The 57671-nt window shown below is 45.6% G+C and carries 57 protein-coding genes (2 of these 57 only partly in view); 33 read left to right on the top strand and 24 right to left on the bottom strand.

Going from position 1 to position 57671, the window contains the following annotated elements:
- The 4 genes from WH95_RS20230 to WH95_RS00560 all read right to left on the bottom strand — a co-directional run.
- A protein-coding gene (locus tag WH95_RS20230; RefSeq protein ID WP_052741659.1) for a hypothetical protein crosses the window boundary here: on the bottom strand, positions 1 to 434 show its 5' portion. Its footprint begins 382 nt before the window's first position; the window shows 434 of its 816 coding nt (coding positions 1–434); it begins with the start codon at positions 432 to 434; its stop codon lies beyond the left edge, outside the window.
- Positions 427 to 708, bottom strand: coding sequence for a Bbp19 family protein (locus WH95_RS00545; RefSeq protein ID WP_046501607.1), 282 nt, complete (start codon positions 706 to 708; stop codon positions 427 to 429). Before WH95_RS00545 ends, WH95_RS20230 begins: the two co-directional genes overlap by 8 nt.
- Positions 709 to 711: 3 nt before the next feature.
- Positions 712 to 2391, bottom strand: a complete 1680-nt coding sequence (locus WH95_RS00550; RefSeq protein ID WP_046501609.1) for a portal protein — start codon at positions 2389 to 2391, stop codon at positions 712 to 714.
- 529 nt (positions 2392 to 2920) lie between these two features.
- The gene (locus WH95_RS00560; RefSeq protein WP_046501613.1) at positions 2921 to 4072 is read right to left on the bottom strand and encodes a hypothetical protein; all 1152 of its coding nucleotides are present in this window, start codon (positions 4070 to 4072) and stop codon (positions 2921 to 2923) included.
- A 484-nt stretch (positions 4073 to 4556) separates the two neighbouring features.
- Here WH95_RS00560 and WH95_RS00565 point away from each other — a divergent pair, with 484 nt between their 5' ends.
- The 3 genes from WH95_RS00565 (at position 4557) to WH95_RS21390 (ending at position 6060) form a co-directional block, all read left to right on the top strand.
- Positions 4557 to 5093, top strand: coding sequence for a hypothetical protein (locus WH95_RS00565; RefSeq protein WP_157845839.1), 537 nt, complete (start codon positions 4557 to 4559; stop codon positions 5091 to 5093).
- Positions 5094 to 5113: 20 nt separating this feature from the next.
- On the top strand, positions 5114 to 5752 hold the full coding sequence (locus WH95_RS00570) for a hypothetical protein (protein ID WP_157845840.1): 639 nt from the start codon (positions 5114 to 5116) through the stop codon (positions 5750 to 5752).
- A gap of 146 nt (positions 5753 to 5898) precedes the next feature.
- Positions 5899 to 6060: a hypothetical protein gene (locus WH95_RS21390; protein ID WP_162199364.1), complete on the top strand. Its 162-nt coding sequence runs from the start codon at positions 5899 to 5901 to the stop codon at positions 6058 to 6060.
- Positions 6061 to 6676: 616 nt separating this feature from the next.
- Here the strand turns inward: WH95_RS21390 and WH95_RS00585 are convergent.
- On the bottom strand, positions 6677 to 6859 hold the full coding sequence (locus WH95_RS00585; protein WP_046501626.1) for a hypothetical protein: 183 nt from the start codon (positions 6857 to 6859) through the stop codon (positions 6677 to 6679).
- A gap of 206 nt (positions 6860 to 7065) precedes the next feature.
- Between WH95_RS00585 and WH95_RS21830 the strand changes: the two genes are divergently transcribed.
- Positions 7066 to 7416 carry a TM2 domain-containing protein gene (locus tag WH95_RS21830; RefSeq protein ID WP_046501628.1) on the top strand — a complete coding sequence of 117 codons (351 nt, stop codon included), beginning with the start codon at positions 7066 to 7068 and terminating at the stop codon, positions 7414 to 7416.
- A 122-nt stretch (positions 7417 to 7538) separates the two neighbouring features.
- Here WH95_RS21830 and WH95_RS21835 read toward each other — a convergent pair whose 3' ends face one another.
- Positions 7539 to 7772, bottom strand: coding sequence for a DUF2513 domain-containing protein (locus tag WH95_RS21835; RefSeq protein WP_082113914.1), 234 nt, complete (start codon positions 7770 to 7772; stop codon positions 7539 to 7541).
- A complete protein-coding gene (locus WH95_RS21395) occupies positions 7715 to 7933 on the bottom strand; it encodes a hypothetical protein (protein WP_046501632.1) in 219 nt (72 codons plus the stop codon). The genes WH95_RS21835 and WH95_RS21395 overlap by 58 nt, the downstream gene beginning before the upstream one ends.
- 132 nt (positions 7934 to 8065) lie before the next feature.
- Here WH95_RS21395 and WH95_RS00600 point away from each other — a divergent pair, with 132 nt between their 5' ends.
- Both WH95_RS00600 and WH95_RS21415 read left to right on the top strand, forming a co-directional pair.
- Positions 8066 to 8275, top strand: a complete 210-nt coding sequence (locus tag WH95_RS00600) for a hypothetical protein (protein WP_046501635.1) — start codon at positions 8066 to 8068, stop codon at positions 8273 to 8275.
- On the top strand, positions 8268 to 8561 hold the full coding sequence (locus WH95_RS21415; protein ID WP_052741660.1) for a hypothetical protein: 294 nt from the start codon (positions 8268 to 8270) through the stop codon (positions 8559 to 8561). The genes WH95_RS00600 and WH95_RS21415 overlap by 8 nt, the downstream gene beginning before the upstream one ends.
- Before the next feature lie 2 nt (positions 8562 to 8563).
- Here the strand turns inward: WH95_RS21415 and WH95_RS21215 are convergent, their stop codons facing one another.
- Positions 8564 to 8971: a hypothetical protein gene (locus WH95_RS21215; protein ID WP_157845841.1), complete on the bottom strand. Its 408-nt coding sequence runs from the start codon at positions 8969 to 8971 to the stop codon at positions 8564 to 8566.
- An 80-nt stretch (positions 8972 to 9051) separates the two neighbouring features.
- Here WH95_RS21215 and WH95_RS21840 point away from each other — a divergent pair, with 80 nt between their 5' ends.
- Entirely contained in the window at positions 9052 to 9249 is a 198-nt protein-coding gene (locus WH95_RS21840; protein WP_082113915.1) for an NINE protein, read from the top strand.
- Positions 9250 to 9484: 235 nt separating this feature from the next.
- Entirely contained in the window at positions 9485 to 9919 is a 435-nt protein-coding gene (locus tag WH95_RS00615; protein WP_046501640.1) for a hypothetical protein, read from the top strand.
- A gap of 7 nt (positions 9920 to 9926) precedes the next feature.
- Here WH95_RS00615 and WH95_RS00620 read toward each other — a convergent pair whose 3' ends face one another.
- Together WH95_RS00620 and WH95_RS00625 are read right to left on the bottom strand one after the other, a co-directional pair.
- Positions 9927 to 11390, bottom strand: a complete 1464-nt coding sequence (locus WH95_RS00620) for a terminase (protein WP_046501642.1) — start codon at positions 11388 to 11390, stop codon at positions 9927 to 9929.
- A gap of 67 nt (positions 11391 to 11457) precedes the next feature.
- Entirely contained in the window at positions 11458 to 11928 is a 471-nt protein-coding gene (locus WH95_RS00625) for a terminase small subunit (protein WP_046501645.1), read from the bottom strand.
- A gap of 249 nt (positions 11929 to 12177) precedes the next feature.
- On the opposite strand from WH95_RS00625, the gene WH95_RS20240 reads away from it, so the two are divergent.
- Positions 12178 to 16155, top strand: coding sequence for a DNA topoisomerase (locus tag WH95_RS20240; RefSeq protein WP_052741661.1), 3978 nt, complete (start codon positions 12178 to 12180; stop codon positions 16153 to 16155).
- A 57-nt stretch (positions 16156 to 16212) separates the two neighbouring features.
- Here the strand turns inward: WH95_RS20240 and WH95_RS20245 are convergent, their stop codons facing one another.
- A complete protein-coding gene (locus WH95_RS20245) occupies positions 16213 to 18114 on the bottom strand; it encodes a sensor histidine kinase (RefSeq protein ID WP_082113916.1) in 1902 nt (633 codons plus the stop codon).
- A 9-nt stretch (positions 18115 to 18123) separates the two neighbouring features.
- Complete coding sequence (locus tag WH95_RS00640; RefSeq protein ID WP_082113932.1) at positions 18124 to 19221, bottom strand: ABC transporter substrate-binding protein; 1098 nt, start codon at positions 19219 to 19221, stop codon at positions 18124 to 18126.
- Between the two features lie 416 nt (positions 19222 to 19637).
- Between WH95_RS00640 and WH95_RS20250 the strand changes: the two genes are divergently transcribed.
- The 7 genes from WH95_RS20250 (at position 19638) to WH95_RS20255 (ending at position 29331) form a co-directional block, all read left to right on the top strand.
- The gene (locus tag WH95_RS20250) at positions 19638 to 21881 is read left to right on the top strand and encodes a sensor histidine kinase (RefSeq protein WP_052741663.1); all 2244 of its coding nucleotides are present in this window, start codon (positions 19638 to 19640) and stop codon (positions 21879 to 21881) included.
- Positions 21882 to 21954: 73 nt separating this feature from the next.
- Positions 21955 to 23661 carry a two-component system response regulator gene (locus tag WH95_RS00650; protein ID WP_162199365.1) on the top strand — a complete coding sequence of 569 codons (1707 nt, stop codon included), beginning with the start codon at positions 21955 to 21957 and terminating at the stop codon, positions 23659 to 23661.
- Between the two features lie 140 nt (positions 23662 to 23801).
- Positions 23802 to 24254, top strand: a complete 453-nt coding sequence (locus WH95_RS00655) for a VOC family protein (protein ID WP_082113917.1) — start codon at positions 23802 to 23804, stop codon at positions 24252 to 24254.
- Between the two features lie 79 nt (positions 24255 to 24333).
- Entirely contained in the window at positions 24334 to 24651 is a 318-nt protein-coding gene (locus tag WH95_RS00660; protein WP_046501650.1) for a DUF3088 family protein, read from the top strand.
- Positions 24652 to 24825: 174 nt separating this feature from the next.
- Positions 24826 to 26124 carry a DUF1835 domain-containing protein gene (locus WH95_RS00665; RefSeq protein ID WP_204247641.1) on the top strand — a complete coding sequence of 433 codons (1299 nt, stop codon included), beginning with the start codon at positions 24826 to 24828 and terminating at the stop codon, positions 26122 to 26124.
- 189 nt (positions 26125 to 26313) lie between these two features.
- Entirely contained in the window at positions 26314 to 27408 is a 1095-nt protein-coding gene (locus WH95_RS00670) for an ABC transporter substrate-binding protein (RefSeq protein ID WP_046501653.1), read from the top strand.
- 9 nt (positions 27409 to 27417) lie between these two features.
- Positions 27418 to 29331: an ATP-binding protein gene (locus tag WH95_RS20255; protein WP_082113918.1), complete on the top strand. Its 1914-nt coding sequence runs from the start codon at positions 27418 to 27420 to the stop codon at positions 29329 to 29331.
- 128 nt (positions 29332 to 29459) lie between these two features.
- On the opposite strand, the gene WH95_RS00680 is transcribed toward WH95_RS20255, so the two are convergent.
- The 4 genes from WH95_RS00680 to WH95_RS00695 all read right to left on the bottom strand — a co-directional run bounded on the left by WH95_RS00680 (position 29460) and on the right by WH95_RS00695 (position 34010).
- Positions 29460 to 29894, bottom strand: coding sequence for an SRPBCC family protein (locus tag WH95_RS00680; protein WP_046501655.1), 435 nt, complete (start codon positions 29892 to 29894; stop codon positions 29460 to 29462).
- Positions 29895 to 29897: 3 nt separating this feature from the next.
- Positions 29898 to 30245 carry an ArsR/SmtB family transcription factor gene (locus WH95_RS00685; RefSeq protein ID WP_046501658.1) on the bottom strand — a complete coding sequence of 116 codons (348 nt, stop codon included), beginning with the start codon at positions 30243 to 30245 and terminating at the stop codon, positions 29898 to 29900.
- A gap of 181 nt (positions 30246 to 30426) precedes the next feature.
- On the bottom strand, positions 30427 to 32421 hold the full coding sequence (locus tag WH95_RS21570; RefSeq protein ID WP_218044417.1) for a methyl-accepting chemotaxis protein: 1995 nt from the start codon (positions 32419 to 32421) through the stop codon (positions 30427 to 30429).
- Between the two features lie 263 nt (positions 32422 to 32684).
- On the bottom strand, positions 32685 to 34010 hold the full coding sequence (locus WH95_RS00695; protein WP_046501660.1) for an adenylate/guanylate cyclase domain-containing protein: 1326 nt from the start codon (positions 34008 to 34010) through the stop codon (positions 32685 to 32687).
- Between the two features lie 129 nt (positions 34011 to 34139).
- Between WH95_RS00695 and WH95_RS00700 the strand changes: the two genes are divergently transcribed.
- Positions 34140 to 34637, top strand: coding sequence for a DUF2059 domain-containing protein (locus WH95_RS00700; protein WP_052741666.1), 498 nt, complete (start codon positions 34140 to 34142; stop codon positions 34635 to 34637).
- Between the two features lie 39 nt (positions 34638 to 34676).
- Here the strand turns inward: WH95_RS00700 and WH95_RS00705 are convergent, their stop codons facing one another.
- Complete coding sequence (locus WH95_RS00705; RefSeq protein WP_046501662.1) at positions 34677 to 35786, bottom strand: right-handed parallel beta-helix repeat-containing protein; 1110 nt, start codon at positions 35784 to 35786, stop codon at positions 34677 to 34679.
- A gap of 272 nt (positions 35787 to 36058) precedes the next feature.
- Here WH95_RS00705 and WH95_RS00710 point away from each other — a divergent pair, with 272 nt between their 5' ends.
- From WH95_RS00710 to WH95_RS00730, 5 genes are all read left to right on the top strand, one after another.
- On the top strand, positions 36059 to 36733 hold the full coding sequence (locus WH95_RS00710; RefSeq protein WP_046501666.1) for a winged helix-turn-helix domain-containing protein: 675 nt from the start codon (positions 36059 to 36061) through the stop codon (positions 36731 to 36733).
- Positions 36734 to 36762: 29 nt separating this feature from the next.
- Complete coding sequence (locus tag WH95_RS00715; protein ID WP_052741667.1) at positions 36763 to 38178, top strand: sensor histidine kinase; 1416 nt, start codon at positions 36763 to 36765, stop codon at positions 38176 to 38178.
- A 64-nt stretch (positions 38179 to 38242) separates the two neighbouring features.
- Positions 38243 to 38761, top strand: a complete 519-nt coding sequence (locus WH95_RS20260) for a chloramphenicol phosphotransferase CPT family protein (protein WP_052741668.1) — start codon at positions 38243 to 38245, stop codon at positions 38759 to 38761.
- Between the two features lie 152 nt (positions 38762 to 38913).
- Positions 38914 to 40440, top strand: a complete 1527-nt coding sequence (locus WH95_RS00725; RefSeq protein ID WP_046501667.1) for a protein adenylyltransferase SelO — start codon at positions 38914 to 38916, stop codon at positions 40438 to 40440.
- Between the two features lie 299 nt (positions 40441 to 40739).
- A complete protein-coding gene (locus WH95_RS00730) occupies positions 40740 to 41246 on the top strand; it encodes a hypothetical protein (RefSeq protein WP_157845842.1) in 507 nt (168 codons plus the stop codon).
- Between the two features lie 42 nt (positions 41247 to 41288).
- Here WH95_RS00730 and WH95_RS00735 read toward each other — a convergent pair whose 3' ends face one another.
- The gene (locus WH95_RS00735) at positions 41289 to 41648 is read right to left on the bottom strand and encodes a GFA family protein (RefSeq protein WP_046501672.1); all 360 of its coding nucleotides are present in this window, start codon (positions 41646 to 41648) and stop codon (positions 41289 to 41291) included.
- 273 nt (positions 41649 to 41921) lie between these two features.
- Entirely contained in the window at positions 41922 to 42047 is a 126-nt protein-coding gene (locus WH95_RS21770; protein ID WP_281174795.1) for a hypothetical protein, read from the bottom strand.
- Between WH95_RS21770 and WH95_RS00745 the strand changes: the two genes are divergently transcribed.
- Positions 42040 to 44409 (top strand): DEAD/DEAH box helicase, encoded by a 2370-nt coding sequence (locus WH95_RS00745; protein WP_082113919.1) that lies wholly within the window; start codon positions 42040 to 42042, stop codon positions 44407 to 44409. The two genes, WH95_RS21770 and WH95_RS00745, sit on opposite strands and share 8 nt — an antisense overlap.
- Positions 44410 to 44618: 209 nt before the next feature.
- A complete protein-coding gene (locus WH95_RS00750) occupies positions 44619 to 45104 on the top strand; it encodes a GNAT family N-acetyltransferase (RefSeq protein ID WP_052741669.1) in 486 nt (161 codons plus the stop codon).
- A 21-nt stretch (positions 45105 to 45125) separates the two neighbouring features.
- Here the strand turns inward: WH95_RS00750 and WH95_RS00755 are convergent, their stop codons facing one another.
- Positions 45126 to 46511, bottom strand: coding sequence for an aminotransferase-like domain-containing protein (locus WH95_RS00755; protein ID WP_046501676.1), 1386 nt, complete (start codon positions 46509 to 46511; stop codon positions 45126 to 45128).
- Positions 46512 to 46698: 187 nt separating this feature from the next.
- On the opposite strand from WH95_RS00755, the gene WH95_RS00760 reads away from it, so the two are divergent.
- The 3 genes from WH95_RS00760 (at position 46699) to sugE (ending at position 48784) form a co-directional block, all read left to right on the top strand.
- On the top strand, positions 46699 to 47619 hold the full coding sequence (locus WH95_RS00760; protein WP_046501678.1) for a DMT family transporter: 921 nt from the start codon (positions 46699 to 46701) through the stop codon (positions 47617 to 47619).
- Between the two features lie 53 nt (positions 47620 to 47672).
- Positions 47673 to 48317 carry a LysE family translocator gene (locus tag WH95_RS00765; RefSeq protein WP_046501680.1) on the top strand — a complete coding sequence of 215 codons (645 nt, stop codon included), beginning with the start codon at positions 47673 to 47675 and terminating at the stop codon, positions 48315 to 48317.
- Positions 48318 to 48463: 146 nt separating this feature from the next.
- Positions 48464 to 48784: a quaternary ammonium compound efflux SMR transporter SugE gene (gene sugE, locus WH95_RS00770; RefSeq protein ID WP_046501683.1), complete on the top strand. Its 321-nt coding sequence runs from the start codon at positions 48464 to 48466 to the stop codon at positions 48782 to 48784.
- 100 nt (positions 48785 to 48884) lie between these two features.
- Here the strand turns inward: sugE and WH95_RS00775 are convergent, their stop codons facing one another.
- A complete protein-coding gene (locus WH95_RS00775; protein ID WP_046501686.1) occupies positions 48885 to 49268 on the bottom strand; it encodes a rhodanese-like domain-containing protein in 384 nt (127 codons plus the stop codon).
- Between the two features lie 403 nt (positions 49269 to 49671).
- On the opposite strand from WH95_RS00775, the gene WH95_RS21575 reads away from it, so the two are divergent.
- The gene (locus tag WH95_RS21575; protein WP_046501688.1) at positions 49672 to 51645 is read left to right on the top strand and encodes a methyl-accepting chemotaxis protein; all 1974 of its coding nucleotides are present in this window, start codon (positions 49672 to 49674) and stop codon (positions 51643 to 51645) included.
- A gap of 161 nt (positions 51646 to 51806) precedes the next feature.
- Here the strand turns inward: WH95_RS21575 and WH95_RS00785 are convergent, their stop codons facing one another.
- The gene (locus tag WH95_RS00785; protein WP_046501690.1) at positions 51807 to 52133 is read right to left on the bottom strand and encodes an antibiotic biosynthesis monooxygenase family protein; all 327 of its coding nucleotides are present in this window, start codon (positions 52131 to 52133) and stop codon (positions 51807 to 51809) included.
- Positions 52134 to 52168: 35 nt separating this feature from the next.
- Positions 52169 to 53158, bottom strand: a complete 990-nt coding sequence (locus WH95_RS00790; RefSeq protein WP_046501692.1) for a phosphoribosylaminoimidazolesuccinocarboxamide synthase — start codon at positions 53156 to 53158, stop codon at positions 52169 to 52171.
- 210 nt (positions 53159 to 53368) lie between these two features.
- Here WH95_RS00790 and WH95_RS00795 point away from each other — a divergent pair, with 210 nt between their 5' ends.
- Complete coding sequence (locus WH95_RS00795) at positions 53369 to 53815, top strand: PAS domain-containing protein (RefSeq protein ID WP_046501693.1); 447 nt, start codon at positions 53369 to 53371, stop codon at positions 53813 to 53815.
- 17 nt (positions 53816 to 53832) lie between these two features.
- Here WH95_RS00795 and WH95_RS00800 read toward each other — a convergent pair whose 3' ends face one another.
- On the bottom strand, positions 53833 to 54501 hold the full coding sequence (locus tag WH95_RS00800) for a GntR family transcriptional regulator (RefSeq protein WP_046501695.1): 669 nt from the start codon (positions 54499 to 54501) through the stop codon (positions 53833 to 53835).
- Positions 54502 to 54849: 348 nt separating this feature from the next.
- On the opposite strand from WH95_RS00800, the gene WH95_RS00805 reads away from it, so the two are divergent.
- The 4 genes from WH95_RS00805 to WH95_RS00820 form a co-directional block, all read left to right on the top strand.
- Positions 54850 to 55665: a transporter substrate-binding domain-containing protein gene (locus WH95_RS00805; protein WP_218044418.1), complete on the top strand. Its 816-nt coding sequence runs from the start codon at positions 54850 to 54852 to the stop codon at positions 55663 to 55665.
- A gap of 202 nt (positions 55666 to 55867) precedes the next feature.
- Positions 55868 to 56527, top strand: coding sequence for an amino acid ABC transporter permease (locus WH95_RS00810; protein ID WP_046501697.1), 660 nt, complete (start codon positions 55868 to 55870; stop codon positions 56525 to 56527).
- A gap of 14 nt (positions 56528 to 56541) precedes the next feature.
- A complete protein-coding gene (locus WH95_RS00815; RefSeq protein ID WP_046501700.1) occupies positions 56542 to 57204 on the top strand; it encodes an amino acid ABC transporter permease in 663 nt (220 codons plus the stop codon).
- A protein-coding gene (locus tag WH95_RS00820) for an amino acid ABC transporter ATP-binding protein (protein ID WP_046501701.1) crosses the window boundary here: on the top strand, positions 57201 to 57671 show its 5' portion. Its footprint extends 252 nt past the window's final position; only the first 471 of its 723 coding nucleotides appear in the window; the start codon lies at positions 57201 to 57203; the stop codon falls past the right edge of the window. Before WH95_RS00815 ends, WH95_RS00820 begins: the two co-directional genes overlap by 4 nt.

Here is a 57671-nt window from a genome sequence, read left to right on the forward strand (position 1 = left end):
CCCAGCGCGTGCGAGAGTTCACTTATAGCCCCAGTGTATGCATTCCAGTCTTCCTTGCTATGCTGAGCACTGAGTTCTTCCGGAACCTCTAATTCGTAACCATCCGGGGTTTCCGGAACACCCAATGCCGCATAAAAGGCATCAATTTCATCTTCGCTGGCACCCTCTGAAGGTAACTTAAGATACCCATCCCTCTCCGTCGCCTGATCGGGTAAAGTATCATTCTGCCCCTCTGGATAGCTCTCTGGGTTCTCGCTTGTAGAAACTCCATGCTGTTCGATGGAAGATCCATTCAGGTCGCCCTCTTGAGCTGAATTTTGGGCATGAAAAAACCCGCTATCTTGCGATGCGGGTTGATACCGAGAAGGTTGCGAATAACCGGGACTTTCAGGGCCAGAAACGGCTGATCCGCTTAAACCGGAATCATCACTCATATTGCATATCTTCCTCTTGTTTTAAATAAGCCGCCTTTGCCAACTCTGCTCGCAAGTCAGAACTGACAGAAGCTTTCCGAAGAATATCGAACGCCACAGCACGTTTACCGTCATTGAAGACAGACGGCCCATCAGGGGGGGTGGTTTCAAAAGCTTGCGCCTGATCAAGGATATCTGCCAAAACCATCTGACCATCAGATGATGCAAAAAGCCGGCTATAAGCTTCGACAAGTTCGTGTTGTTTTTTAAGCGAAAAGGGCCAGCCTTTGAGCATAGTTTAAACCTCTCCTTCTGGGACCTGATCGGGGGCCGGGATCTGATCAGGGTTAAGTCCTGCCGCACCAAGTGCTTCCATAATCGGCAATGCTTTTCCGGCGGTATCAATATCCTGCGCTTGCTGTGCCGCCATCAATTGCTGTTGTTGGGCTTCTATTTTTGCCTGTCGGCTTGCTTGAACCTCTTCCACAGGACGCATCAGATCGGCTGGCATACCATTGATGTCCGCACGGGCACGAATAATGCGGTCATGATCAAAATTGTCCATAATTGTCGGATCGAACTGCGCCTGTTGCGCGGCTGTTTCCAACGTGCGCTGAATACCAACATCCTCCGCAGCACGCCGCAGTTTTGCCATAGGACTGGTGAATTTTAAGGTAAGGCTGCGGCCCTCAAGAACCTCTGGCCGTGGTGGCAGATCAATAATGCCATCATCTGCCTGACGTTCCAGAATGGCATTTTCACGCATCACCATAGATGCCAACATTTCTTCCTGCTTGGCAAAGGGCGGGCCAATCAATTCGTTCTTTTCCTGTGCTCGCAACGCCGCTTCATAGGCTGTCATGTCTGGCTTGTTCACAAGAATTTGCCATAGATCACCGTAAAAATTCGCGCTGATATCCATCTGTTTTTTGGCAATCAGCTGCTCGCCGATATCTGGTCGCGCCCCGGTTACAATCGGTTGGATTTTCAAACGCCCGTCATCGGTTACAAGGTCCGGATTGATGGCATTGGCGCTCAAATTCAATCTGCGCTTGAGCTTCTGAACTGTAGCAAAGGCAGGTGAGACCGCCTGTTCAGCCGCCGCAATCGTAGTCTTGTTCATAACATTGAGCTGTTTGATATCCGGCAGGGCCATCATGCCCGGTCCCCAGCCATAGGCTTCGCCGTCACTCTCTACAAATGATGACGCGTGTATGGGAAACTCGTAATAACCGGACTGTCGCAAGACATGATGATGCCCTTTGAGAACATGAACAGAGGGCCAGGGCAGAAGCGTTTGTGTATCTCCGCTCAGGGTCGTGTCAATAGCATGGATAATTTCAAATTTTTCTTCCAGTAAATCCGGCTTGTCCAATCGGGTTGTTAGAAACTCTGGTAAAGCCTCCAGACCGAACTCATCGATAATCTGTCGTAACGTAAGTTTATAAACCCGGTAGAATGTATCCACCTGCCCCCAGGCCGTGGTTGCCAGAAAGCATTCAATAATCGGGATCATGCGGTATCTAATGGGCGGCAAGTCTTCCCCGCCCGGACCTCGGGACAAGACTTCTTCGGTCATCAACACCTGGTTGCCATAGCACCCCAAAGACCGGAACATCCGCTGCGTATTCGACACAAAGCCCGATTTTGCCATATATCGAACAGAAAAAAGCTTCTTGGTTCGCTGTTCTGCCCAAGCTTGAACTTCATCGCTTTCCCGTAAATCATCATCAACAGGCTCCAGTCCGTGCCAGATTGATCCGCGGGGAATAAGCAGACTTTCGATTGCCGCGGAAAAACGCGCCAGATCCTGCAACGGGCGGGAACTGAACATCTTTGACATATCACCGCGTCTGCCCTCCAGAATTGATCCAAAAGGGTCAAGACGTTCAGCCGTTTCCATCCAGATCTTGTCAAACTTGGACCGTTCATTCGCCAGTGCGGCCTGACGATTAATTACCTTTTCAGCAAGCTCCATAAGATCTCCAGTTCACTGTATTTGATCCTCGCAAAACAAAGTTCCAAAAACAAAAAACCCTCGCATTAAATGCAAGGGGTACAACACTTATTGGACATGTCATCAAACTCTATAACACGCCCAAATCACCTATAGTCTTTACGCTTCCAGAGGACCTGTTTATCCAAGAACGAATATACCGTTATCCCAAGGGGCAAACAAAGTATAACGAAGAAAATTTTTAACGAATTTTGTTATATTCAGGGCGAAGCAAATTCAATGTTGCAAGGCCGCGAACCCGCCGAACAGGTGATGGCTTCAAACTTGTATAAGGGGTTAATAAAGAATCAGAGTTACTGGCATCTGGATACAAGACATCCTCTGGCGAAGGCCTTATTGTCCGCAAGCTTCGGTCATCCTCTGAACGCCCCTGCGAAAGTCGAAGGGATCGACCTGTATTTTGCCCTGTCCCCCTGCTCCTGAGAATACCCTCCGTATGGACTCTTCTGGTTGGCCGCGGCGGCCTGTAATTGCTTGAAGTCATTTGCATTTATCTCACCCTCCCGAAATTAGCCCGTCTGGCGTTAAGTGTTGATAGCTTTGGTGCCCTGCGCACGGGTGATTGCCCTTGCGACACACCAATACCCAAATGTAACGGGTCTTCTTCGGTTAATAGATCCGGATACAACTGTTCCGTCGCCCGTTCAAAAACAGATTTATTTCTCGTTTTTTCTCCTTCTTTTTGTAAACTTCGCCGTCCTGCCGCTACCGCACTTTGCTGGCTTTGCACACTATCCAAAACCTCACTGGTATAGGACTTCCCAACTGGGTAGCCTGCCAAAGAAGCTAACTCCGAAGTTCTGCCCACTAAACCAGCATACCCATGACTTCTAGAGATAAATGAAAGTGCCTGTTCTCCGGGGTTATATGATTTACTCCAGGCTGGCTGGCCAAAGGTTTCTGTGTCCAGAGAATAGGTTGGGTAGGCATCTACTCCCGGAAGCACTGAGCTTGTAAATCGAGAAAAAGCATATGTGCCGGGGTTGTTTATTTTTGCATAAGTTTGGGCGAGTGCTGTTCGTTCTACAGGCGAAGTTGCAGCTTTGATGTTATCCAACTGACTTTTTGTCAGGGGGTTGAGCTTCGCTGTCGCAATGCCATTCGCTCGATTATATTGTCTGGCCCAATCAACCCTGCTTCCCGAATATCCAGGTGGCGCATCAGGTGTGTGCTGCCATCCAGATCCCGTTTCCTCTGCTTCTTCCTGTTCTATTTCGTTATACTCTTTCTCTAAAGCAGCTCTGTGTTTGTCTGCCAACTCTTTGGTTTTATCGGCTTTCGGACTACCAGTTGCCCCTTTTGTCTTATTATTATCAATTGCCCCGGAGTTTCGGTTTTCTCCTCCGTCTCTATCTCTATTACCATTTGGGCCATTATCGTTCTCATCGCTTCGGTCCCGTCCCCGCCCATCAAGACCGGTATTATCTTGCGGAGAATTAGCACCAGCTTCATTATCACCAGGCGCATCATAGAACTCTCTGAACCCCGTTTTAGGGTTTACTGTGCCGCTTCCCCCCAATGCTTTTAACAGAGCCGCTTCGCGTTTATTTACATGAACCAGTTCTGTATCACCAAACCGCCCCTTCGCTGCCAGGCGCGCCAGGGCATTTCCTCTTCTTGACGTTTGTTGCCTTTTTCTCACGCTTTAATTCTCCTCAATTTAATCGGGCTTGGTAATACCGAACCCTTGCGGCTTGCATACGATTACCAGTGACAAAATACGCTTCATTCCACTACCCATAAAAAAGCCCCACTTTTGGTGGAGCTTGTTTTTCAACAAAGACGGATTATCCCAAAACGATCTTAACGGCGAACCAGATAAAATAAAAAGTATCATAGGACCGCGGTAAAAAGTGATATTCTGCCTCTTTATGTGCGATTAACCAACAAAAGCAGCAAGCATCTGCTATGAAATAGAGAAAAGCATTTGAACTCAGGATATTAACAATCTACCATCACATAAAGTTGCATACACTTATAATTTTCCATCATAGTTAGATTTCATAATGCGCATCCTTTTATCGCTGGCTCTGTTACTTATTCTTGCAAACTGTCAGACCACGAGAAACCCGGACACAACGCCGCTTAAAACGAACACGACCACAAGTAACTCGCGGCATTATCCCTTGGATATGGCACAAAGTGTTACAAATAACGCTGACCTGAAACACGCTCTAAAAGTTGGAAACTTTAAAAAATACGATCAACAGACATTAGACCTCTTGGCCTCAGATCAAAGACAAGTTGATATACCCGGAAAGGCGATTATCTATCGTTTTAATTATCAATTCATTATCAATAAGGATGAAAGACAAGAGGTCGCCGATATTCTTGACGGATTAAAATCCCAACCCCGTACGCCCCCATCACGCGCTGTATTTTTTAACAAGCTGAAAACACATATCGTGAATATGACCTCGGAAGAGGCATCGCAAATTGCTATTTGCGTGGCCGATTACACTTGGAACGATTTTCCCAGTAATCAAAAGGAAATTTATAATAAAATGTCGACGGGTATTAATATCACCTCAGAAGACAATGTTTCCCTGACCTATCGACCTGCCGCAAATAATAAAATTGGTAAAATCACAAAACCGGTCAAATGCATAATTGAAGCAATCGGATTATTCGATGAATTTAAAACTCATGTGAAAGTCCATTAACTTCACAGGCAAATAAGACTTTGGACACAATATTAATTTTCTTCGGTCCCTTCGCTCTGCGTTCAGTAAAACAGGAATTATTCATGCGCGCTCTCATTTCAGCATTTTTCGTTTTAAATTTGTTTATCAGCAACATTTCTTACGCTCAATCCGTTGACGAACAAGAACTCGCCCGTCAATTGAGAGAAGGTGAATTTGTAAAGTATCCACCAGAATATTTAGCAGAATTGAAGGAAGTCATTGGGTTGTTTGACCACCCGGGAAAATCAATTCCGTACCTGACATGTTTCAATCATATAGAAACAAACCTGACCAAGGGTGGCATCGTCGAAGAATTCAACGCCTATATTGATCACCCGCAAATCACTGCTAAACAAAAATCTTTTATGAGGAAATCTGTAAACAGGCTGCTGAATATAACGCCAGAAGAAAAATCGGGCATATGCGCCTGCAATACCAAAGACACCTGGGACAATCTGATGACACCGGGACACAGAACAGCTTACAACAAAATGGCCCAGGGAATTCCCCTGACAGAAAAAGATAATAAAGCCCTGCAAAAAAAGACGAATGTCGTGCGTCCGGCCACAGAATATGACCCCATGGCTTGTATCTTCAAACCGATGAATCTTTACAATGAATACCGTAGAATCCTCTAGCTATTGGTTATAACCACCTGCGCGTCCCAAGCATAATAAGAACCTTCACCAAGATCATAATTTCCCCACAATAGAGTATTGACCGATGTCAATTCTACATCCAGAATAACCACAACCATAGAAATACATCTAAACAAAGAATTATTATGAAAAATAGTTTTTTCGGTGCTCTTATCGGCGCAGTAATCGCCCTGTTTATCGGGTGGCTTAGCATCAGCTTTATCGGTGGAACATTTGGAATAACCACCGTATTTTTGTTGTTCGTTGGATCGACCATTGGCTTTGCACTTGGAAGAATGCGTAGCTAACCGCGGAACAACATCGGGCCGATGCCTGTCAGAACCCAAAACGCCGCGCCCCTGACAAGGTTTGCGGCGTTCGGTACAATCAATCGGTCAACACTGAAACTAATCAAATTAGCAAACATTTCAACTATTTTCTGAAAAACAACACTTTATCAATTCTTGACTTACCAAATAGGGACGATCACTATCATCCTTTAAAACCTGATCGGGAACACATCGGGCTCAAGAAGCTATCGCAAAAATCTTGCGCTAAAAATGCCCCCTTAAAATGCCCCGATGCAACCCAGATGTGAAGAAGCTATAAAAGACAGGTCCTCCCTTCTGATGATTTCCAAACAAAGGCTCTTAGACCTCTTTTTACTTGTACTCTTTCCGCATCTTTGCCTATCAGTCTGGATTAGTGAACGCGTTACGCCCATGACCAGTATGATTCTGACAATTCTCTATGCTGGGGGAATATGCTATTTTCTCTTTGTTGATCAGCCAGCTATATACTATCAACTCACCCAATTCTGGCTTTTAGTTACAACAGTATACGCAGCCTTACCCGGCCTGTTCTTTCTGGCCCGTAGTTTTGATAAGTTTTAAAGAGACTTTGATAAATAGCACAGGAATGCGTTTAACGGCTGCGGTAATAAATCACAATGATAGAAACAATAATTAAAATCCCGCCGGCTAAGGCACTGAACATCGGGTAAAGGCCATCCATTTCATCAAATCGCACCCGCCCGGCATCCGTATACATCCCCCACATCCCAAAGGCGACACCCACAAGACCAGCAAAAAAAAGAACCCAACCCATTTTGCCCTCCGACAATAAATTACATACAGATTTATACTGTCAGTCGGCAACAAGATCAAAAAGGTTCATATCCCCCAAAGCTCATACCCTATATGAGGCATGTGAACGGCGCCTAAATCCGATAAAAATATGACGCTTCGTAGAACTTATTGTAACTGATTATCGACAGTTATGGATACTTACCATTTAAGAAACGCAAGGGTTTCATGGCTAAAAAATCATTTTTTATCGCATATTTACTCTGGATCTTCACAGGTATCTTCGGCGGACACCGCTGGTATTTGAGGGAAAGGTGGGGCGCTTCTATTCACCTGCTCTTTTTCTGCATTTATCTGGCAACCCTCACATACATAACCTGTCTTATGATCGAATATGACATTGATGATCTAGGCCTAATTCCAGATCCCCAAACAGCCAGTACCTATAAAGTCATTGAGACTGTCGTAAATTACGCGTTCTTACTGCAAGTAATCTACCTAAAGCTCGATCTTTTCTGGATTTATTTCGCCATTAAAAAGCAAAGTGTATCAGAGCAATCAATTAAAGCTACGAGTTAGTTTAAAATTTAGAATATAGCATACAAGGGGGCAGGTTATTTGAGATCTCACGAGGTCACCTTAGCATATAAAATCCTCATACGTAAAAATATGCGTCCAACCATAACAATCCGCAGGAAAAATTACAAATCTACACCTGTTGCCTTTGAGATTTGCTGTTTAATAAGACCTTTAGCCAAATCGCTTAAAAGTTCAATTGAGAAGCCACCAGCTTCTAAAACACCTTTTTTAGTCTTCGCCCATATCTTTGGATCTCTAACACTATCGATGAAATCATGGCCTTTAGAAGTGATCCTTTCTACACAATATCCTCCACCGATATAGCCTTCCCCTTTAATGTACTTAAGCTCCTCCAATAAAAAAAATGATGTTCAAGTTTATCAGACGCACCTACATCCAAGCCGGTTGGATCTAGGCCAAAAAGATTACTATCTGCATTTGATCGAGTTTCAAAATCGTATTTTCCATTCTCAATCTCAAGCATGATCTTTCTTAATAAATCCATATCTCGCTTCATGTTCCCCCCTTAAATTAGTATTAAAAATTACTACTATATTTGATAATACTAAACCAAAAAATAGACAATTATCTGGACATTATTAGATTTATTTTGCAATCATAAATAATTAAATCTTTATGTGAGTGAAAAATGTCAAAGTTGACAACTGTAGCTTTAATAGAATTGCTACATGCAATACAAAAACAATCCGTCTTATCTTTTCAAATTATCCAAGAACTAAATCAATTAAAGGGCGAAATCACAACCGACCCACCCCCCTTAATTGAAGATTGGCAAGATGCCTCAAACCAAGTAAGTGTGGCAATCAAAGCTGTAGGTAATGTCGTAGATCATGAGTAATATTGAGTTACATCCTGAATTAAAAAAACAACTCGAAGAATTATCAAAGCTGGAAAAATCAGTTGAAAATCACGGTGGCGGAGGCGATAATGGTGACATGGAAGCAAGAGTAGCAAAACTTGAAGCAGCAGTTGAGCATATCCATAAAGACACCTCGGATATCAAAACTGATCTGCGCGATTACCGCAAAGAACAACGTTCTGACTTCAGACTGGGCGTCGGGATAACTATTACCGCGACTCTTGGTCTTGCTGGCCTCTTAGCTAAAGGATTCGGCTGGCTGTAACCTCACTGCCGCACAAACCTTGGTCTTCTCACATTCAGCGTGGACAAGTTCGGTGCTCTCCTGACCTTCGACTTTCCTTGGCTCACCCCAATCCCAAAGGTCGGGTTTTCCTCTTCCTGCGGATAAAGAATATGTTGTGCCTGATCATAAACAGAGTTGCTTTTGCCAAATGATCTGCCGAGTGAAGATCGGCTATTATTTTCCGGTCGGCCACCCGGATTGCCTCCGCCTGAAGATCCGCGACCGCTTCCCCCAACTGGCCCCTGCGAACCATTGGTGAAGCTGCTATGAGGACGGGTAGAATTATACGTTGGGGCACCATACCCAAGTCCCTTTGCGACCTGATATCCACGCTTGAATAACGTTCCTACCGGATTTTTCCCACCGATCCCCATGATACCGGTTGTCATTCCGATAGCATCAAACTCATCTACAGAAGCAAGCTCACCTGTTTGAGGCTCAATATAAATATGACAAATAATCCCTCCCCATAGCTTACTTACTCTGGCTGTTCACGGGTATCTTCGGTGGACATCGGTGGTATTTGGGGAAGCGGTGGAGTGCTTTAGCTATGAGTGTGGGAGGAGTATACTTTGCGCTACCCACGGCAACATTTTTGTATGGCAAAGAACCTATACACGCCATATACACTGACATTCTATTTGAATTCTTAAATCGCCCTCAATAAACACTAGCAGGTGTCTTTGATGCGGGCTGGATAATTGGCATAGTCATAAGCATTTATTTTCTATTTGCTTGGCTATTTCCACTCATCCTCCTCTTCGACCTATTACGAATATACTTTCTCATAAAAAACAACCCAACACCCTCACACAACAACAGGTTGAAGTGTTCGATTAGGAGCAACCTTGACTTCTGAAACAAGCCAGCGCAGAGTTTTCAATTAAAGAGGGGGCAAATTAATGCAAAAAATATTTATAATAACTTTAATATCTATCTTTTTAACTTTTCAGGCAAAAGCCGAGCCTCTAACAAAAGAAATGTTAGAAAAGGTATTTACTTCTTACGGAATGATAATTCAGGCGCAACAGATATACAAAAAATGTAATTATTTATCGAGTGAAGAGATAAAAAAACTCAACACTGATATCTCAATAATTACTAAAGGTCTGGAGTTGGAAATACCACGTTCAACAATCTACCTTGTACTAAAAAGAGATGTCGAAACGTCACAATATTTAGAAGAAATAACTTCAATAGTTACCAATAGAGTTAAGACCCATCACTCTTACAAATGCTCAAGAAAAATGCTTGAAACTCTCAATATTGCGAAAGAAAATGCGAGAGTGTGGAGCCAAGTTATATTAAAAACATGGAATAACGATACAGTCGGTTAACCCTCCCTCATCCCCCCGGCTCATAGTCCGAGATAGCGACCTCCATATCGCCGTAATAATCCTCTGACCACTTCACGATACCCTCGGCAAAGGTAAGCGCCAATGCGTCTGCCACGTCCGGCGAATGCAATCCTCGCTTTTTCATATCTTCCTTGCGCTCTAGCTGTAGCCTGTTCTTGGCGTCAAAGCCGTATTCAATAGCAGTAAGGTCCGTTTCAAGTTCCTGATCATCAGCGGGGATATCACCGCCCTTGAGCCAGTCGCGCATCTTGCCCCACATTTCGGCGCGCTTGTTCATATAGGTCTTCTGGTCCTGCGCTCTGGCCCCGGCGTTTACATCGATGCAGTCGTGACCCAGTTGCTTCAGGCGATCGACAACACCGCCCCCAACACCCACACCGTCAACCAGTACACCATCAGGATTCCATTTACGGATTATCTCGATCACATGACCGACCAGTGTCATGGTATCTATGCGATACTTGGTAATCTCCAGCACCTTTCGGCCCTGCCGCACCAAAATCACCGATTGATCGTCCCCAAAACGGGCCACATCAACACCGATGACAATGGTATCCCCCGGGTGTGCCGAAAGCTGTCGTTTTTGGGCCTCTTCAACAATGGTACCACTGATAAACTGCGTCGATCCGGCCCGAGGGAACACCCCCCGGACACGGACGCGAACAAAATCGCTGTCTTCGCCGTAATCCTCCACCCATTGCTGCATCAGCTTCTGGTTGGTTCCCCTGACCGAACGGCTGTCAATCTGGCGGGTTTTCCAGCGATGGCGCAAACGGTTGAAGCACTCAAAAAAACGCCCGGAATTTCGTGTCGGGTTGCCAAAGACAAAGCGCATGGGTTCGCCATCGGTCAGACCGCCGTCAGAAACCTCCCAGATCTTATCGGGCACGGCGCTGGCTTCATCAAAGAGATAAAAGGGCGTCGAATTTGCAGCATGCAATCCGGCAAAGCTCTCGGAATTTTCCTCGCGACAGGTCTGCGCATCACACCGCCAGCTTTCAGGGTGGCGTTTATGGACCAGCGCCATATTCCCCTTGCTGGCACTATAGCTAAACCAATGTCCGGTCAGACAGCGTTTGTGCCATTTCCCCAACTCGGCCCAGGTTTTCGTGCGCAGCTGATCACTGGTATTCGATGTCACGACCCCCTTGGCAAAGGGCCGCGTTGACATGATAAAGAGGATAAGCCACGCCGACATTGCCGACTTGCCAATACCGTGGCCGGATGCCGTTGCCATATCCATGGGGGCAACGGGGTGCAGCCCGTCAAACCCGCGCTCTGTGATCTGTGCGCCCAGATCTTCCAGATAGGCCAACTGCCAGTCGCGTGGACCTTTGAAATCGGCCAACTCACCCTGCCCCCAGTCAAAGGCCCACAGCACAAACCCCAGCGGATCCGCATAGAACTTTGCACAGTCCTCGGCCAGATCCAGATCAACCCCGTGGGTCATCAGATACCTCAATTAATCAGATAGGAAAAATGGTGACAAGAAAATAGATGGGTTTAATTAAACTCACTCATTTGTCCGGTTTGTCTTCCGGTTTATATTTCAGGCGCTTACGCCCCCGCATCAGGCGATCAACCAGCTCATTTTCAATCGACATTTCAACCTTTTCCTTAAAGGCCTGAACCGATACATGACGCCCGATAATCTCCAGCGCCTTTCCCGCGCCCGTGTGCTGGAATTTGTATTCCCCGTCGGCATCCGCAACCGGGCTGCGTTGCATACAGCGTTCAAAAAGCTCGACGGCCCCCTTTAGCACATAATCCGCATCAATTTGCAATCGTTGGGATCGGTCGGCTTTTGCTTGCTCAATGGCTTCCTGGACCAAAGGATTGTTGAGCGTTCGACTGGCGCTCTGCTTAATCGAATTTGGGCTATATCCCGCCCGAAGTGCCGCCTGCGTGGCATTAAAATCAATCAGATACTCTTCGACAAACCTCTTTTGCCGTTCGGTCAATTGCTGCTTTAAATCCGGATCACTCATTTTTCCTCCCGCCAGAGATAAAACAGAAACGGGGAAGTGATCTATTCATGCCTAAAGCAGAAACTACACCCACGTCCCCGCCCCTATTTTATAACTGACCAACAAACCAAACAATTCATCAGGAACTGTATGAGGGAAAATCCTATACTTCATTCTCAGCAAGCAATTTTTTCAAAAGAGAGACTTTATCCCGCCCCCCTCTTTACGGTAAAAGCATAACAAAATTGAGTGACGGTAAAGGGTTTCAGATTGTCCACCATTATTATTACGGAAAAAACCTCGCAAAAGCGCGATGTTCAAGCGGCAATCGGCAGTAATTACGGACAAATCCTTCCAGCAGAAGGTCATTTGTTAAGCCTGCAGGAACCCCAACAGATCCAGAGCAGTTGGGGGCGCTGGTCCTTTGACCTGCTCAAGCCCGATGATTTCTATCCGACCTGTCCTGCACCGGACGCCTCCCCATCGGCAAAAAACAAGCTGGAAGCCATCGCAAAGGCGCTTAAAACGGCCGAACGTGTCATCATCGCCACCGACTGTGACCGCGAGGGACAGCTTATTGGCGAAGAGATTTTGCGGCACTATAAATTCGCCGGGCAAGTACAGCGCGCCATGTTCACGGCCCAGGATGAAAAGACCCTGCGACAGGCGTTCGAAAATCTGGAACCCAATGATAAATATTATAATCTGGGCCAAGCCGCCGTTGTCAGGCAGCAGGCTGATCAGGTTTATAATCTATCCCTGACCCGTGCCGCTACTGTGGCCCTTAAACAGCCCGGGCAGTACGGCGCAATCGGCATTGGGCGGGTAAAAACCCCGACCATGGCAATCGTCTGTATGCGCGAGCTGGAAATTCTGGATTTTACGCCTCAGGATTATTACCACCTTGTCGCCACCGCCAAAGCCGAAAGCGGCGAACTGGATCTTCGTCATGCCCCGAAAGAGCGAATTCTTGACCTGGAAAGAGCTGAAAAGCTGCGCGCTGCTGTCGAAGGATACGAAGGTCCGCTTAAAACAGAAAAGAAGATCAAGAAAACCAAACCACCGCGTCTTCTTGATTTGCCTGAATTACAAAAGATATGCGCGCGCCGCTGGGGGTGGAGTGCCGACAAAACACTCAATATTGCCCAAGAGCTATACGATGGCGAAGGTAAGAAAATCCAGACCTACCCCCGTGCTGAATCCCGCTACCTCGCAGAAAACCAGATCGAAGACATCGGTGAAATTATTCAGGGGCTCACCAAGCTCCAGCAATATCAGGGCATTGATCTATCCTCACCGGAAGTACGCAAGGGAAAGTCCGGCCATTTTTCTGATGCCGGATTGAAGGGCGTATCTCACCACGCGATTGTTCCCAACAAAAACACGATGGACCGTGTAGAGGTAATTTATGCCCGCCTGACCCAGGATGAACAACGTATGTTCGATCTGGTTGCCAGTTCCTATCTTGCGATCCTCATGCCCGATTACGTCTATGAATCAACCGTTGTTTCCATGGATGTTCCCATTACCCTTGCCGATGCAGAAACGGGCGACGAAAAAGAGAGCATCCTCGACTTCAAAGTGACGGGTAATATCCCCAAGGAACAGGGGTGGAAAGCCGTCTATACCGATGTCATGGAAAAGAAGGAAGATCACGCGGGTGAGCTTCCCCCAATTCAGGACGGTGACATTGCCGTGCTGTCCCCCGTGACAACAGATACAAAAAAAACCAAAGCCCCTCCGCGCTATAACGAGGGAACCTTGATCGATGCCATGCAAAATGCCTGGCGCTTTGTTGAAAACAAGGATCTGAAAGAACGCCTGAAAGAAGCCAAAGGCATCGGCACACCGGCGACACGCGCTGCTGTGATCACGGGCCTTAAGCTCCAAAACTTTCTTGCCCAGAGCGGAAAACACATCGTCCCCACCGATGCGGGACTGACCTTGTTCAAAACCTTGAAAACAGCTGCACCTGAGCTGGTTGATCCCGGCGTTACCGCCATGTGGGAAATGAACCTTGATGACGTTCTAGAGGGCAAACAGACCGCCCGACAGGTCTGGGACGATATCGGCAATGACACCGCACGTCTTATCGGCATCCTCAAAACCAATGCCGCAACAGCGCCGAAAATCAACACAGGCGTCGCCATGCCTAAAAATGCTGGCAAGGGCAAGCCCACCGATAAAATGAAAGAAACGGCAAAGTCCGTTGCGCAAAACAAGGGCCTCAAACTTCCCAAAGGCTATACATCCGATTTTAATATCTGCCGCGAATTTCTCGATGAACATCTCGGGGGCAAAGGACCAAGCCCGGAAAAGGTACTTGCGAACCTTGAAAAGCAACTCTCTGACGGAATGATCAAGGGTCTTGGCGCCAAAGCCGCAAAGCAACTGGTTGAAAGCTTTGGCCCTGATGCCCTGAAAACAATCGTTACAGCCCCCGAAAAGCTTGCAAGTGAAACATCCCTGCCAAAGGGGAAGATCAAGCTTCTGGAAAAATGGTCCGAAGACAGAAAAGCGCTTTCAGAAATTGCAGCGTTCCTGCACAACCACAGTGTTGATCCTGCCCGATCTTACCGCCTTTTCGAAACCTTTGGAAACGACACCATCTCAAAGCTAAAGGACAATCCCTATTGTATTGTCCGAAATGCGAAATCTATTCCTTTTGATGTTCCCGATTGTATAGCGCATAAACTTGGTCGGGAAGCGCACTGTCTAGAACGGGCAGGTGCTGCGCTCTATTACGCCCTTTTACAAGCCAATGATGCTCGGGAAAAAAACACTCTTCTGGCTTTACTGAATAAACGTCTGGAAATCCCCACTGATATTCTAGAACGAGCACTCACAAAAGAAATCGATGACAAACACATACATAGCTACAAAGAGAAAGACACGACAGAAAGCCCTCAAGATTTCTTGATCCTGAAGCAGGACTGGCAGGCCAATACAAAAATCAAAAAACGCCTCATCGCATTATCAGAAGGCATTGTCCCCTGGGGGGAAATTGATGCGGAAAAAGCAATAGAGTGGGTCATCAGCCGCGATAAACTTGATTTGTCCGACCATCAAAAAGGGGCTGTTACCAGACTGCTGAAAAACAAATTTACCGTACTCGAAGGCGTTCCCGGGACGGGCAAAGAAGACATCGTCAAAGCCTTTGCCGGGATTGTTACAGCTAAAAACATATCAACATCAATCGCTGTTGCTTCCTCGACTGAAACAAAAAAAGCCAGCTCAGCACTGGATATCGAAATCGTTACGGTTACCAAGATTCTTGAATATAATTCCAAGTCAAAAACATTTAAGCGTACCGCCAGAAAGCAATTGGATTGTCAGCTTTTGATAGTTGATCAGGCTGATTTACTGGACCGAACAACCTTTCTTGCTTTGCTGGATGCCCTGCCAGAAAGTGCTGGACTGGTCTTAATACGAAATATCACCTCAATCCCTTTTCCCGGTTCTGGTCGTTTGTCTGATAGTTTGCTTGATATTGGCAATGACAACCATCTTTTGCTCAATCAACTCTTACCCAGGGGCCAAAACAATAAGCTGGCGGGAAATCTGCTTGGTTTAAACAGCAATCAGGGTTTTGATTATACCTCTGACACGCAAAGTCCCGGTACATTCTATTTTGTTGAATCAGAAAACGAACAGGATACCCAGCGTAAACTGGCCGAAGTCATAAAGAACCGTTTACCCAAAAGCTTTAAATACAATGCCATAAAAGATGTTCAGGTTATCAGTATGGCAAAGGGCATGCTCGGTCCCGTAAACTTGACTCAGCAATTGCAAAGCTTGCTTAACGACACACATACAGGTTTAACCCTGCAAAAATTTGGTACCCGATACAAAACAGGTGACAAGGTCATCTTGATGCAAAATGATCCTGACCGGGATTTAATCACAGGTGACATCGGCTTTATCAAAGACATAACAAGGGATGAAATACCTCAACCTGGTGACAGTACATCCTTTATGGATGATGGACGGATCAGCATCGAATTCAGCGGCAAAAACCATGATTTTTCATTCGGTGAATTGGACTGTTTGAATCTTGGCTACGCCCTTCCTCCAAACAAAAACCGGGATAATCTCTCTCCCGCGGCGGTTATCTTGCTTCCATTAACAGACACAGACGACAGCACGACAAACCCGGGAAATCTGGATAATTCTATCTTTAGAAACAATCTATTAAAAAGCTTATCCTCTGCCAGTGAACGTGTTGTTCTGATCGGCAGAAAGCCCTAAATGAGAAGCCAAACACTGGAACCTAGCTAAGACAAAGCCTTGCGACGCCGCCTATGATTAGCCACGAACACGCTCGGATGGGAAAATCAAGGTAACACTGGTTCCTTGCCCTGGCTCAGAGACGATTTCGATTGTACCGTTATGCATTTCCATCATGCGCTTTGCCAGGGGTAATCCAAGGCCTGTCCCTTTGGTATTATCGTTATAGGCACTCCTAATCATGCCAAAGGGCGTTAAGGCAGTTTCAACACCTTCTTCATCCATTCCAACACCCGTATCGGTAATATCCAGTCGATATTCACCGTCCTGCATCAACTTATCACTAATACAAATAGTGCCGCCTTTTGGGGTAAATTTCACGGCATTGACCAACAGATTCAAGATAATTTGCCGTATCAATCTTTCATCAGCAAAAACAACCAGATGAGTGCTTGTAGCAACATTCTCCAGCCCGACATTCTGTTCTTTGGCTTGTAGCTGAACCATATGCAAAGCCTCATTTACAGCTGTTGAAAGAATGAACTCCTCTTCATTTATTTTGAATGTACCGGATTCAATTGCGGAAACATCCAGAATATCATTTATTATATCCAACAAATGTGCACCAGATCTTTGGATATCCTGACTATATTCCAGATATTTATCATTCCCCAGCGGACCAAATGCCTGCATTTTCATCATATCGGAAAACCCGATTATCGCATTTAAAGGTGTTCTCAGTTCATGGCTCATTGATGCCAGAAAATTATCTTTCGACTGACTGGCAGCTTCTGCCCGGCGACGTAGCGCACCCAAGGCCTCAACCTGTTTTGACACGGCCTTAAAGATCAACCAGATTACAATAAGAAAAACCAAACCTCCCCATAAGCTGATAAGCGATACAGTAATCCAGGTTTTGGACAGGTTCTTATTTGACTTTAATACAAATGTTTCATTCCACTGTTCGGTAATCTTGGTAAAAGCGTTCCAGTCCTGATCCAATTGTAAGACCTGTCGATTTAATTCAGCGCGGAGCTCTTTATTCTCTTGCTGTAATTTCAGGGATTTTTTGACAATGGCATAGAGACTTTCCACCCCTGTCCCTGTTAATACACCAGCTTGCGTGTTGTTCTTTTCCTGTCCCAATAGAATGGCTTTAAGAACCGTCAACTCGCTTTCCAGATCTCTGTTGACTTTTTCGCCCAAATCAATTGAACGAACGGCTCTCTCCAAACGCTCCAGGTTGGGAACGACCCGGTTGTCTCTTAAATCAGATATACGATCATAATTTTTTTCACCCGCCAGTACTTCGACCAACCGCTGCATATCAGCCAGTTCTGTCAGAAGGTTACCAACATTCCTACTTAAAAGCTTTTTGTGTTCCCCAACAATCCTGTCGACATCATGCTTTTGAAGACTGTTTTGATTGTCTCTTTCATATTTTTTAAGAGACAACACCATTTCCAACCGTAACTTTCCAATCACATCGTTGATGACCACCTGAATTTTGGTCAGCTGTTCCCGAACCTTGTTCAGGGTAATATCGTTATCAATGTCATCAAAAATCCGGTCATTTCTTCCCCGCCAATCTGCTGATTTGAAAAGAATTTCCAACAGATGATTAGCCTTTTCAATCAATGACACCTTCAACTGATGACGGCGTTCATCATCGTTAACGGGTAGCTTGTGAAAAGTTTCTTCCAGCCCCCGAATGGCAATAATCCCCTTAACAGGCTCTATTCGTTCAGATGTTTCCAGCAAACGTTCAATTTCAAAAATTCCGGTTCTAATTTTTTCATTAACATTTGAAACATTGTTATTGAAATCCTGTTCCTGTGCCAGCAAACGGTCTTTTTGTTCTTGCTGATTAATCACCCCCCATCCCAAGAATAAATTAACCACAACAGGTATAACAATACCTAGACCAATCAAGGCCCAAAGCATTCGTTTTATTCTGATTACATGACTATCTTCTATCATGATTATACTCTAGGGGACCAAAACCGACGGCATATTTTGCCAATCAAAGGGAACGAACTTGCCTTGTCTCAGGCTCGTCGGCCAGACCCTGTGGCTTGCCTGATGATCTTGCCGGTCATAATAGAGTTTTTGCCCCAAACCGATGTCAAATTCCCCAAGGTTTTCAAGTGCATCAATGATGTTCTCTCGATTGGGTTCATCCGGGATATTATGCAGAGCTTTGATCATAATCTCCATTGCGATATATCCTTCCAGACTTCCAAACGAAACCTCTTTGTTCCCGCCATAGTTATCCATGTCATTATGATAGTCGCGAACAATTGGAAGGGATAAATCCTCTGGATAGGGAACAACCTGGGTCACAATTACACCCTTTACATTCGTCCCCAATTCTTTAGCCAACGGTGCGCTCCCGACAAATGATACGTTGAGAAAAAGAGCATCCAGACCGGATTTTCGGGCAAGTTTTATAAACTTGGCAGACGGTGCATAGGCCCCGACCATAATTATTGCCTTGGGAACGGGTTCAGCTAACAGAATATCTGCTAATGCACTTTCAACAACCAATGTATTGCGTTCATAACGACTGTGAACAATCTCGGTTTCAGACGTCAAACCATGTCGTTTTAATGCATTCATACCACCTGTAAACCCTGCATCACCATAGCTATCTCTTTGGGTAAAAAAAGCCACCTCTTCGGGTTTCAGTCCCCCTTGTTCGATCAGAGCATTTACCATGGCGGATGTTTCTTCTGCGTAACTGGCGCGATAGTTAATGACATAACGATCAGGCGGATTTTTCCTCAGAACGCCAGCCCCCGTAAACGGCGCAAATAGTAACGTCTTTTCTTCATTTACAATGGGAATAGTGGATATTGCCGTAGGGGTCCCGACATTTCCAATAATCGCAAGTGCCTCTTCCTGATTAATCAAGTTCCTGATATTGGGTATCGTTCTTTCTGGCTCATACCCGTCATCCCAGGCAATTAATCTGATTTTACGCCCTTTGATCCCACCGTTAACATTCTCTCTTTCCAACCGAATTTGAATGCCAAGGCGCATATTTTTACCAAGCTCAGCTGCCGGACCAGTCAGGGCAGTTGACATCCCGAAGATCAGCTCGTTATTTGTCCCGGAATTATTTATTATTGAACCTGTTTGTGAAAAAACTGGCTCTGTTATCATCATAATTGATAAACAAAAGCTCGCCAAAAATGGTTTTGACACCCATGTATGCTCAAAAGCAGCGAAAGCCCTAAGTGACATTGATAATGCCTTATTATTATTGAGATTTTATCACGGATTAACCTCACTTGATTACCATAATAAACTACGGGCCTTTATAGGGTGTTAATGTAGAATCTACCAAATTCAGATCATAGGTTGCGTATTAATGAATTAGAAATCCCTAGATTGTATTATAGGGCAATTACGAAATCACGCTATCATAACTCAGGCTATCACTAGGCTGCCTAAAAATCAGCCTTCAAGGGTCGATCCACAAGGATAATCGGGGAACCTTAATGGAAGCAGGTGGTAAAAAAAAAGGACCGAAAAAAGTTCGTCTCCATCACCTGCTATTTATCGGGTTTACCCTAATATCGACCATACCAGTTTTTTTCCTGGCTGCCTGGACTCAAAAAACAGCCATTGAAAAAGAATTTCTCGCAACAGAAGACAAACATCTTTTGTTGGCAAAAAATTTAACCGGTACCTTGGACCGATTTGCAAGGGATGCCGAACAGATTTTCCGTGTTTCAGCTCAATATCTTGAGGCACAAAAGCCCCCTAAACAGATTGCTGACCTGATGAAAATAGTGCGGTTCAATCGACTTTACATGATGGATAAGGAAGGCCAGGTATTTTGCCTTGAATCAACATTACAGGGACAAACCTCGGTCAAGGACAATATCCAGCTTTCAGCTGATCTGTTATCTAAATTGTCATTGGATATCGAACGGGCGAAGCTGGTTCCAGACCAGGTATTTTTCTCAGCCGCAATCCATAATTCCCAAGGAAAACCAACTATTTACCTGATTAAATTCGGGCCGAATGATTCTTTGGTTATCGGCGGGTTAGAAACTGATTACATCGTTGATATCGGACAGAAAATTTCTTTTGGTAAACTAGGACACGCAACCATTGTTGATCATAAAGGACAGGTTCTGTCTCATCCCAATTCTGACTGGCGGAACGAAATAAAGGACATATCTCACATTAGGCCAGTATCTCTAATGATGGCAGCCCAAACAGGGGTAACCACTTTTTATTCCCCGGCAATTGAAACCGACATGATCGCTGGCTTTACCTTCCTGCCCAAAATAGGCTGGGGCGTTATGATTCCCCAACCTTTATCCGAGCTGGAAGAACGTGCCAGTGGAATTAGAACAGCCGTAATCATCATAACCCTCCTTGGAATATTAACGGCAGCCCTGATTAGTTGGTGGCTGGCTCGTTATCTTTCCATGCCCATGCAAGCGGTGGTTCAAGCAGCGGGCGATGTAGCAAATGGACGTCTCAACGCAAGAATACCAACTTTCCGGACCTTTATTCTTAAAGAAGCAAATGATCTTGTCGTTTCGTTTAATTCTATGGTCAATGAATTGGAAAAGGTCGAACACCGCCTGAGAACAAGCGAAGAAAGATTCAGAGAGTTTGCATCAACAGCTTCGGACTGGTTATGGGAAACCGATGAGAAAGGTCGTATTGTTTGGGAGTCAGCCAGTAAGAAACAAGGTTACCGAGGCAGAACGTTCACAGAAATACAGGGAATGACCCGTCAAGAGCTCGCTGGCGATATTATGGCGCAAGAGGATTGGACTGCCTATCAAAAAGCCATAGACAATCATGAAGAAATTAAAGATTTCCACTATAAATACCCTGGTGGCAACGGACAGATATATCATGCCCTGATTAATGGCATCCCCCTTTATGATGATAACGGTAATTACATAGGGCACAGAGGATCTGCCTCAGATATCACAAAACGTAAACAAGCAGAGCATGAGCTGAAAAAAGCCCGTGACGAAGCCGAACAGGCCAATAAATCCAAATCAGATTTTTTGGCGAACATGAGCCATGATCTTCGAACACCTTTAACTGCCATTATCGGTTTTAGTGATATTATGCGGCACAAAACCTTTGGGAAATTAGGCCACCCCAGATATGAAGAATATGTGCGTGATATCCATAATAGCGGAACCCTCTTAATCGGTCTGATTAATGATATCCTAGACCTTTCCAAAATAGAGGCTGGTAAATACGAGCTCACCAATGAACCTCTTCAAATTGAAGAGCTCGTTGGCTTATCATTTCGTCAATTGGAATTGATGGCGGAAAGTTCTCATCAATCTCTCAAGATGGAAATTTCCCCGGATCTACCCAGCTTAAAGGGGGATAAACGTGCCATCATTCAAATTTTAAATAACCTTATATCCAACGCCATTAAATATTCGACAGAACAGGGCACCATCATCGTTGGCGCAACAACCAACCCCGACAACGGGATCGAAGTATCTGTAGAAGATTCCGGAATGGGAATGTCTGATCAGGATGTGGCATGCGCTATGGAAGCTTTTGACCAAACAGATCGATTACATCCCAGGAAACACGAAGGAACCGGATTGGGCTTGTTCCTTTGCCATAGCTTTATGAATCTTCTGGGTGGAAAGTTAAAAATTGACAGTAAAGTCAATATCGGAACCAAGGTAACCCTGATCTTTCCTCCGTCCCGGACCATAACAGTACAAAAAGAAAAAAATCCTTGATGACGGCATTATGAAAATCGAAACAGCTACAATAAAACAAGAATATAAACGACAAAACACAGGAAAACCCAGCATGGAAGAGCAAATCAACATCTTGCTCCTAGAGGACGAACAGGAAGAAAACAAGCTGGTTAAAAGCTACCTTAAACAAGCTTTTCAAAACAGCTATCGATACGATAAAGTCACCAGTCTGATCACCGGAACGGAAAAAATCAGGCTACAAAATTACGATCTTGTACTCTTGGATTACTCTTCAACTGGCCCCGATGGTATCGACTTTGTTTACCACATCGTAAACGAGCTTAAGATTATGATCCCCATAATCTTCCTATCCGAAGAAAACAACCGCGAAGCTGATCTGAAAGCAATGGAAGCAGGTGCCCAGGATTTCTTATTGAAACAAGAACTAACGCCCTATTCTTTTGAGATGGCAATCCGCTATTCGTTAAAGCATAAAAAAGCAGAAGAACACATCCAGTACCTTGCCTACCACGATGCATTAACAGGACTACCCAATAAAAACCTGCTGCTTGACCGACTTGACCGCACTTTGATCAGGTTTTCCAGAACTCAACGCCATAGCGTTTTATTATTCCTTGATTTGGATAGTTTTAAAATAATCAATGACTCACTTGGGCATAGAGTTGGTGACGATCTGCTCATCGAAGTTTCCAAACGACTTAGTTCCATCTTGAGCGAAACAGATTCCGTTGCGCGCCCAGGGGGCGATGAATTCATTATACTTCTGCCGGAAATATCCAAAGAAAAAGAAGAAGCAGCATTAAAAGCTCAGCAGATTGCGGATGATATTATAAACGCCCTACGCCGCCCCATAGAACTCGGGGACCATCAACTTCATATAGGTATTTCAATCGGCGCAACTTTGTTTTCAGGCAAGGATACAACCTGTGCCGATACTGTGTTGAAACATGCTGATACAGCAATGTACGCTGCAAAATCGTCAGGGCGCAACACAATCAGTTTTTTTCAGGAAGAAATGGAAAAGTCAGTAAAATATAAACTGGCGCTGGAAAATGATCTGCGAAAAGCAATCCCCAAAAAGGAATTTGAACTCTATTATCAGCCGCAAGTCTGCGTCAATTCAGGTACAATTCTCGGGGCTGAGGCTCTGGTGCGTTGGATCCATCCGGAAAAAGGCTTGATATCACCCCTTGATTTTATCCCCTCTGCAGAACAAAGCGGTCTAATCCATCCATTGGGCGCGTTGATTTTTAAAACCGCCTGCGAACAAATTGACAGCTTCAAGGGAATTCCCAGGATTTCTGTTAATATAAGCGCAAAGCAATTTCATGCGCCAAACTTTGTTGAAACAATTGAAAACATTACAAAAGAAACCAACGTAAGCCCGAAACAGCTGGAATTAGAGCTGACAGAAAGTACCATGTTGGCCGATATAGAAGAAACCGCCGTAAAAATGCGCCAGTTGAAAGACATGGGTTTTTCTTTTGCTTTGGACGATTTTGGAACGGGTTATTCTTCTCTGACCTATTTAAAACGCTTACCCTTTGATGTATTGAAAATTGATCGTTCTTTCATTGCAAATATTATGGATGATCCAGAACATGCGGGCATCGCAACAGCCGTGATTTATCTTGGTAAAGCACTAAACTTGCACATCGTTGGTGAAGGCGTAGAAACCGAAGATCATCTTGATTTTCTGAGACGTCAGGGTGCCCACTCTGCACAGGGCTATTATATTAGCCGTCCTATTCCTGCTGATGAACTTATCACCTGGATGAACCAGCGCCTGACGGCTTAGTTTTATTTACGCCTCACATATCCCAATAATTCTATGATCCGGTAATTTTCAGTCTCCGTGATTGCGGCCTGAACACAATGGTGCAATGATGCCTCTTGTTCAATATCCACTCCATTACGAATAACTATTCGGACAACACCATGATAATCCCCAATCTTCTGGTCACGGACATCAAGACATCGCTTCGTTTTTACAAGGACATATTAGGCATGGAACTTGTTGTTCTTGTTTCCCCCGACAAGGATGTTTCCTTTGAAGGAAATGGTGAAGGCGCGGCTTTTGCCACATTGGAATGGAAACCGGAAACATCGCAAGAGGGGACGGAAAAACAATTAGGGGGGCAAATCATGCTGCAAACAGCACAAAGTTTGTCCGAAGAACTATCACTCTACTCTGCAAATAGTGCCCCAACCCCGTCAGGAACAATATACTTTCGCGGACTAGACCCTGAAGAAATACAAAAAAGAGCCCCACAAGATATTGTTGTAAAAGGTCCCATACAGCAATGGTACGGCATGAACGAACTTTATCTGAAAGATCCAGACGGATATATCATCTGTGTGGGAGTACCAGCAGGAAATGCACCACAATAATTTTCATCTTTACCCCATAATTTTCACCTTACCCAAGAGCATTTGCCGTTAAATCAAATTGAACTTAATCGTCAAAACAATGAAAAAACCTGTCCTCTTTGTTCTCAAAATGCCTTTCCAAGACCACGAAATGCCTTCGATATCCAACGACGGTTGGTTTTGCACCCATTGTGCCATGATCGAAGGTGCACTCGCGATCAACACCCATTGGGAAAACCATATAGAAGTAAGACGTATTTCCCACAAAAAACCAAGAAAAGAAGTCATTGAATATTTAGGCGAGCAAAATCAATGGCTTCCGGTTCTGATTATAAATGACAGAGAACACATCACAGACCCGATTGAAATTACAGCATACCTGGCAAAATGCTTTGGCGGGGCAGCGCCACACCCATAGTATATAAAAACAATCCATATTGACGACCCTCTCTCTACATGGCATAAATTTTGTGGCTTTTCTTAAGCCTCCATGTTCGCGGAAAGGGCTGCGCCCAAAAGCAAGTTTATGTTTTATATAAACGATTTCCTAACCTGATTGGCGGACACAGGTTCTTATTCAAAGGATAATCGTATGAATACCACACCAGAATCAGATCTGGCGTCCCCTGCCTTCCCGCGAACAATGTTTCATGGTGCGCTGAATTACGAACAGCAAAAAAAACGCGCCAAAGAACTTCTTAAAGCATTCAAGAAACAAGACCCGATAGCGCTGGACAGGATTAAGAATTTTCATCCCCGATTTTCACAAAAATCATCTTCGCCAAGCTCCTTCACCCTTGCAGACTGCCAACTCTGTATTGCGCGGGAAAGTGGCTTTGCATCTTGGTTAAAACTCAAAGCCCATTGCGATCAACTTAAAATCAAACAGGCACAGATTAATGCAGGACACATCCCTGATCTGGATGATGGGAACACCCTGCATATTCGCTGTGGTTCCGATATCCGACATAGCTTGAAAATTGCGGGATTCACGGGTGACTTTCACGAATTTAACGATCCTTTTTGCCAGGGGCCAATCCCCAAGGGAAGCAAGACAACACTGCTGGAAAAACGAGCAGAATTTATCGCTTCGGCCTATGGTATTCCGATAAAAGAAGTTATCGCAAACCAAAAGATTGCCTATGACAAGCTGGATCAGCTTTGGGATTATGATTGTGTTGTTTTGTGGTTTGAGCACGATAGTTACGACCAACTCATTCTTGCTTTTTTACTTGATCATCTATCCTCTCTTGTATCCAGACCAAGGTTGGAACTAATTTGTATTGATCAGGTTCCCGGCGTTCCTGACTTCGTCGGGCTTGGACAACTTGCCCCTGAAATGCTGATATGGCTTTGGGAAAACCAACGTATGTCCATTACCGATGACCAGCTTTCTTTAGGTGGGAAAATATGGGAAGCCTTAAGACAGGAAACTCCAGATCAATTAAACGCAATTATTACAGCTGGAACCCCACAACTTCCGGTCATGAAAAATGCCCTGAAAAGGCACCTGAAAGAATTACCGTCTCCAAACAACGGCCTCGGCCTCACACAGGAACTTACCCTGCAGATCTTGGCTGACAAAGGTCCCTTAAAGGGCAAAGAACTCTTTGCAATTTTGACAAAGGAATATGAACCACTCCCCTATCTTGGTGATTTGATGTATTGGTACGAACTAAGCCAGTTCATGAAGTCTGAACCAACACCTATCCAATATGAAAAACCCCATGATCAGAAAACCGAAAACGCAAAGCCCCCCCAACCCTGGCCAGAGCGTATAATTCACATTACTGATACGGGTAAAAAATTATTGGCAGGGAAAGAAAATTATTTAAAATTAACGCCAGTCTTCCGGTACGTAGGGGGCGCTATCGTCCCTCCCTTATCATAAAATCTAATTCCCTTACAGGCACCAACCATCAAATCGATCAAACCAAAAGCTGAAACTCTGATCCTATTAGCCCCTTGTTAACCGATGTTATTGTAAAAAGGGGAATAACTGTAAATCAGGTGGCATATTAAAACCACAGGCATGCAATCTGTTTCGTAATAAAAATATAAGCTCTATGAGGGTTCAGTTTTGCCATTTTTTGCTCGTATTACCATAGGAAGTCAGCAATTTATCAAACTGGTCGTTGCAATATATATTCTGCTAGCGTCCATTTTGGGTCTTAGCGTAATTTCACAAGCAAAAGCCCAGGAACAAAACTTGGCAAAAACAGGTGACACCAAAAGAGTTGTCGTTATCGAAACGATGGCTCTTCCTGTTCTTCAGGATGCAACAAAATGGTTCCGCAAGGGTATGGCCGAACTCGGTTACGTCGAAGGACAAAATATTGAATATGTCGTGCTCAACGCCCAAGGTGATCCGGAAACGTCATACAACTTGCTGAGCACAGAACTAAAAAACCAAAAACCAGACATGGTCGTTTCTGTTGCCACCCTCGCGACAAGAGAGTCTTATAAAATCATGAGAGACCAGGAAACACCTCTGGTTTTTATGTTAGTCTCCTACCCCGAGAAAGAAGGTTTTGTAAGTGCAATTGGGGAAGCAAGTGGCACAAACATTACAGGCAAAACACACATTGTCCCACCAGCGGCAAAAATAGAGGTCATTAAACAAGCCCTTAAACCGCTTACGGAAAAAAAACCAATGAGGATAGGAATTCTCAATTCAACCTATCCTTCCGCCCTAAGCGAAGCAGCACAAATCATGGAGATAGACAAGACCGTAGAGGAACTGAACTTTATTGACCTCAATTTTCAATACATTCCCGGTCAGGAAAACCGTGAAAAGCTTCGTAATAATGCCTTGGAAGTCATCGAGAAGAACCGCTCAAAGTTTGATGCACTCTGGTTGGCAACTGGTCCTATGGGAAATGATGTCAAGATCTTGAAAATTCTCAAAGAACAGAAAATTCCCGTTATTTTCGCCAACAATATAGAAGCGGTCAGATCTGGCGTTCTTTTGTCCATGATATCGAACTCTGAAGTAAATGGCATCGCGGCTGCTGAAATCGCAGACCAGATCTTCAAGGGCAAAAACGCAGGGGAAATCCCCATAACAAGACCGAAAAGTTATCTCGTCAGTATTAATATTACAACAGCGACCGAGCTGGGGACTGTTATTCCTTCCAGCTTACTCAAGCTCGCTGGCAAAAACATTTATCGGTAGAGCCCTGACATGCGATTATATCAAAAATATTTTTTGACCATGTTACCAATCATTTTGATTTGTGTTGGTTCCCTCGGGTTTTGGTCCTTTACCCACTCTCGAAATGCGCTCTATGAAAGCGAAGAAGAGAATATGAAACTGCTTCTGAACGAGGCCGTACACCATATTATTTCATCGCGTTATGACCTTTTGGAACAAGCTGGTCTTACCGATATTCCCGCCTTTGTTGAATCATACCAAGAAGAAGTATTCAATGAATTAGACAACTTAGCTACTGTCACCAAACGCCGTTACTTCGTAATAGCCCAGGATGGTACCCCAATCTACTGTAGCGATAGCAAAGACCCCAAAGTTCTCAGCCAATGGAGTGAACTTGCCCAATCTCTAAAAGGGCAAAACTTTGGGACCTTTCAGGCACAAAACGATATCAACACGCTTTATGCCTCTGCTGTTTTTAACAAAACCAACTGGAATTGGGTCGTTTTTGTTTCCCGCCCTGAAGAAGAAGTCACTCAACAGGTTTCAATCATTCAGCTTGTTACAATCGGTGTGTCTCTTATCTCTATCTTGTTGATGGGTGGCTTACTTACCTTGGTAACCCGGCGTCTGTTGATCCAGCCAATCAACCACTTGCAAAAGGCAGCATCGCACATTTCACAACAAGAACCCATTGATCGCATTGATGTCACATCAAATGATGAGCTAGGAGATCTCGCACGCGATATGGAGGGCATGTCCAAAGCCATCAAAAACAAGATCGAAGAAGTTCAAGTTGCGAACAAAGCCAAATCCATGTTCTTGGCGCATATGAGCCACGAATTAAGGTCCCCCTTGAACTCTATTCTTGGCTACGCCGATCTTGCGCTCGGCAACAAAGACATTCAGGCCCTTCCCAAGGAAACCCAGAACTACATTAAAACCATTTCCAGTTCAGGCAACCACCTGATGGATTTGATCGGGGATATTCTGGATTTCTCTAAAATCGAGGCCGGTGAACTAGTATTGGAAAAAAGTGCCATGAGCCTGGCCGAACTTGTCGAAGAAACCAGTAGTATGATGGTTCTCGCCGCAAGGGAAAAAAACAATAGTCTGGATGTCACCTTCCCCGATAACGTTCATCGTTGGGTACTTGGGGACAGTGTCAGACTGCGCCAAATCCTGATGAACTTCCTCTCAAATGCAGTAAAATTTACCACGGATGGTACCATCACGCTCAGTGTTGCACTTAAATCCGAAGATGAATTTACCCAGAGATTACGATTTGAAGTATCTGATCAGGGTATCGGTATCCCCAAATCAAAACAGTCTTCCCTTTTCAGCGCCTTTTCCCAGGCGGACGTGTCAACCACCCGAAATTATGGTGGGACAGGCCTTGGGCTGGCGATAAACAAACAGCTTGTTTTGGCAATGGATGGCGAAATCGGCGTTGATAGTGAAGAAGATAAAGGCAGCACCTTCTGGTTCGAAGTTACCTTAGACAAAACCAAAGCACTCTATCGCCCCCAAGCAGAGGTTCCAGAACACGATCTGACAAACCTTAATCTTTTGCTTGTTGAAGATATCAAGGTAAATCAGATCATGGCCAAGGCACTACTTGAAAAAAGTGGCCAGTCTGTTGACACAGCGGATAACGGCTTTCAGGCCGTCGAAAAAGCAAGCAAGAACGATTATGATATTATTCTGATGGATATTCACATGCCTGAAATGGATGGCGTAGAGGCAACCAAACAAATACGAGCCCTTTCCGACAGTACAAAATCAACGATTCCTATTGTTGCCCTGACTGCTGATATAGAAACCAGTAATCTGAAAGAGTATGTCGCCTGCGGCATGAATGCGACCTGCGCTAAGCCATTAAACATGGATGATCTTCTTAAAACCCTCAAACGACTTATCCATGAAAGATCTGCAAATGCAGCCTAGGAAAGGGATTAGCTGATTTTTGCCGTCAGAGAAAAATGGTACTCTCTGCCTGAACAGCAACCTTCTGATAACAGAGAGGACAATCAACCTGTCACACATCTTACCCATGCACGAGTAAGGTGAATGACTTAGTTCCCTTTGGACAGAGCCTTCCTCATAGCCGCAAAGTGTTCGTCCCACCCTGCATCAAAAGACAGAATAAGGTCCATCGCTGCTTCACCTGCCGCAGCCTCGACACCTTCGTGTTTCAACGTTAATCTGGTTCCGCAGAGAACCTCTTCCAGAACCCAGGTCACGGTTGTCAATGACCCGTTTAACGGGTTCACAGTAAAGGTCCAAATCATCTTCTCAGGGCGGTGCATTTCCAAAACACGTCCCCAACAAACCTTCGCCTTTTCACCATTGTCCCGGGTTAAAATCAATTCATAGTCTTTACCCTCGGCCAGATCTTCTTTCGGTGGGTGAAACCACAGGCCGATTTTTTCCCGCTCTGTCAAAAAAGACCAAACCGTTTCCCTTGTCGCATTAAAGAATACGGTCTTCGTGATTATTGATGTCGCCATAACCTACACCTTTCCCTTGATAGATTTTCGTTTCGCATTCTCGGCATCTTCCACTGCGTTTTTCAAAGCATCCAGACGCTGATCCCAGAATTGATCAAAATACCCGATCCAGTCTGAAACAGCTGATAGTCCCTGTGCTTCAAGCCGATTAATACGCTCGCGCCCCTGAACATGAACTGAAATGAGTTGCCCCTCTTCCAGAATATTCAAATGTTTCTTTACTGCCGCTCGCGTTATTTCAAATTTGTCGGTCACTTCGCCGATGGTCATTTCCCGTCGGCTGAGATGCATCAAAATCTCTCGCCGCGTTGGATCAGCAAGTGCCCTGAATGTTTCTTGTATGCGCATCATTAAACCTCGACATAACACCTTTTGGTATCACTTAAAATAGTACCTTTTGGTATTATGTCAAGATATATTATCTCTAACCCATTTCAACGAATTTATATTTTCATTAAACTACGCAGAGGCTGATTTATTAAACGATGTCATATGCCTCAAGTCACCCAAGAACTAATTAATTTACGCCCTGTCATGATGCTGTTCTGATTTGGGCCAGGAAGTTTTCAACCTCTTGTTTTAATCGATCAGAATTTGATCCAAGTTCATCCGCGGCAGATAAAACCTGATTGGAAACTTTACCAACTTCACCAGAAGCTTCGGTAACACCACCAATATTGGCCGAAACTTCCTGCGTTCCCGCCGCCGCCTGATCAACATTTCGCGCTATTTCCTGTGTTGCGGCGGTTTGCTCTTCGACAGCTGCTGCTACAGACGCAGCAATTTGATCAATTTGTTGAATAGTTTCACTTATATTATCGATGGAATCAGCAGCAAGTCGGGTAGAAGACTGAATTCCCTCTACCTGTCCACGGATTTCTTCGGTTGCTTTTCCTGTTTGATTGGCCAGATTTTTAACCTCACTGGCAACAACGGCGAAGCCTTTGCCTGCATCGCCCGCTCTTGCAGCTTCGATCGTCGCATTCAAAGCCAATAAATTTGTCTGTTCGGCAATATCTGTAATTAAGCTAATCACAGCACCAATTTTTTCAGCGGCATCAATCAGCTCACTAATATTGTTCTTGGAATGTGTTGCCTGATCAACGGCTTCACGGGCAACGGTTGCGGATTGGGAAACCTGTTGGCTAATCTCGTTACTGGACGATGTTAATTCTTCCGTCGCCGCGGCAACAGTCTGAACATTAGAAGATGCTTCACTCGAAGCCTTTGCAACAGTAGATGCCTGGGCTCTTGTTTGCTCCGAGATCGCAGACATTGATTGAGCCGTTTGCTTAAGGTCCGCAGCAGCATTGGAAACAAAATCAACAACAGACCCGACACTGTTCTCAAAATCTTCTGCCATTTTAGACATCAGCTTGCGTTTTTCTTCTTCGTTTCTTTGTGCCGCTCCTTTTTGCTCATTCTCCAGTTTGGTATTTTGAATGATACCAAGCCTGAAAACTTCAACCGCACGTGCAATTGCCCCGATTTCATCCCTACCTTCCTGGGCAGGGACTTCAACATCAGTATTACCTTGGGTCAACTGTCCAACAACGTCCGTTATTTTATTGATTGGCGATGAAATTTGACGCGCAATCAGGAAAACAACAAACATGGCACCGGCAAGAATAACCAATACAATAAGGCCAATTTCTTTCATTGATTGGGTGATGTCGCCAAAGACTTCGACCGCAGGTACCTCAACAATAACAAAGGATTGAATAGAAGGTATCCATGATGCACCAACGATCATGTCACCATTGCTTCCGGTATAGCTGGCGAAATTAACCGCATTTTCATCAGCATCAGAAGACACGTTCAAAAGAGTGTCTGCTACGTTTGAAATGCCAACCGACTTTGTTATGTTTTCATTACCAATAAGTTCAGCATTTCGATGTAGTTTGATTGTACCATCGGCTGTTGTCAGATATACGAACCCAGATTTTCCCACTTTAATATTGGCGATATCTTTTGCCAGTTCTTCTGCCCCGACACCAAGCCCTACCGACGCCAGTTTTCCGTTCACATCGACCCGGACATTTGTGAACATTTTCCATTCATTGCCTGTTGTTTCATTTTTATCCAGAACCATTTCATAGGGTTGATTACTATCTATAAACGCATCAAACCAAAATTTAATCGCCCCGCTCGCGCTTTCGTTATAACCGTTCTGATCATAATATTTTCGAGAAACATTCGACACCAAAGACACATTAAATGCCTTTGTTCGCTGCTGTATTTTCGATGCGTACTTTTGCCAACCTTCAAGCCCTTCAACAGGCTCTCCCTGGGCAAACCAGTCAAGAACAAAGGTATTATCTGCGACAGCAAACGAGGTCGTTAAATAAACATTCAGCTTTTTTTCGATGTTGTTGCGGATCGATAGAACTGTTGCTGGTAATTCATTATTATAAAGCCGTTTGGAAACGAGATCGGTGGTCTGAAAGTAACTAATTGTTCCCGCGATCAGAACCGTAACACTCAACAGTATTGAAATCAGAAGCATTAGCTTATTACGTATCGTCATTTATCGATCCCCTGAGCAAACTCTTAAAATCGACTTCTGGCCTAATGACACATAAACGACCACACACATCGTATCACCAGACTCATCAAATCTTCAGGCACGATTACACCACAGTATTTGATAAAGCCTTTCGTCACAGAACAACTCTAACATGATATGAAAAAAACTGCTCATGACTTTGATAAAAATAGAAAATCATTTTCAATCAAGAATGTTAATGAAACATCAACTTGAGCAAATTAGACAATTTCGCAAAACGATTATTAGTCGTGAACACCATAAAGTTTTACTGGCTGGCTTTGCCCCCGAATAGTTGCTTCGCCATGCAAAGACAACGACGATGTTTCTAGCTTTGCAAATGTATGCCCGGACACCAATAGAGACTGATTTTTTTCTTTTGCCAAGGCTTCCAAACGGGCAGCCAAATTCACCGCGTCACCATAAACGGTATAGCTTTGACGACCGCCCCCTCCGACATTTCCAGCAACAACAGATCCGGTATTAATGCCGATACGGATGGAAAGCTTTTCCCCGGAAAAGTGTCCCTCTTCCACACGCCTTAACATTGCCTTTGCTGCCTGCAAGGCATGTTCTGCATGCTTTGTATCCTCGAGCGGTACGTTGAAAATCGCAAGTATAGCATCGCCATGAAAGGTCGCGACAATGCCACCGTTTTCCATGATGACATTCGTCATCTCGTCAAAATAGCTATTCAGTACACCAACTGTTTTAGCCGGCCCCAAACGTTCTGTCAGGCTGGTAAAGCCAACAACATCGGCAAAGAGAATGGTTGCCTCTCTTTCCAATGGGGCCAGAAGTCCTTGATCGTTAATCATTGCTTCGACAATAGGTTCCGGTACAAATCGTCCGAATATCCCCGTGATGGATTGGCGATCGCGTTCAGCTGCCAGTTTATCCCGCATGGTATTTTGTGCCCGTTTCATCACTATCGCGATCAAGACAGCAACAACCACAAGAATAATTGCTTCCTGAATACGACTGCCCGTGCCACCAAACATAGGGTTCAGAATAACCCTTATGGCGTCATCAGCTGTTGGGCTGCTGGGAACGTCTCCCCAATCAAGAACATTTCCATCCGTATGCACCACCCATGCATAAGCACCAAGCCACCCGGCCGCACCAATGCCCCCGGCCCATAAAACAAGTCTGGGCGAAAAGCTAAAGGCCACAACGGCAAGAATAATAAAATAATAGGTAAGCAACGGGCTGCGGAAAACCATCACCTGGGGCAAATCAGCCGTTTCGTATAGGGGTTGCGTTGCAATCAAGACCGAAAGAATAGCGACATCAATGGCCACAAAAAAATACTTAACCCAAAACTTGTCCCACCGCGTTCCGATAATACGGTGATGAACCAACCCCAGAGAAATAAGCAGTAAAACCAGTATACCAAACTTTAAAGAGACACCGGGAAGCGCCAAACGAGACAAAATCAGCCAAATACCCAAAATCAAGAGCGCAATCGTACGCCCTGCAATAGCAAGCTTTAACCCTGCACTTTGAGCCTGATTGAAAGTCTGATCCAGATCAGATGCCAGATCGGGATTATGATGCGAAGACCGGGCCATTTATAAATTCTCTTTTCAAGTTTTGTCTTCTTCACTTAATACTTGCATGATAAACAGGAAGAGCTTCGTATAAATTGCATCCAGAAAACCAATTTATAAAATAAACAGTTTTTATCATCAGGGGTAATTATGAAAAAACTCTTTCCTGCTTTTTCATTTATTTTTTCTTTGATCGTTCTTCCTGTACAGGCCGAAACGTCATCAACAGAAAAAACAGCCATCATCAATGAGTTACTTGAAATTACACAGGCAGAAAATACAGCCAAGTTAATGGGAAAAGCTGTTGTTCAAAACATTTACGCTGGTCTCAAACAGGCCAATCCTAATATACCACCTCGTACATTAAAAATAATCGAAGAAGTTACAATTGAAATGGTAGAGGAGGATATTAATAGCCCGAGTTTCAGAGAAGATATTCAGAGAATTTACAGCAAACACTTTACGACAGACGAATTGAAGGAAATCGTTATCTTTTACAAAACACCCGTCGGTCAAAAAGCCATATCAAAAATGCCCCTGATTATTCAGGAAAGTACCGCAAACAGTCAAAACAAGCTTCAAAAAATCATGCCAAAGATCATGTTAAGGCTTGCGAAACGCTTCAAAGAAGAAGGAATAGAGCTTTAACCTCTATTCCTTCTCGATAAAAATATAACGGTCCAACCTTTACTTGGCCATAACGGGACCGCGGTAAAGGGCTTTAACATCCAGTGATTCTTCCGGTACACCCTGTCCATTTATGGTCAAGGTGGTCCCGTTTTGTCGTATCCAGTTATTGTTGCTGGCTTTGGTTCTTGCGCCACCCCAGAAAAGGTTATAAGCGTTAAGTTCAGGCAGGTTATAAGACGATTTTTTTACATAGGTCATTAAACCAAAAAGCGCTGCGTCCTTGATCTCAGTTTCCATAATATCAACAACGCTTCCATCTTTCGAAGCCACGCCAACGCCAACAGATTTAATTACGCCGCCCATGACACTTACCACAGAATTTTCGCCGACTGAAATTCCCTTGTCATGCACGTCAGAAATATTAGGATTTTCAACCCACCCCCTTGTTTCTGAAAAATCTATCCCATCCCCCCCAATATCCGTAAAAACGCCGTCTTTTATAACGCCATTAGAATAATCGCTATCGACGGCATCAGACCGCATATTATCAAACCGCGTGTTCACCATTTCAAATTCTGATAAAATGATGTTCAAGCCATCCTCTGCTTGAGAGTTCTTAAACAAAGACTCTTTGATCGAAGCATTGGACCGGTAAAAGGTTACGCCCCCTGTCAGTTCCAAACGATCATTTTTGAGAGCATCAGTATCTGTAACAACAACATTTCTCAGTTTGGACAGGCTTGTTGCTTCGTGAACATAAATTCCTTTCCAGGACTGATTGTCTTTGCCCTGAAAAACAATCGGCATCTGAGCTGTTCCCACAGCTTTAAGCGGACCATTTACGATCAAATAACTATCCTGCGAAAAATTGAGAACAGTCCCTGGTTCAACCGTCAGTTCACCGTCAAGTACAAGTGGTTCGGAAATATCCCAGTTCCCTGCTTTAATATGAAGCGTGTCCGAATTTTCCGTAAACATTGCATTCCTGTCTGCCACAAACCACGATGGCTTCTGCAAGACAAATCCTGATAAAAAATACCCTTTGGTAATATCTGTATAGGCCACAAGTGCCGAGTACCTGATTTCCTCAAATTTAACCCACCCCAAAAGAGCCATCGGGATAATAGACAAAGATAGAAAGGTTTTTAAATTCTGTTTTCTTAACATACTTAAAGCTCTGCTTTCATTGACAAAACCAACGGGGACAAAACCAACGGGAAAACTATTTCCTGAGGTAGTTTGTATTTTCGGGCAGAACAAAACTAAGGCTTGCTAGTTATCATCAGCGTGTCTGAATTCTAAATTTTTGTTCATGTTATTTATTTCCCCCTTTAACGTGTTAGTATCAGCACCAGACAAGGCGAAACACCCCAATCCAGACCTTAAAATCAAGCCCACATAGGCACCAACACAGCGAGTATCAGGATCAAATAATTTAGATGCGGGCATTAATAATCGAAGACGACCACGAGGTTGCCAGCTTTGTAGCTCAAGCCCTGAAAGAAGCGGGGTTCATAACAGATAGCGCACACGATGGACGCGATGGTCTTTTTATGGCCGCGAACGAAAACTATGACATCATCATTCTTGACCGTATGCTCCCCACGAAAGACGGCTTGTCCGTTTTGAAAACCTTGCGGGCAACTGATATCACAACGCCGGTACTTATTCTGTCCGCTCTGGGTGATGTTCGACACCGAATTGACGGTCTGAAATCCGGTGCTGATGACTATATGGTCAAACCCTTTTCCGTTGCAGAGCTTTTGGCGCGCGTACAGGTCCTACTTAAACGGACAATACCTTCAAACACAGAATCCCAACTGACAGTCGGCGACCTAAAAATCGACCTATTGTCCAGAAAGGCGACCCGCGCCGGGACTGAAATTGACCTGAAACCAAAAGAATACAAATTGCTGGAATTCATGATGCGTCACGCCGGGCAAGTGGTCACCCGCACCATACTTCTGGAACAGGTCTGGGATTATAACTTTGCCCCGCAGACCAATGTAATCGACGTTCACATGTCGAGATTACGCAACAAAATAGACAGGGACTATCCAAACGAGTTGTTACACACAATTCGTGGCGCAGGATACTGCCTGCGCGAAGACTGACCCCAAACCAAGCCGACCGGATTGATGTTTTGAAAACCAAGGCCCCACACCTTTCTCTTTCCTTGAAATTCGCCCTGAGCTTTGGCGCGATCTTTATTATCAGTACCCTCGTCTTCGAAGCAGTTGTTTCAGAGACATCCGAATATTTCATGGAAAAAGAAATAGACAGCAAACTCCAGACGAAAATAAGTGACATGCGGGGCGTCTATGAACTTGGGGGTATTGATCTACTGACCAAGTTAATTGAAAAACGTTCCGCACAATCAGATGCAGAAACAAGAATTTACCTGCTTGCAGATGCAGATTTTCAAAAACTATCCGGAAATATAAATCATTGGCCAGCTGGCGTCCCCAGAATAGCAGGCTGGACAGAGCTTGAAGACACGGATGAAAACCCCAATGAATACAGATTTCTGGCCTTAAATCTTGATGATAAATATTATCTTTTATTGGGGCTTGATACCATTAAGGAAGAAGAGCTGGAAGACTATGTCTTTTTGATTTTTCTGGGGGCTGTTCTCTTTAGCATCACCGGGGGCTGTGCCGCAGGGTTCTTTTTGCACCATAACCTTAAAAACCGTCTCGATCTGATTTCAAATACTTGCACCGACATCATGCAGGGCCATTTTTCGCATCGCATTCCTGTATCACACACAAGCGATGAAATCGATGTAATGGCCCACACATTAAATGCAATGCTTGATCGTATCGAAACCCTGATGGACGGTATTCGACATGTGACGGACAACATAGCCCATGACCTGCGGACCCCCCTGACCCGCGTTCATGGCCGGCTGGAAAGCCTGTTGGTTCTGACAAAAGGGGATAAAAATCGTCAACTGGTTGAATCAACCATAGCAGAGGTTGATCAACTCTTGATGACCTTTACCGCCCTGCTCAGTATATCCCGCCTGGAAACAGGTGAACTGGAAACGAATTTCAAACCAATACGACTGCCCCATCTGGTCAAGGACACCATCGAAATTTACGAACCCCTTGCCGAAGATAAGGGGCAACAGATTATCCTTAACGACGCTTTGATGAGCCAGCATACTGACAACTCTCGTTCATCCGGGGATAAGCCATTAATATCAGGCGATTGTGATCTCATCGCCCAATGTGTTTCAAATCTATTGGACAACGCCATTAAATATGGCCCAGAGAACAGTGTCATAACCATCCGTATAGATAATTCGGACACCCATGTGACATTGTCCATCCACGACCAGGGCAATGGCATTCCCGAAGCAGAACACAAAAAAGTTCTGGAACGATTTTACCGTGTGGAATCAAGCCGAAATTTACCGGGCAACGGCTTGGGGCTTGCTCTCGTTTCTGCGGTTATCCATCTTCATAATGGCAACATGAAATTCAGGAATGAAAAAGGCTTTCAGGTTGAGGTCTCATTACCAATTGCAACGCCTTTACGAACGACAAAAATATAAACAAAATACCTTCGGCTAAATTAAATCGCTCTTACCTTTTCTTTGCAACACAGTACATTTTTCAATGAATTCAAAAAACACTCAGACAGGTAAAGTTATCATTTTAAATGGGACATCCAGTGCAGGAAAAACAACATTAGCCAAAGAAATCCAAGCAAGATTCAAATCGGTTTATCTGCATTGTTCCAGTGATATGTTCTGGAATATGACGCCCCGGCGTATTCCCGCCAGTTCGATCAATTTCCCAAACTTGAAGTTGGCGATGGCCCAATCAATAAAATGCCTCGCTTTGACGGGACACAATGTTGTTGTCGATACAATATTTCCAGGACGGCAATCACAAGACGATATAATCAAGACGCTCGGTGATATAGAAAGCATTACAGTTAAAATAGAATGTTCTCTCGCCGAGCTAAATAGAAGAGAACAAGTGCGTGGAGATAGAAAACCCGGGTTAGCAGCTTCACAAATAACAACGGCACATACAGATATCATTTACGACTTAACGATCAAGACAGATGAAAATTCACCACATGAGTGTGTCCAGAAACTAAAAAGAGCGTTCCCTCATTTTGATAGCTGATTTTTCCAAAGCACCCTTTTCGTTCAGCATACTTTTATGACAAGCTCGCACCCCACCGCTGCAAATCAAAAAGACAAAACATCTTTCCCATTGTTCATAAGCCCGACTATCCCTATTTTTAAAACACGATCCGCTCTCGAAAATTGGTGCCAATGACCTCTACTGTAACCATTCCCTTTGACAACAGCTTTTCCCGGCTGCCCGAACAGTTCTATACCCGTCAAGATCCTGTTCCAGTGGCCGCGCCCAAACTTATTAAGGTGAATGAAGATCTTGCCACGCTTATGGGTATTGATCCTGCTGAACTGAAATCCGATGACGGTGTTCAGATGCTCGCAGGGAATAGTGTCCCCGACGGTTCCTCACCACTGGCTATGGTTTATGCCGGTCATCAGTTTGGCGGGTGGTCACCACGTCTTGGGGACGGGCGCGCGATTTTATTGGGTGAAACCCTTGGGACAGATGGTGTTCGCCGGGATATTCACCTCAAGGGATCGGGGCGCACCCCCTATTCCCGTGGTGGTGACGGGCGGGCATGGTTGGGTCCTGTTCTGCGCGAATATATCATCAGTGAAGCAATGGCAGCATTGAATATCCCAACAACACGTGCTTTGGCTGCTGTAGAGACGGGCAACAAGGTTCTCCGCGAAGAAGGCCCCCTGCCCGGGGCCATTATCACCCGCGTCGCCCAAAGCCATATCAGGGTCGGCACCTTTCAATATCACTATTCCCGCGGTGACCAAGACGCGCTGCGCACACTGGCGAACTATGTCATAGATCGTCATTACCCCGATGCCAAACAGGCTCAAAACCCCTATCGCGCGTTGATCGAGATGGTCATGGACCGACAGGCCAGATTAATAGCCAAGTGGATGCAGGTTGGCTTTATCCACGGTGTTATGAACACCGATAACATGTCAGTGGCCGGCGAGACCATTGACTTTGGCCCCTGCGCCTTTATGGATACCTACCACCCCGGCACTGTTTTTAGCTCTATTGATCATGCAGGCCGTTATGCATGGGCAAAACAACCCGGTATCGCACACTGGAACCTTTCCCAGTTTGCCCAGTCCCTGCTGCCGACTTTACACGAAGAAGCGCAAGTCGCCGTTGGCATCGGTCAGGAAACTATTGATGAATTTCAGGATATTTTCAGTGGTTATTACTTCGAAGGTTTTGGCAAAAAGCTTGGCCTTACGACATTGCAACACGGGGATCCTGATTTCATTGGCGACACCCTGAAACTCTTGTCAGACAACGAGGTTGATTTCACCCTCTTCTTCCGCCATCTCACGGGCTTCGCCCGATCTGATATGGGGCAAGACCAAGACACCCCAAAACAAGAACAGGCACAAGACCATAAACAAAAAATGCAAAACCTGTTCAAAGATCCTGAGGCCTTCAATAACTGGCTCTCGCAATGGCAAACGCGACAGGATCAGGAAAAAGCATCCCCTAAAGAACGCCTTGAGATCATGCGCAAATCAAACCCGATCTACATCCCCCGAAACCATCAGGTCGAAGCGATGATCCAAGCCGCCGTTTCGGGTGACTACGGCCCCTTTGAACAACTCCACAGCGTCCTGTCAGATCCTTTCACCGAACAACCCGACAACGCCCGCTACGAAGAACCTCCCAAGCCAGAAGAAGTTGTTCATGCTACTTTCTGTGGGACATAAATCGCTCGATGCTTCAATCATATGATCAGATTACGCCGATACTGGTTCACATTTCCCCGTTCATCATTTAAGGAACTTCCTCAAGGAATACGCATAGGCTGTGGCATTACTGCTTATAATCAAGAAGACGCCATTAACATATTACAGACATCCGTATTTAAAAGCCCTGAAATGCCGGAATTTGAAACCATAACCCAAGATGTTGATATATCCACCTTAGACGGAAGCCATATTCTTCCTAACATGGACGATGTCACATTAAGAGGCATATGGTTTCCACTAGGGTATCCATTACCGAAGTGAATACAACAATGCATTATTTCACTGCAAAAACAGATAAAATAAAGCTAATCCAAAGTCATTTTCAAAATTTGATTAGTCACGAAATTACAGGCTATGGATTACCTCAATGTATGTTTGCAGAGAGCCATGAATGGGAAGATTGGATGGATTTGCCCCTAAGGCTCGTTTTTGGGTCACATACACTTTCAATTTCATGGATGAGGTGTGGAGATTTAGCTATTGCATCAGGAAACTATCGTCCATCACGCCTTGGCACGTCAAAAGTTCGCTGGGTAAACGATGGAATTGAAAGTCTCTCTCCTATTTTAGGCATGAAACTAAAATCAGTAGCTTTAGGTTACAAAAAAGATGAAATTTACGACGACGGCACTCCTTCATGGCAACATTTAATTTTGACATCAGATCAAAACTTAAGTTTTGATCTCTATGCTGCAGGAGATGAAAATGCCTTTAAGATCTATACAGAGAAACCTGATATAAAAACTTGTATCTGCTGCAGTTAATCAGAACCTAATAGCCCTTCTTAAATTCAACCTTCGATTAAGTTACTCGTCAATAAAGCTCCAGGTATCGGCGCCGTCGAACTTGCGGATTTTGATGCCTTCGATATCGTGGCGTTCGAACAGGCGGGCATTTACTGCGATACGGGGTTCAGGGTATTTGTCTGTTGCAACCCAATGGGTGACACAGCCACAGTTTTCACAGTGATGGAAAGCTTTTGTTTCCTTGCCAAATTTATAGGCTTTGGTTTCGCCGCCAGAACATTCGACCTTTATCTGGTCCGGTGTTGAATAGGTCCAAAGCGCACCATAACGGTGACAGATTGAACAGTTACAGCTCAAAAGAAATTCTGGTTTGTAATTGATTGTCAGACGAACGGACTGGCAATGACACGTTGCTTCCACTGGTTAGACCCCTGTTTTGATTTTTTTATTTGGATAAAATTTTGGTATCTTGAGAATTCTTGTTATTAATATAGTCCCTTTTACCATCAAATACATCCTGAAAGCGGAAATAAGGGTTATTTCACAGGACAGAAGAATTGTTTCGTTTCTGTCTGCTTTACTTTTTTGGCAACACAACGTACAAGAGCGCCAGCTTTCAAGTATTTTACGATAAAGTATGTACGGTGGCCCCCTCTGATCCGAAAGACAAAAAGATTGAGGTCCCCATTCACGTTATACCTGCCGCGCCTGTTCGTTCGCTATCGGAATTGATGGCCCTTGCCGCGCAGCCAGAACATTGCCCAGAATATCCATATGGGATATTACGGCTAAATAATCAGAAAGATTAAAGATGTCCAATTCGGATACCCCCGTCAACGACACCCCAAAAGACCTTACAGAAGACCCAAAAGACGCTACAGAAGACATTGTAGAAGGTGCCTCCGTTGATACATCCGTAGAAACCAGCGCCGAACCAGAACAAGCTGATCCCCCAGAACAAGTTGATCCCTTTGCGGGCGTGGCCGCACCCTTGGCAAAAGCCTTGGCAAAAAAAGGCTATGCCAAACTGACCCCCGTTCAAAAAGCTGTTCTTGATCCGGAACTGGCCGATGCAGATGCGTTGGTTTCCGCTCAGACCGGTTCTGGTAAAACCGTTGCCTTTGGTATTGCCCTCGCCCCCACACTGCTAGAGGGGCAAGACCATTTCAAACGCGCCGATGCGCCCTTTGCCCTGATCATCACCCCAACCCGTGAACTGGCTCTACAGGTCATGCGCGAGCTAGAGTGGCTCTATGGCGATACAGGTGCCAGAACGGCCACCTGCGTTGGTGGTATGGATATGCGCAGCGAACGTCGGGCGCTGGAACGGGGCGCACATATCGTTGTTGGCACGCCCGGACGTCTTCGCGACCATATCGAACGCGGCTCGCTTAACATCAGCGCCCTTCGGGCCGTCGTTCTGGACGAGGCTGATGAAATGCTCGATCTCGGGTTCCGGGATGATCTGGAATACATGCTGGACACCACACCGAAAGAACGCCGCACCCTGATGTTCTCGGCCACCGTCCCCCGCAGCATTGCCATGCTTGCCAAACGTTATCAGCGTGACGCGGTGCGCATTACAACCAAGGCCGAGGAAAAGCAGCACAGCGATATTGAATACCGCGCCCTGACCGTTGCCCCCAACGACAAGGAAAACGCGATCATCAATCTGGTTCGCTACTACGAACCCAAAAATGCCATTGTTTTCTGTGCGACCCGTGCCACGGTCAACCACATGACCAGCCGCTTTTCCAATCGCGGTTTTTCAGTTGTGGCACTATCCGGTGAGTTAAGCCAAAACCTGCGCAGCCATGCCATTCAGGCCCTGCGTGATGGCCGGGCACAAATCTGTATTGCCACCGATGTCGCCGCCCGTGGTATTGACTTGCCAGATCTGGAGCTTGTTGTTCATGCCGATATCCCCAAAAGCCGTGAACCACTGTTACACAGATCAGGCAGAACAGGTCGCGCAGGCCGCAAAGGTGTTTCCGCCCTTATTGTTCCTTATAACTGGCGCAAGCGCACCGAACGCCTTTTGGAAAGTGCCAGGGTTGAAGCAACATGGGCCAAACCCCCATCTGTCGAAGAAATCCTGCAACGTGATCGCGAGCGGTTCCTTGCCAACCCGACCTTGACCGAACCTGTGAAAGAAGAAGAGCAGGCTTTCGTCAAAGAGCTTATTGAACAGCACGGCGCGGAACAGATTGCGGCCGCGTTGATACGGACCCAAAGTGCTGGCCGCCCCGCCCCCGAAGAACTGCTGGACCGTCCTGAAAGGCCAGCACGGGAAAGAGACCGCGATAGAAATCGCCGAGATCGTGACGGGGATGATGGGTATGAATACGGCAATGGCGGCAGACGCAATAACGCCCCTGGCACCCGTAAAGAACGTGTGGATTTCGAAGACGGTGTCTGGATTTCCATGACAGTTGGGCGCAAGCACACTGCCGACCCCAAATGGCTATTGCCAATGGTGTGTCGCGCGGGTTGTATTACAAAAAAAGACATCGGTGCCATTCGTATCCACATGGCTGAAACCCATGTCGAGCTAACCCCAAAGGGTGCTGAAAAGTTCTTTGAGACCCTTGGTGGCAGCAACCGGATAGAGAAAACCATCACGGTCAAACGTCTGGAAGGCATTCCGGATCTCCCCGAAGATACACTTGATGAAGATGGTCCCGGATACCACCGCAAACCACGAACCATGAATCGGAGCGAAGGCAGAAAGGGAGAGAGTAAAAAGCACAAGCAAAAGCCTTTCCGCGATAACTTCAACCGTAGTGATCGCAGCAAGGAATACAGCCGCCGCGCAGCCGAAGAGAAAGACGCCAAGGGCCGGGATCACGCAAAAAAAGATTACAGTTCCAAAACAAAGGGCAAGTTCAAAGCTAAATTTGGGGCTGATGGCAAGTTCCAGGAACCACAGGATGGCAAAGGCAAAAAGCCGTGGTTTGACGACAGCTCTGAAACCGGACGTTCCGAAAATGCAGGAAACAAACGCGGTAAGGCAGACAAAAAACCATTTGGCAAAAAAACATTTGGTAAAAAGCCTTTTCGCGAGAATGCCCAAAAGTCAAAATCAGGCGCAAAACCTTTCAAGGGCAGAGGTGGCAAAGCAGCTAGCGACAAAACCGGCGCTTCTACGCTGAAACGAAAAAAAGGCCAAAAGAAAGATTAGCCTCTCCCAGATTGGTGAGTATTAGGGAAAATCATAGGCCTCGGACTTCAATAAAACGTCAATCAAAGCAGTTCAGGAGCCGCAATTTTTGTTGCGGCTCCTTTTCATATCAGGACTTTTCATTCACACTAAAACCACAACCTATAACTACACAATACATTAAAATAAAAACCCTTAAGAGCAGTCTTCATTTATAAGGAATATAAGACGTGAGCATTCAAACTGGCCGCACAGCCATTCTTGTCCCGATGTCAGAGACCGAGTATCCGGCCTGGCGTGATCATGGCATAAAGGCCTATGCGGAAGACAAGGCACAATCAGGTTACAGCCTAGAGAATGCCCTGAAACTTGCAAAAAAATCATATGAAAACGGCCTGCCGCAAGGGCTTAACACGCCGGATAACTATATTTTCACCATCCTGAATGCCACAGAACAACCCGTCGGTGCACTCTGGTTTGCCGTCAAGGAACACTACGGGAAAAAGTCAGCCTTTATCTATGACATAGAAATTAACCCGGCAGAACGTGGTAAGGGGCTTGGCAAAGCAACCATGCTGTCACTGGAAGAAGAGGTTAAAAAACTCGGCGTCAACAAAATCGGTCTGCATGTCTTTGCTTTTAACAAAACAGCACACGCCCTCTATGCCTCGCTTGGTTACAAAACCACCGATATCACAATGGAAAAGACAATCTAGATCACGGACCAAGGAGCGGTATTATCGCAATAGATCTTCAAGGACCCCAAATATTCTGGGGTTCTGAGATTGGGCAGCATTAAATCGGATATAGTTATCAGCGGACTGTGTGATACTGAAAACACTGCCGGGGGCCAGAATAACATCACGGGCCAAGGCACGTTGCGCCAAATCAGACGCATTCACACCCTGTGGCAGTTCGCACCAAAGAAACATCCCCCCACGCGGTTCGATCCACGGCTTGATCCCAAGCTTGTTTAGACGAGCGGCCGTCGTCCCCATGGTATCCGCCAACTTTGTTTTCAGGGCGTCCAAATGTTTGCGATAGCTACCGTCCTTCAATACCGACAAAACAAGTTCGGCGGAAAAGTGTCCGGCCCCGAAAGACGTTGCAATACGTAAATCCGCCAGACCATCAATCCAGTCTGGTCGGGCGATAATATATCCACAACGCACCGAAGCAGACAGGGTTTTAGAGAAACTACCGATATGAACGACCCGCTCTAAGCCGTCAAATGCGGCATAGCGCGGGGCATGTTCATGTTCCAGATCGGCAAAGATATCATCTTCGATAATTGTCAGGTTGTGTTGTTCGGCAAGCTTTAAAACCCGATGCGCCACAACCGGTGACAGCGTTGCGCCAGTTGGGTTATGCAGACCAGAATTGGTGATATAAAGCTTTGGCTTGTGTTCAATCAATGCCTGTTCAAAAGCCCTAATATCGGGTCCGTTGGGGGTAAAGGGAACGGAAACAACCTTTGCCCGATGCGCCCTTAAAAGCGCGTGAAAATTAAAATAACAGGGATCATCAACAACCACACAATGCCCCGGTTCCAGCAAAAAACGACAGAGTTGATCAATGGCCTGTGTACCAGATCCGGTAAGGATAATCTGGTCAGGGCTGGCGTCGATACCATAGCCCGCGGCGCGTCTGGCCAGAAACTGGCGCAGTTCTGACAACCCCAAGGGCGAACCGTATTCGGTCAAAATGGTATCATTCGCCCGTGACAGAGATCGCAATGCTTTGCGGATAGATGTTTCCGGCATCCACGATGCTGGCATCCAGCCACAGCCGGGTTTTAGAAAATCGCCCCCGGCCTCTAGCGACTGACGCGACACCCAAAGGGGATCAACTTCGCGATCCAGTTTTGGACCAATCTCTGCCAATGACAAAGGCGCCAACTGTCCCGCCACATAAAAACCCGATCCCGGACGTGAAATAATAATTCCCTCGGCAGAAAGACGGTCATAGGCCTCAACAACAGTTGACTTTGAAACCTGCATATCCTCGGCAAAGCGACGGATAGAGGGCAACTTGGCCCCCGGCACAAGGGTCCTGCCCGCAATCCGTTGCCTGATCGCCTCCATGGCCCTCTCGACCAGTGTCATCTCTTCTGTCAAAACCATATCTGTACCTATTCTGTAACCAGTACAGTTTAGCAAAACTGTACCCAACTGTATCTGGAACAGTTTCCTTTCGCAACCTACAAAGACACTGAGGTTCGGGTAACAACTAGATGGTTTGACCGCCCGTGGCCCTTATTATTTTTTCAGACCCCACACGGGGTTTCAAAATAGACAGAAAGTCAGAAACATGAAGACCATAAACAAAGGCTGGATATACGGCTTTATCGGCATGACTATTTTCAGTGCTTCCCTGCCTGCTACACGTGCTGCTGTTGGTTCTTTTGACCCTATCTTTCTGACATTGGCCCGGGGAAGTATTGCCGGGTTACTCGGCCTCTCCCTTCTTTTACTGTTCGGGGAAAAACGACCTCAGGTAAGGGACCTGCATTCACTTTTAATTGTTGCCCTTGGGGTTGTTATTGGCTTTCCGCTCCTCACCGCCTATGCCTTGGAACATGTTACAGCGGCACATTCGACCGTATTTATCGGCCTGCTCCCACTTGCCACAGCTATATTTGGCGTTCTACGCGGGAATGAGAAACCACAGGCTGTTTTCTGGTTTTTTTCCTTGTTGGGATCGGCATTGGTCGCCGGGTACGCCCTGATAGAAAGCGCAGGATCGTTCAGCCTTTGGGATTTTCTAATGTTCACGGCAATTGTGCTTTGCGGGCTTGCGTACGCCGAAGGGGCCAAACTCTCACGACGTCTTGGCGGTTGGCAAGTGATCTCTTGGGCACTTGTTCTCTCGCTTCCAGTGATGATCCCGGTTACCTTCTACACCATGCCCGCCAGCTTTAATGATGTCACAATATCTGCCTGGGTTGGTTTGGCCTATGTTTCTCTCTTTAGCATGCTGATTGGTTTTATCTTCTGGTACCGCGGTCTGGCCGAAGGCGGTATCGCCTCTGTGGGGCAGCTGCAACTGCTTCAACCTTTTTTCAGCCTGATACTGGCGGCACTTCTTCTGAACGAAATCGTGAATTCAACAATGATGATTGTAACACTGGCTGTCGTTCTTTGTGTTGCCGGGGCGAAACGTTTTGGGCAAAGGAAAATTTCAACGACACGCCCCTTACCCAAACTGTCCAATATGCCTAACCCGGAATAGCGTTCACGGCATTTAACAATGCAAAGCCCCCCCCTTAAACAAGAGTTTATCCAATGTTATTTATACAGGACCTAGGTCCTTATCTTTCAACAATTGCTGTTTCCTTTGCCGCCTATCTCGTCGCAACGCTCAGCCCCGGGCCTGCCAATCTGGCAATTATGTCAACCTCCATGCGCGAAGGACGTACCCCGGGGCTCATGATGGCAATGGGCGTCATTATGGGGTCAATGACATGGGGCCTTTTGGCTGCAACTGGTCTTTCGACCCTAATGTCATCTTTCGGCTGGCTAATGACCGCCTTTCGTATCATAGGCGGGCTCTATCTGTTATGGTTGGGGTATAAATCATTAAAATCCGCCCTTGGGTCACAGGAACCCAAAGCTAAAAGGAGCAGTAAAAACAGAACCAGAACACAGTACTTTCTTATTGGGTTGGGCATTCATCTGACAAACCCCAAGTCAATCTTTGCCTGGCTATCAATCATAACAATCGGGATCACCCCCGCTGCCCCCACCGGTATTACCTATATCATTGTTGGCGGATGCCTGTTCCTGGGTATTTTGGTTTTTGGGGGCTATGCCCTGGCCTTTTCGACCCAAAGAATGATTGATCTCTATCGTTCGTTCAGACGCTGGATAGAAGGCACAGCCGCATTAATATTTGGCTTTGCAGGCTTTAAACTTTTGACACTGAAATAAACCCCGATCGAATTAAAGTTGCTATACAAAACAATATCTGCTTGAAGCAACTATTCCCCCATGCGATGACGGATCAGTTCGTCATACACAGCTTGCTATACACATTTTGCTATACACATTTTGCTATACAGGGGAGTACAACAGAAATGCCTTGGGTTTATTTAATTTTGGCGGGTATTTTTGAATGTGGTTGGGCCATAGGTCTTAAATATGCCGACGGCTGGACCAAGCTTGTTCCCTCACTTCTAACCATTGCCGCCATGGCATTAAGTTTCTGGCTTTTATCCACTGCCATGAAAACTATTCCCGTTGGAACAGCCTATGCCGTTTGGACAGGTATTGGTACCGTCGGTGTTGCCGTTTTAGGCATGCTTCTTTTTGGTGAAAGTCACGACATCATGCGTATTATCTGTCTGCTTTTGATTGTGTCTGGCATTGTCGGATTAAAGGTCTTTTCGCCAGCATAATCCCTCACCCAAGACAAAAACAGGCCATACCCTATTTCTATTCTTTGGCCTGTTTTTGATAGCAGAACATTTAAAGTGCCCAAGGAAGCAGCTTTACACCTTATTCAACCGTTTCCGTCTCGCCCCCGGCATCTACCCAATCCTTGATCGCGCCCAGATTGCGCACATTATCATACCCCATATCCATCAGGACTTTGCCGCTAAGGGCAGAGCGCCCGCCTGATGCGCAATAGAGAACGACCATCTTATCGCGTGTCAATTCCTTCTCATGCATCGGGGTCGTTGGGTCAGCCTTGAATTCCAGCATACCACGGGAAATATTAATCGCCCCGGGCACAATACCTGTTGCTTTCAATTCCTGCGCATCTCTGACGTCAATAACAACAACGTTGCTTTGCCCCAATACTTCCATTAACCCGGCGGGACTGATAGTTGGCACTTCGGCTTTTGCTTTCGCCACAATCTCCACTACGGACTTAATCATAACCAGTTTCTCCTCTAATCCTCTCTTACCCAAGAATAGTCACACGACTTGTCAATTAAACTTACACGACGGCTCAATAGATTTACGTGAAAATTTTATGTCAGGCTATAATTCTAAAAAACGAAACTTTCATTATTCTTAATTGATGCAAAGAATAAACGCCACAACAATTCCACGTAATTTACAAGGCAAAATCAAATAGAGATTGCAGTATATTCAAGACAAAGAACACACAACTACAGACTTTAAAATAAACCAAACTCCATTGCCAAAATTTAAGTAATGATTCTTTAAGTAAAAAATAGTATTATTCTTTTCATTGCTGGGGTTGAAGACAGTTGTTCCCCCACTTTTTCACAAGCATGCGTAGTTGTCTTTTAATCCGTTTAGAAGAGGTCCTTTCATGTCTTTGTCAAAGCTGTCTCTCCGTAATGTAAAGCTGGCATATCAAGTCAATTTAACAGGCATAATTGCTTTAATCGGCTTTATCATTATTGGGGGCATATTGTTCACAAGCTCACAAACTGTTCTTTCTTCACAGGAAACACAAACGCGGTCATCCAATGCAATGGAATTGGTCGCCAGTGTTAAGTATGAATTTCTCAACGCCCGCCGTCGGGAAAAAGATTTTCTGATCAGACTGGACGAAAAATACATTGGACAGCATGCAGAGGTCATAACCAAAGCAAGTAACGAATTAACCGAGCTAAAAGGACTGGTTCGTGCCCCTGAGATATTGGAAGCCATCGACAAGACCCAAGAAGGCATTCAAAAATATCAAGCCCAATTCGCAACAGTTGTCCATGACTGGCAAAAGATGGGACTTGACGAAGAAGAAGAACTGCGTGGCAAGCTAAGAAGTTCGGTACACAATGCTGAAACCAAGTTACAGGAATTCAAAAACGACCGTTTGCTTGTCACCATGTTAATGATGCGACGTCACGAAAAAGATTTCCTGTTACGTCTGCAAGATAAATATATTGGCCGTATGGATACACGCCAGGAAGAATTCAACGCAGATCTGGCGAAATCTGACATCCCTGCGGCGGCGCAAAAGGAATTAAGCGCGCTCATATCCTCGTACATCACAGACTTTAAGACATTGGCTGAAACAAGGTTGCAAACGCAAGCTGACGTCAAGGTGTTAAGCGCTATTTTTGCAGAAATGGCACCCCATTTTGACGCCGTCTTTAACTACACCCAGGATAACTTTCATCAAGCCGTGAAAGAGGGAACAACCGCAATTTCCGACAGCCAAAACCTGACGCTGAGCATGATTGTCGTCATCACCTTGATTGTTTTTGCTGTGGGCATGATCATCGGCAAGGGAATTACAACGCCGCTGCACCTTTTAACTGACAGCATGACCAGGTTGGCTGGCGGGGATAAAGAAACAGATGTCCCCATAACGGACAGAGCAAACGAGTTGGGAGAAATGGGCCGTGCCGTTCTTATTTTCAAAGAGAATATGATCAAGGCCGAAGAGCTTGCAATTGCCCAAGCCGCCGATCAGGCAGAGCGACTGAAACGATCAAACAGTATCAATCAGCTGACAGAAGATTTTGAAGCCCAGATCAAGGAAATACTGGGATCTGTCGATGGGGCCGTTCATCAAATGGAAGATACAGCAAGCTCTATGAACAATTCCGCAGACCAAGTCAGTCAACAGTCAGCAGCCGTCGCCAATGCTGCCAACGAAGCATCCGCAAATGTCCAGACGGTTGCTTCGGCATCAGAACAGCTGGCCGCATCTATCAAGGAAATTGGCTTACAGGTCAGCAAGTCAACCCAGGTTGCCTCTGACGCCGTTACGCAAGCAAATGAGACCAATACTGTTATTCAGGGATTGGACCAGTCAGCCCAAAAAATTGGCGAAGTTCTCTCCCTTATTAACGATATAGCAGAACAAACCAACCTGCTGGCTTTGAATGCCACAATCGAAGCTGCGCGTGCAGGGGAAGCCGGGAAAGGCTTTGCCGTTGTTGCATCCGAAGTGAAAAATCTTGCCAGCCAGACATCTAGGGCAACAGACGAGATTGGCAATCAGATTACAGGCATTCAAAATGCAACCAGCGACGCTGTAGAAGCCATTGGTTCAATCGGAAGAACCATTGGAAATATGGATGAAATTGCCTCGGCCATTGCCGCAGCGGTTGAACAGCAAATGGCCGCGACCCAGGAAATTGCACGCAATGTAGAACGTGCCGCCAATGGAACCGAGTCTGTTACCCACAATATCAACAATGTGAGTAACACCGCCAAAGAAAGTGAAGCCGCCGCCAATCAGGTTAAACAGGCATCGGTTGAGCTGTCGGGTGAATCAGGTAAGCTTAATTCCTATGTATCAAGCTTTATTGATCAGGTAAAAGCCGCCTGATAACAGCCTTTTCCACTATGGCCGCCATATGTACCCATATGTACAGTGTGTGGCGGCCATTTTTCTTTGTAGAGAAAACATAAAGACTGGCCTTAACTTAAACCAGACTTTTTAAAGGACGCAAAGCTGTCAAAAGCCAAGCGTTGCAATGACAAGAACGCCTAATGAAAGGCAGTATTCAGATTGGTAAATTCCCCAATCTTCCTTTCTTTGATCGTCAAACCTTCGCATTCCTGATCAAGCGCACTGTATTCCTGTCCAAAGACTTTCTTGAATTCATGAAAATCTTCTTCTCTATTCCAATAATCAACCGTCAAATAACGCTGAGGGTCTGATTGATCCTGAACCAGATCTGACCTGATATAGCCTGCCCCCATCGTGAATAGCTGCACCCAGTCACCTTCAGCACCGTAAATGTCTTCAAAATGATTATTCTCGCCTTCTTTGACGATGAATTCCCATATAAAGCAATATGACTGTTCGGGCATGACGGCCCCCTTCACGAATAGATAGTGCTTTTATCCTAAAAGTACTCGGGTAAAATCGCGGCCAGATTATTACGAATGCGATCTTTCAATGGCTGATCGAAGCTTTCACGCTTGAAGGTTTCTCCCGTCACCCGTTCAAACAGGTTGATGTATTTTTCGCTAAAAATTTCCAGTGTTTCATCTGGAATATCCGGAATATCATCTTTGTAGGGATCACACCGCTGACTGACCCATAGCCGCAGGAACTCTTTGTCCAGACTTTCGGGCTCCAACCCTTTATCCATCCGGTCCTGATAGCTTTCCGCAATCCAGTATCGGCTTGAATCTGGTGTATGGATTTCATCGGCCAAGGTAATACGCCCATCCTGATCAACCCCAAATTCATATTTGGTATCCACCAGAATAAGCCCGTTTTTCGCGGCAACTTCACGACCACGGGCAAAGATGGCCAGCGACAGGCGCGCAAGCTCTTCCCAGGTTTCTTTGGACAAAATACCCTGTTCAACAATTTGCGCCGCCGTAATGGGTGCGTCGTGATCACCCTGTGCCGCCTTGGTGGTCGGGGTAATAATTGTTTCCGGCAGTTTCTGGTTCTTTTTAAGCCCTTCAGGAAAGTCATGCCCATAAAGCTTACGTTCGCCACGTTGATACATCGGCCAGATGGACGTTTCAGTTGATCCCGTCATGTAATCACGAACGACCATTTCAATTGGCAACATCTCAAGATTGCGACCAATCACAACATTGGGATCTGGAAAGCTGATAACATGGTTCGGGCAAATATCTTCGGTTTGTTCAAACCAAAAGCGCGCCGTTTGATTAAGAACCTGACCTTTATGGGGAACAGCCGCAAGGATACGATCAAATGCAGACTGTCTGTCCGTTGCAATCATAATTCGACGGCCGTCAGGAAGGTCATAAGCATCACGCACCTTGCCCTGATAGTGCTTTGGAAGCTCAGGGTAAGTCGCGTCCGTAAGTCTGTTTACTAGCGCCTGTTGAAAGTCCTGCTTTGTGTCGCCCATCGCGATGGTATCCCTACAGCTTGTATTCTTGCATTGGGTATGCGCATCAATGCTTCAAACCCCGGTTATGATTTGGCTTAAATATCACCCCTATTGCCTGATCACAAGTTCTTGTATGCCTCTCAGACAAACAGAATTTCCAATTCTATTCATTTATGTCATTATCATGCATTACAGTTATTGTTACTGTACTTAATATTCAGGATACAGATGCTAGAGTTTTCTTACCCCGAGCACCAACAGCTGTACGATTACTGGGATTCAAAACGGGGCGATCGCTTTGCCCCATGCAGGGGCGATATTGACCCCATCGACTTTCCTCATCTTTTGCCCAACCTCTGCCTTTATAAAGTTCACAGAAACCCATTGCGGTATGAAGCCACGTTAATGGGGACCAGGGTTGTTGAGATATGGGGAATAGATTACACGGGAAAATTTGTCGAAGATATCGTACTTGGCCCCGTTTATGATCAGGTAACAGAACAGTTCAAATATGTTGTCACACATAAAGAACCGACCCTGAATGATCTGGATGCCAGTTGGCTGGACAAGGATTACGTAAAGTATTCGCGCTTGATGCTACCCTTGTCAGAAAATGGAACCGACGTCGATCGCCTTTTTGTCAGTGTTGTTCTTTTAACCAGGGAAACAACCTAACCCTGTCGGCACAAAATTCATCCTTTTGATTGTTTTCCCAGATAATCCATCAAGACACGATAAGACCCAAGAATGTGTTCTCTGGTTCTTTTTGCTGCCAAGACACCATCCCTCTGTAAACACGCCGCCAGTATTTCATTGTGTTCGCGTCTGGCGATCGCCATCCCGTTTGTTAATACCAATTGCGCGCGTAGATAGGAATCAACCCGGTCAATGGCCTCACCAACCAGCTTTAGATGATAGGGACGTTCCGCATCCCTGTACAAAGTTTCATGGAACAGGCGGTTCCACTCCCCCCATTTTGACGCCTCTGTTTCGGACGAGAAACTTTCACAATATTCCTTGGCTTCTTCCAGTGTCTCATCGCTCATATTTGCAACGGACTTTTCAATGACAATTGGTTCCAAATTGGCCCGGATCTCATATATCTCTTCCATTTCAGCGTGGGATAACGGGGATACGACATATCCTTTATACCGAAGGGATTGAACCAGTCCCTGTGCTTCCAATCGCTTCAAGGCTTCCCTAACCGGAATTCGGGATACATTGAACAGCTCGGCAATGTGCGCCTGTCGCATCGACTCCCCAGCCTGAATCTGGCCGCTAATGATGGAATCCCGCAAGGCATCAAAAATAATATCCGACGAAGAAGCCGTTTTTGCCAGATCCGTCGCAATAACTTTCATCTTTTTTTCCTCACCTGAAATATTTTTTCGTTATGCCAAAAAACTATTTTTTAGCAAAAGCATAGCTCTTTTCTCTTCACCTTTTTTCGCCAAATCGGAACCTGAAAAAGGCTCGATTTGAAAGAATAAATAGAACCATGTAAAAATTTATATTGAATATTGTATACAATCTGCATTATACAATAGGCAGGCCACGAAAACCAGACAAAAAGATCTGGATCAGGCCGCTCCCTTATTTTGGCTCCGTCCTTTCTAAGGCAGTCACCCATAGGTATTGAGGCCTTTAAGTCGGATTTAAAAGGCCCGGATTGAAACGAAAAGAAGCAAACTCAACAGTTGGAGAAAGAAATGATCAAAAGCATGATTAAGACACTTGCGCTCGGCGGTTGCCTGGCTGCATTTGTCGCACAACCCGCAGCATACGCAGACAAACTGGATGACGTAATTGACGAAGGCGTTCTTCGTTGCGGCGTTGTTCTGGACTTTCCACCCATCGGATACCGCGACGCCAATAACGAACCAGCAGGCTTCGATGTTGAATACTGCAAAGACCTAGCTGCTGCATTAGAAGTTGAGCACGAGATCCTGCCCGTAACCTGGGCAGAACGCTTGCCTGTTATCGTGACCAACTCTGCAGATGTTGTTTTCGGCGGAACCTCTGATTCCCTCGCCCGCGCCAAGACTGTTGGTTTTTCCATTCCCTATGCAATTTATTATGCACAGGCAGTTGTTGGTAAAGACACAGGCATCAAAACCTTTGAAGACATGAAGGGCAAACGTGTGGCAGCTGCGGTTGGCACCGTTCCGGAACAGGAATTCCTCAAGATAGCAAAAGAATGGGGAACCGAAGATCTTTACCAAGGCTATCAAAGCGAAAACGAAGTGTTTCTTGCAGTCGCCCAAGGTAAAGCGGACGTTGGTATTACAACCAACACCGCGGTTAAACCCATTGTCGAAAAATACGACACCATAACTGCTGGCCCACGTATGCCATGGACCACGGATTACACATCTGTCGTTGGCCCCCGCAAAGATGTTACGTGGCTGAATTACCTGAACCTGTTTGTGACACACCAAGTACGTTCAGGCCGCTATCAGGAACTGTGGAATACCTATGTCGGTGGCGAAGCACCAGAACTACGTATTCCGGGTGTTCTGTACTAAGGCTAAGCCTCTTTACACCTGACATATGTGAACGAAAAGGGATGTACGATTAACATGACAATATACGATTGTTCGCTCAACATCTCTTTTCACGGCCTTTTTCTCGGTAAGGTACCATTTCATAAAATGGGTCAATACCTTACCGAGGTTAATCCCCAAACCTGCCCCACGGTTCGTCACGGGATTAGTCGGAGTAATAGTTGTGGATTATAATTTTCACTGGCGCCCCGTATTCAGAAAGCTACCTGAATTGCTGGAAGCTGGGCTCTTAACGCTGGAAGTTGCAGTTCTGTCCATGTTGCTCGGCATCACGATCGGGCTTGGGCTTGCGTTGCTTCGCATGAAAGGCCCAACACCATTGCGCCAAATTGCAACAACATGGGTTGAGATCGCCAGAAACACACCCGCCCTTTTCCAACTGTTCTTTTTTGGTTTTGGTTTGGGGGCCTTTGGCCTACACCTTTCCCCCTATCTGATTGTGTTGGCGGGATTGACCTTTAACAACGCAGGGTATTTGGCTGAAAACTTTCGCGGTGGTTTCCTTGCTGTACCAGATACACAGGTCCGCGCCGCCAGATCACTGGGCATGACGGCAATACAGACCTATGTGCGTATCATTATCCCGCAGGTGCTGAAAATTGTTTATCACCCCATGACCAACCAAATGGTTTGGGCCGTATTGATGAGCTCTCTGGGCATGTTGGTTGGCTTTCGCGAACTATCCGGGGAAACCCAGTTCTTTGCCTCTAAGACCTATCGGATTTTCGAATACTTCGCCGTGACTGCTGTCATTTATTACGTCATCGTTAAAATCATTCTTCTGGCATCAAATCTTGTTGCCCGACGTCTGTTCAGATACTGAGAAAGGACAAATAGATGAGTAACTCTGCATCCTTTTTCACTGATTTCCAGTTTTCTGACCTGATGTTTTTGGGTGAAGCAGCTGGTCGAACTTTGGGTATTTCCATAGTTTCCATCACCATTGGCACCATACTGGGATGCGTTTTTGGTTGGGCCTTACAGGCATCAAGATGGTTTGCCCAGGCAACAATTGGTACAATTCTGGATGTATTCCGATCTGTTCCTTTGATCATTCAATTGATCCTGTTTTACAATTTCTTTCCCATCATTGGATGGAAAATGGGCCCCTTTGCGGCGGGTGCCTTTGTATTGAGCATCTATACCGCAGCCTTGGTCGCGAATGTTGTTCGCGGGGGGATTGATGCGGTTGGCACCCCAATGCGTCGTGCCGCCAGATCATTGGGAATGTCCTATTGGCAGGACCTGCGATATGTGGTCTGGCCGATCGGTTTGCGGGCCGTGTTCCCATCCTGGGTAGGTGTGGCATTAAGTGTCATCAAAGACAGCGCGCTGGTATCTGTTCTGGGATATCTGGAATTGCTAAGAGCATCCCAGATCCTGATCACCAGAACACAGGAACCCTTTATAATTCTGGCCTGCGCGGGGGCGTTCTACTTTGCCCTGTCCTATCCCCTATCCAAATACTCCAAAAAGCTCGAAGAAGGTTGGGCCTCATGATAGAGATCAAACAACTCCATAAATATTTCGGGGCTCTCCATGTCCTGCAAGGGATCGACCTGAATGTCAGCAAGGGCGAAGTTCTAAGCATTATCGGCTCTTCCGGGTCTGGCAAATCAACGTTGCTTTATTGCATCAATGGACTGGAAGAAATTCAGCAAGGCGAGGTTGTCGTTGACGGAACCACTGTTCATGACAAGAAAACCGACATTAACAAGCTGCGTCAACGCTTGGGCATGGTCTTTCAGCAATGGAATTCATTCCCGCACCTCACCGCGCTGGAAAATGTTGCTCTGGCCCCCAAGATTGTCAAAAAGGTATCAAAAGACCAAGCAAAGTCCATCGCGGAAAAGCAGCTTAAGCATGTTGGTTTGGGCGACAAGCTGGATGTTTACCCCTCTGCTTTATCTGGCGGGCAACAGCAACGTCTGGCCATTGCCCGTGCCTTGGCTATGGAACCGGAATAC

The organism is Kiloniella litopenaei, assembly GCF_000982415.1.
Lineage (GTDB): Bacteria > Pseudomonadota > Alphaproteobacteria > Kiloniellales > Kiloniellaceae > Kiloniella > Kiloniella litopenaei.

Bases quoted from the DNA above. Each gene is read 5' to 3' on its own strand.
- WH95_RS00725 (WP_046501667.1), top strand. From the start codon at position 38,914: ATGACCTCTACTGTAACCATTCCCTTTGACAACAGCTTTTCCCGGCTG.
- WH95_RS00600 (WP_046501635.1), top strand. From the start codon at position 8,066: ATGTCAAAGTTGACAACTGTAGCTTTAATAGAATTGCTACATGCAATA.
- WH95_RS00585 (WP_046501626.1), bottom strand. From the start codon at position 6,859: ATGGGTTGGGTTCTTTTTTTTGCTGGTCTTGTGGGTGTCGCCTTTGGG.
- WH95_RS00685 (WP_046501658.1), bottom strand. From the start codon at position 30,245: ATGATGCGCATACAAGAAACATTCAGGGCACTTGCTGATCCAACGCGG.
- WH95_RS21215 (WP_157845841.1), bottom strand. From the start codon at position 8,971: ATGACAACCGGTATCATGGGGATCGGTGGGAAAAATCCGGTAGGAACG.
- WH95_RS00790 (WP_046501692.1), bottom strand. From the start codon at position 53,158: ATGGGCGACACAAAGCAGGACTTTCAACAGGCGCTAGTAAACAGACTT.
- WH95_RS00785 (WP_046501690.1), bottom strand. From the start codon at position 52,133: ATGCCCGAACAGTCATATTGCTTTATATGGGAATTCATCGTCAAAGAA.
- WH95_RS00655 (WP_082113917.1), top strand. From the start codon at position 23,802: ATGATAATCCCCAATCTTCTGGTCACGGACATCAAGACATCGCTTCGT.
- WH95_RS00805 (WP_218044418.1), top strand. From the start codon at position 54,850: ATGATCAAAAGCATGATTAAGACACTTGCGCTCGGCGGTTGCCTGGCT.
- WH95_RS00775 (WP_046501686.1), bottom strand. From the start codon at position 49,268: ATGATTAAGTCCGTAGTGGAGATTGTGGCGAAAGCAAAAGCCGAAGTG.
- WH95_RS00700 (WP_052741666.1), top strand. From the start codon at position 34,140: ATGAAAAAACTCTTTCCTGCTTTTTCATTTATTTTTTCTTTGATCGTT.
- WH95_RS00650 (WP_162199365.1), top strand. From the start codon at position 21,955: ATGGAAGAGCAAATCAACATCTTGCTCCTAGAGGACGAACAGGAAGAA.
- WH95_RS21830 (WP_046501628.1), top strand. From the start codon at position 7,066: ATGGCTAAAAAATCATTTTTTATCGCATATTTACTCTGGATCTTCACA.
- WH95_RS20260 (WP_052741668.1), top strand. From the start codon at position 38,243: ATGAATTCAAAAAACACTCAGACAGGTAAAGTTATCATTTTAAATGGG.
- sugE (WP_046501683.1), top strand. From the start codon at position 48,464: ATGCCTTGGGTTTATTTAATTTTGGCGGGTATTTTTGAATGTGGTTGG.
- WH95_RS00625 (WP_046501645.1), bottom strand. From the start codon at position 11,928: ATGAGTGATCCGGATTTAAAGCAGCAATTGACCGAACGGCAAAAGAGG.
- WH95_RS21415 (WP_052741660.1), top strand. From the start codon at position 8,268: ATGAGTAATATTGAGTTACATCCTGAATTAAAAAAACAACTCGAAGAA.
- WH95_RS20255 (WP_082113918.1), top strand. From the start codon at position 27,418: ATGCGATTATATCAAAAATATTTTTTGACCATGTTACCAATCATTTTG.
- WH95_RS00745 (WP_082113919.1), top strand. From the start codon at position 42,040: ATGTCCAATTCGGATACCCCCGTCAACGACACCCCAAAAGACCTTACA.
- WH95_RS00620 (WP_046501642.1), bottom strand. From the start codon at position 11,390: ATGACCCACGGGGTTGATCTGGATCTGGCCGAGGACTGTGCAAAGTTC.
- WH95_RS00545 (WP_046501607.1), bottom strand. From the start codon at position 708: ATGCTCAAAGGCTGGCCCTTTTCGCTTAAAAAACAACACGAACTTGTC.
- WH95_RS20245 (WP_082113916.1), bottom strand. From the start codon at position 18,114: ATGATAGAAGATAGTCATGTAATCAGAATAAAACGAATGCTTTGGGCC.
- WH95_RS00640 (WP_082113932.1), bottom strand. From the start codon at position 19,221: ATGTCAACTGCCCTGACTGGTCCGGCAGCTGAGCTTGGTAAAAATATG.
- WH95_RS00760 (WP_046501678.1), top strand. From the start codon at position 46,699: ATGAAGACCATAAACAAAGGCTGGATATACGGCTTTATCGGCATGACT.
- WH95_RS00795 (WP_046501693.1), top strand. From the start codon at position 53,369: ATGCTAGAGTTTTCTTACCCCGAGCACCAACAGCTGTACGATTACTGG.
- WH95_RS00550 (WP_046501609.1), bottom strand. From the start codon at position 2,391: ATGGAGCTTGCTGAAAAGGTAATTAATCGTCAGGCCGCACTGGCGAAT.
- WH95_RS00695 (WP_046501660.1), bottom strand. From the start codon at position 34,010: ATGGCCCGGTCTTCGCATCATAATCCCGATCTGGCATCTGATCTGGAT.
- WH95_RS00660 (WP_046501650.1), top strand. From the start codon at position 24,334: ATGAAAAAACCTGTCCTCTTTGTTCTCAAAATGCCTTTCCAAGACCAC.
- WH95_RS00615 (WP_046501640.1), top strand. From the start codon at position 9,485: ATGCAAAAAATATTTATAATAACTTTAATATCTATCTTTTTAACTTTT.
- WH95_RS21570 (WP_218044417.1), bottom strand. From the start codon at position 32,421: ATGACGATACGTAATAAGCTAATGCTTCTGATTTCAATACTGTTGAGT.
- WH95_RS00665 (WP_204247641.1), top strand. From the start codon at position 24,826: ATGAATACCACACCAGAATCAGATCTGGCGTCCCCTGCCTTCCCGCGA.
- WH95_RS21390 (WP_162199364.1), top strand. From the start codon at position 5,899: ATGAAAAATAGTTTTTTCGGTGCTCTTATCGGCGCAGTAATCGCCCTG.
- WH95_RS00755 (WP_046501676.1), bottom strand. From the start codon at position 46,511: ATGGTTTTGACAGAAGAGATGACACTGGTCGAGAGGGCCATGGAGGCG.
- WH95_RS00710 (WP_046501666.1), top strand. From the start codon at position 36,059: ATGCGGGCATTAATAATCGAAGACGACCACGAGGTTGCCAGCTTTGTA.
- WH95_RS00705 (WP_046501662.1), bottom strand. From the start codon at position 35,786: ATGTTAAGAAAACAGAATTTAAAAACCTTTCTATCTTTGTCTATTATC.
- WH95_RS21575 (WP_046501688.1), top strand. From the start codon at position 49,672: ATGTCTTTGTCAAAGCTGTCTCTCCGTAATGTAAAGCTGGCATATCAA.
- WH95_RS21395 (WP_046501632.1), bottom strand. From the start codon at position 7,933: ATGAAGCGAGATATGGATTTATTAAGAAAGATCATGCTTGAGATTGAG.
- WH95_RS00680 (WP_046501655.1), bottom strand. From the start codon at position 29,894: ATGGCGACATCAATAATCACGAAGACCGTATTCTTTAATGCGACAAGG.
- WH95_RS20250 (WP_052741663.1), top strand. From the start codon at position 19,638: ATGGAAGCAGGTGGTAAAAAAAAAGGACCGAAAAAAGTTCGTCTCCAT.
- WH95_RS00765 (WP_046501680.1), top strand. From the start codon at position 47,673: ATGTTATTTATACAGGACCTAGGTCCTTATCTTTCAACAATTGCTGTT.
- WH95_RS00800 (WP_046501695.1), bottom strand. From the start codon at position 54,501: ATGAAAGTTATTGCGACGGATCTGGCAAAAACGGCTTCTTCGTCGGAT.
- WH95_RS00815 (WP_046501700.1), top strand. From the start codon at position 56,542: ATGAGTAACTCTGCATCCTTTTTCACTGATTTCCAGTTTTCTGACCTG.